The 48,437-nt window shown below is 60.5% G+C and carries 44 protein-coding genes and 3 tRNA genes; 26 read left to right on the top strand and 21 right to left on the bottom strand.

Annotation, left to right across the window (positions count from 1 at the left end; genetic code table 11):
* The coding region (locus tag NW807_RS00905) for an Ig-like domain-containing protein (protein WP_414425021.1) at nt 1–1,097 on the bottom strand (1,097 nt) is incomplete at its 3' end.
* Between the two features lie 441 nt (nt 1,098–1,538).
* Between NW807_RS00905 and NW807_RS00900 the strand changes: the two genes are divergently transcribed.
* The 6 genes from NW807_RS00900 (at nt 1,539) to gatA (ending at nt 5,035) form a co-directional block, all read left to right on the top strand.
* The gene (locus NW807_RS00900; protein WP_414395897.1) at nt 1,539–1,838 is read left to right on the top strand and encodes a ferredoxin; all 300 of its coding nucleotides are present in this window, start codon (nt 1,539–1,541) and stop codon (nt 1,836–1,838) included.
* A gap of 142 nt (nt 1,839–1,980) precedes the next feature.
* Nucleotides 1,981–2,298: a hypothetical protein gene (locus tag NW807_RS00895; protein WP_414420573.1), complete on the top strand. Its 318-nt coding sequence runs from the start codon at nt 1,981–1,983 to the stop codon at nt 2,296–2,298.
* A gap of 70 nt (nt 2,299–2,368) precedes the next feature.
* Complete coding sequence (locus NW807_RS00890; RefSeq protein ID WP_414425020.1) at nt 2,369–3,007, top strand: Uma2 family endonuclease; 639 nt, start codon at nt 2,369–2,371, stop codon at nt 3,005–3,007.
* Nucleotides 2,998–3,070: transfer RNA gene (locus NW807_RS00885), tRNA-Ala, on the top strand. Before NW807_RS00890 ends, NW807_RS00885 begins: the two co-directional genes overlap by 10 nt.
* Nucleotides 3,071–3,151: 81 nt before the next feature.
* Nucleotides 3,152–3,490 carry a hypothetical protein gene (locus NW807_RS00880; protein ID WP_414395900.1) on the top strand — a complete coding sequence of 113 codons (339 nt, stop codon included), beginning with the start codon at nt 3,152–3,154 and terminating at the stop codon, nt 3,488–3,490.
* Nucleotides 3,491–3,535: 45 nt separating this feature from the next.
* Complete coding sequence (gene gatA, locus NW807_RS00875) at nt 3,536–5,035, top strand: Asp-tRNA(Asn)/Glu-tRNA(Gln) amidotransferase subunit GatA (protein ID WP_414425019.1); 1,500 nt, start codon at nt 3,536–3,538, stop codon at nt 5,033–5,035.
* On the opposite strand, the gene psb28 is transcribed toward gatA, so the two are convergent.
* Genes psb28 through NW807_RS00860 form a run of 3 tightly spaced genes read right to left on the bottom strand, consistent with a single transcriptional unit; the run spans nt 5,032 to nt 6,985 of the window.
* Nucleotides 5,032–5,346: a photosystem II reaction center protein Psb28 gene (psb28, locus tag NW807_RS00870; protein ID WP_414395904.1), complete on the bottom strand. Its 315-nt coding sequence runs from the start codon at nt 5,344–5,346 to the stop codon at nt 5,032–5,034. The genes gatA and psb28 overlap by 4 nt on opposite strands.
* Nucleotides 5,347–5,372: 26 nt before the next feature.
* Nucleotides 5,373–6,545, bottom strand: coding sequence for a glycerate kinase (locus NW807_RS00865; RefSeq protein ID WP_414425018.1), 1,173 nt, complete (start codon nt 6,543–6,545; stop codon nt 5,373–5,375).
* A 44-nt stretch (nt 6,546–6,589) separates the two neighbouring features.
* Nucleotides 6,590–6,985, bottom strand: coding sequence for a DUF760 domain-containing protein (locus tag NW807_RS00860; protein WP_414395907.1), 396 nt, complete (start codon nt 6,983–6,985; stop codon nt 6,590–6,592).
* 49 nt (nt 6,986–7,034) lie between these two features.
* Between NW807_RS00860 and NW807_RS00855 the strand changes: the two genes are divergently transcribed.
* A complete protein-coding gene (locus tag NW807_RS00855; RefSeq protein WP_414425017.1) occupies nt 7,035–7,196 on the top strand; it encodes a hypothetical protein in 162 nt (53 codons plus the stop codon).
* Here the strand turns inward: NW807_RS00855 and gyrA are convergent.
* Nucleotides 7,170–9,683, bottom strand: coding sequence for a DNA gyrase subunit A (gene gyrA / locus NW807_RS00850; protein ID WP_414425016.1), 2,514 nt, complete (start codon nt 9,681–9,683; stop codon nt 7,170–7,172). The genes NW807_RS00855 and gyrA overlap by 27 nt on opposite strands.
* A gap of 197 nt (nt 9,684–9,880) precedes the next feature.
* Between gyrA and NW807_RS00845 the strand changes: the two genes are divergently transcribed.
* Both NW807_RS00845 and NW807_RS00840 read left to right on the top strand, forming a co-directional pair.
* Nucleotides 9,881–11,572, top strand: coding sequence for a SulP family inorganic anion transporter (locus NW807_RS00845; protein ID WP_414425015.1), 1,692 nt, complete (start codon nt 9,881–9,883; stop codon nt 11,570–11,572).
* Between the two features lie 52 nt (nt 11,573–11,624).
* On the top strand, nt 11,625–12,464 hold the full coding sequence (locus NW807_RS00840; RefSeq protein WP_414425014.1) for a DUF6671 family protein: 840 nt from the start codon (nt 11,625–11,627) through the stop codon (nt 12,462–12,464).
* A gap of 127 nt (nt 12,465–12,591) precedes the next feature.
* Here NW807_RS00840 and NW807_RS00835 read toward each other — a convergent pair whose 3' ends face one another.
* The 6 genes from NW807_RS00835 to groES form a co-directional block, all read right to left on the bottom strand.
* The gene (locus tag NW807_RS00835) at nt 12,592–14,172 is read right to left on the bottom strand and encodes an iron uptake porin (RefSeq protein ID WP_414425013.1); all 1,581 of its coding nucleotides are present in this window, start codon (nt 14,170–14,172) and stop codon (nt 12,592–12,594) included.
* 285 nt (nt 14,173–14,457) lie between these two features.
* Nucleotides 14,458–14,529 (bottom strand) — tRNA-Val (locus NW807_RS00830).
* A 38-nt stretch (nt 14,530–14,567) separates the two neighbouring features.
* Complete coding sequence (locus NW807_RS00825; protein ID WP_414405644.1) at nt 14,568–15,731, bottom strand: GuaB3 family IMP dehydrogenase-related protein; 1,164 nt, start codon at nt 15,729–15,731, stop codon at nt 14,568–14,570.
* A gap of 27 nt (nt 15,732–15,758) precedes the next feature.
* Nucleotides 15,759–16,595 carry a DUF429 domain-containing protein gene (locus NW807_RS00820; RefSeq protein ID WP_414425012.1) on the bottom strand — a complete coding sequence of 279 codons (837 nt, stop codon included), beginning with the start codon at nt 16,593–16,595 and terminating at the stop codon, nt 15,759–15,761.
* Between the two features lie 147 nt (nt 16,596–16,742).
* Nucleotides 16,743–18,377 (bottom strand): chaperonin GroEL, encoded by a 1,635-nt coding sequence (gene groL, locus NW807_RS00815; protein ID WP_414405646.1) that lies wholly within the window; start codon nt 18,375–18,377, stop codon nt 16,743–16,745.
* Between the two features lie 90 nt (nt 18,378–18,467).
* Complete coding sequence (gene groES, locus NW807_RS00810) at nt 18,468–18,779, bottom strand: co-chaperone GroES (RefSeq protein WP_414393818.1); 312 nt, start codon at nt 18,777–18,779, stop codon at nt 18,468–18,470.
* Nucleotides 18,780–18,989: 210 nt separating this feature from the next.
* Between groES and NW807_RS00805 the strand changes: the two genes are divergently transcribed.
* Nucleotides 18,990–19,802, top strand: a complete 813-nt coding sequence (locus tag NW807_RS00805; RefSeq protein ID WP_414425011.1) for a PhzF family phenazine biosynthesis protein — start codon at nt 18,990–18,992, stop codon at nt 19,800–19,802.
* 52 nt (nt 19,803–19,854) lie between these two features.
* Here the strand turns inward: NW807_RS00805 and NW807_RS00800 are convergent, their stop codons facing one another.
* Both NW807_RS00800 and NW807_RS00795 read right to left on the bottom strand, forming a co-directional pair.
* Complete coding sequence (locus NW807_RS00800) at nt 19,855–20,838, bottom strand: apocytochrome f (protein ID WP_414393822.1); 984 nt, start codon at nt 20,836–20,838, stop codon at nt 19,855–19,857.
* A gap of 142 nt (nt 20,839–20,980) precedes the next feature.
* Nucleotides 20,981–21,499 carry a cytochrome b6-f complex iron-sulfur subunit gene (locus tag NW807_RS00795; protein WP_414394364.1) on the bottom strand — a complete coding sequence of 173 codons (519 nt, stop codon included), beginning with the start codon at nt 21,497–21,499 and terminating at the stop codon, nt 20,981–20,983.
* A gap of 138 nt (nt 21,500–21,637) precedes the next feature.
* On the opposite strand from NW807_RS00795, the gene NW807_RS00790 reads away from it, so the two are divergent.
* On the top strand, nt 21,638–21,955 hold the full coding sequence (locus NW807_RS00790) for a DUF3067 family protein (RefSeq protein WP_414412145.1): 318 nt from the start codon (nt 21,638–21,640) through the stop codon (nt 21,953–21,955).
* Nucleotides 21,956–21,996: 41 nt separating this feature from the next.
* On the opposite strand, the gene NW807_RS00785 is transcribed toward NW807_RS00790, so the two are convergent.
* Entirely contained in the window at nt 21,997–23,238 is a 1,242-nt protein-coding gene (locus NW807_RS00785) for an ATP-binding protein (protein WP_414425010.1), read from the bottom strand.
* Nucleotides 23,239–23,487: 249 nt separating this feature from the next.
* On the opposite strand from NW807_RS00785, the gene lepA reads away from it, so the two are divergent.
* From lepA to NW807_RS00760, 5 genes are all read left to right on the top strand, one after another.
* Nucleotides 23,488–25,299: a translation elongation factor 4 gene (lepA, locus tag NW807_RS00780; RefSeq protein WP_414393826.1), complete on the top strand. Its 1,812-nt coding sequence runs from the start codon at nt 23,488–23,490 to the stop codon at nt 25,297–25,299.
* Complete coding sequence (gene yqeK / locus NW807_RS00775) at nt 25,292–25,933, top strand: bis(5'-nucleosyl)-tetraphosphatase (symmetrical) YqeK (protein ID WP_414425009.1); 642 nt, start codon at nt 25,292–25,294, stop codon at nt 25,931–25,933. The genes lepA and yqeK overlap by 8 nt, the downstream gene beginning before the upstream one ends.
* 12 nt (nt 25,934–25,945) lie before the next feature.
* Complete coding sequence (gene rsfS / locus NW807_RS00770; RefSeq protein ID WP_414393830.1) at nt 25,946–26,317, top strand: ribosome silencing factor; 372 nt, start codon at nt 25,946–25,948, stop codon at nt 26,315–26,317.
* A gap of 435 nt (nt 26,318–26,752) precedes the next feature.
* A complete protein-coding gene (locus NW807_RS00765; protein ID WP_414425008.1) occupies nt 26,753–27,073 on the top strand; it encodes a hypothetical protein in 321 nt (106 codons plus the stop codon).
* Between the two features lie 37 nt (nt 27,074–27,110).
* Nucleotides 27,111–28,022: a histone deacetylase gene (locus NW807_RS00760; RefSeq protein WP_414425007.1), complete on the top strand. Its 912-nt coding sequence runs from the start codon at nt 27,111–27,113 to the stop codon at nt 28,020–28,022.
* Here the strand turns inward: NW807_RS00760 and NW807_RS00755 are convergent.
* From NW807_RS00755 to sppA, 5 genes are all read right to left on the bottom strand, one after another.
* A complete protein-coding gene (locus NW807_RS00755; RefSeq protein WP_414393836.1) occupies nt 28,019–29,170 on the bottom strand; it encodes an NAD-dependent epimerase/dehydratase family protein in 1,152 nt (383 codons plus the stop codon). The genes NW807_RS00760 and NW807_RS00755 overlap by 4 nt on opposite strands.
* Before the next feature lie 86 nt (nt 29,171–29,256).
* The gene (locus tag NW807_RS00750) at nt 29,257–30,195 is read right to left on the bottom strand and encodes a spermidine synthase (protein ID WP_414423327.1); all 939 of its coding nucleotides are present in this window, start codon (nt 30,193–30,195) and stop codon (nt 29,257–29,259) included.
* A 27-nt stretch (nt 30,196–30,222) separates the two neighbouring features.
* Nucleotides 30,223–30,681, bottom strand: a complete 459-nt coding sequence (gene speD / locus NW807_RS00745) for an adenosylmethionine decarboxylase (protein ID WP_414393840.1) — start codon at nt 30,679–30,681, stop codon at nt 30,223–30,225.
* A gap of 226 nt (nt 30,682–30,907) precedes the next feature.
* A complete protein-coding gene (gene alr / locus NW807_RS00740) occupies nt 30,908–32,092 on the bottom strand; it encodes an alanine racemase (protein WP_414405655.1) in 1,185 nt (394 codons plus the stop codon).
* Nucleotides 32,093–32,162: 70 nt separating this feature from the next.
* Nucleotides 32,163–33,170, bottom strand: a complete 1,008-nt coding sequence (sppA, locus tag NW807_RS00735) for a signal peptide peptidase SppA (protein WP_414425006.1) — start codon at nt 33,168–33,170, stop codon at nt 32,163–32,165.
* A 390-nt stretch (nt 33,171–33,560) separates the two neighbouring features.
* Here sppA and NW807_RS00730 point away from each other — a divergent pair.
* The 4 genes from NW807_RS00730 (at nt 33,561) to NW807_RS00715 (ending at nt 38,642) form a co-directional block, all read left to right on the top strand.
* Nucleotides 33,561–33,633 (top strand) — tRNA-Ala (locus NW807_RS00730).
* A gap of 174 nt (nt 33,634–33,807) precedes the next feature.
* Nucleotides 33,808–34,998 (top strand): hypothetical protein, encoded by a 1,191-nt coding sequence (locus tag NW807_RS00725; protein ID WP_414425005.1) that lies wholly within the window; start codon nt 33,808–33,810, stop codon nt 34,996–34,998.
* Nucleotides 34,999–35,039: 41 nt separating this feature from the next.
* A complete protein-coding gene (gene priA, locus NW807_RS00720) occupies nt 35,040–37,433 on the top strand; it encodes a primosomal protein N' (protein ID WP_414425029.1) in 2,394 nt (797 codons plus the stop codon).
* Nucleotides 37,434–37,559: 126 nt separating this feature from the next.
* The gene (locus NW807_RS00715; RefSeq protein WP_414425004.1) at nt 37,560–38,642 is read left to right on the top strand and encodes an isocitrate/isopropylmalate dehydrogenase family protein; all 1,083 of its coding nucleotides are present in this window, start codon (nt 37,560–37,562) and stop codon (nt 38,640–38,642) included.
* A gap of 24 nt (nt 38,643–38,666) precedes the next feature.
* Here NW807_RS00715 and NW807_RS00710 read toward each other — a convergent pair whose 3' ends face one another.
* Nucleotides 38,667–39,593, bottom strand: coding sequence for a D-isomer specific 2-hydroxyacid dehydrogenase family protein (locus NW807_RS00710; protein WP_414425003.1), 927 nt, complete (start codon nt 39,591–39,593; stop codon nt 38,667–38,669).
* Between the two features lie 409 nt (nt 39,594–40,002).
* Between NW807_RS00710 and pheT the strand changes: the two genes are divergently transcribed.
* The 3 genes from pheT (at nt 40,003) to NW807_RS00695 (ending at nt 45,476) form a co-directional block, all read left to right on the top strand.
* Nucleotides 40,003–42,474, top strand: coding sequence for a phenylalanine--tRNA ligase subunit beta (gene pheT, locus NW807_RS00705; RefSeq protein ID WP_414425002.1), 2,472 nt, complete (start codon nt 40,003–40,005; stop codon nt 42,472–42,474).
* 100 nt (nt 42,475–42,574) lie between these two features.
* Complete coding sequence (argB, locus tag NW807_RS00700; protein ID WP_414425028.1) at nt 42,575–43,471, top strand: acetylglutamate kinase; 897 nt, start codon at nt 42,575–42,577, stop codon at nt 43,469–43,471.
* A 160-nt stretch (nt 43,472–43,631) separates the two neighbouring features.
* Nucleotides 43,632–45,476, top strand: coding sequence for an ABC transporter ATP-binding protein (locus NW807_RS00695; protein ID WP_414425001.1), 1,845 nt, complete (start codon nt 43,632–43,634; stop codon nt 45,474–45,476).
* On the opposite strand, the gene NW807_RS00690 is transcribed toward NW807_RS00695, so the two are convergent.
* On the bottom strand, nt 45,473–45,679 hold the full coding sequence (locus tag NW807_RS00690) for a hypothetical protein (RefSeq protein ID WP_414393856.1): 207 nt from the start codon (nt 45,677–45,679) through the stop codon (nt 45,473–45,475). The genes NW807_RS00695 and NW807_RS00690 overlap by 4 nt on opposite strands.
* Before the next feature lie 172 nt (nt 45,680–45,851).
* Here NW807_RS00690 and NW807_RS00685 point away from each other — a divergent pair, with 172 nt between their 5' ends.
* The 3 genes from NW807_RS00685 to NW807_RS00675 all read left to right on the top strand — a co-directional run bounded on the left by NW807_RS00685 (nt 45,852) and on the right by NW807_RS00675 (nt 48,275).
* The gene (locus NW807_RS00685; protein WP_414393858.1) at nt 45,852–46,223 is read left to right on the top strand and encodes a hypothetical protein; all 372 of its coding nucleotides are present in this window, start codon (nt 45,852–45,854) and stop codon (nt 46,221–46,223) included.
* Between the two features lie 70 nt (nt 46,224–46,293).
* A complete protein-coding gene (locus tag NW807_RS00680) occupies nt 46,294–47,805 on the top strand; it encodes an AAA family ATPase (protein ID WP_414393860.1) in 1,512 nt (503 codons plus the stop codon).
* A 119-nt stretch (nt 47,806–47,924) separates the two neighbouring features.
* On the top strand, nt 47,925–48,275 hold the full coding sequence (locus tag NW807_RS00675; RefSeq protein ID WP_414360780.1) for a DUF1257 domain-containing protein: 351 nt from the start codon (nt 47,925–47,927) through the stop codon (nt 48,273–48,275).
* The last annotated feature ends 162 nt before the right edge of the window (nt 48,276–48,437 follow it).

Raw genomic sequence — 48,437 nt, 5'->3', positions numbered from 1 at the left:
GCCTGGTTATTCCACACCTCCCTGGCGCACTGTAGCCGCACCTGGTAGAAGCGGGAGCCTGACACCGCCCGCTGCACCCCAGGCCGTACATCTGCTGTACGCGGCCCCGCCGACGTATCGCCCCCCAACACGTTGCCGCTGATGCTCAGAGCCACAAAGGTGGGCGTGGAAGCTGGCGCAAAGAAGTCGCTGGACACCACGTTGTTGGGCGCACCCAAGGTCACTTCCTGGAACACCACGTTGTTGGACGGCAGGTTGTGCGGTGTCGGATCCAGGAAGAAGAAGCCCCGCCCCCGGTCGCCAAAACCAGGAATGGTGGCCGAGTCGTTGGAGGGCAACTGCACCAGCGTTAGTTGCGCCTCCTGCACCACCGCGTTGGCTGGAATGCTGGTTGGAATTGGAAAGGAAAGCACAGCGCGGTAGTCGGAGTAGGTGCCTACCGGGACGTTCTCGGCTGCGCTAGCGCGACGAATGCCAAAGCCCACTGGCACCACAACTGGGTTGGAGAATACCTGCCCGCCAGGCGTAATTGCTGCCAGTTGCGTCGGCAGCAGGCTAATCGGGTCGCCCGAAACAGCCACGTTGCCAGTGGTGAAGGTGGCTACAAAATCTTCCGGCAAACTGCGCCCTGAGGCAAACAGATCTGGCACCGCCCGCGAAATGGTAACCCGATACACCGAGTCATTGCTCAGTGGCTCGTCGAAGGTGATGGTAACTTCGGTGCGGTCGGCGTTAAAGGCGATTCTTCGCGGCGGCACCCTCCCCGCTTGCGGCGCTACGGAAGTAATGCTAAGAGCCTGGGCCAAAGGAGCCTCCCGCACCGGCTCGCTGAAGCGAATGACAATGCGAGTATTAATAGCAACGTTGGTCGCCCCATCCGCAGGGCTGATGCTGATGACGCGGCCTACGGGTGTGGGAGTGGGAGTCGGCGTGGGGGTAGGAGTTGGCGTGGGGGTAGGAGTCGGTGTGGGTACGACAGTGCTGGTGCTGCTTTCTTCACCGCAACCGGTGAGCAACAGGGGCAGCATCACCACTGTGGAAGCGAGAGACAGAGACCCCAGTGACTTCAAGAGCCACTTGTGCATTGTTCCGTTCATGTTGCTCCTCTTAACCAAAAAAGCAGGGTTCGGCTAGACACTTTCCTTAACTTACCCGATTGGCCCGCTTAGGGCAATCTAAGCCTCCTGGAAATAACCAATCGGGGGGAGACGCAGACACGCCTGTTTGGTGGCTAGTCTGTACTACTGTGCTGATCATACAGGCAGATGCAGCAGCTTTGGCAAGAGTTGTCGACTTTTTCCGGGCCAATAGGGGGTGATCTGGGTCACAGACAACGAACATCAGCTTGCTCGAATGGGCGGGGTTGAGGCTTGGCCAAGGCAGCAGGGCAGGTGAGGTGTGACGTGGCCGGAAAGGTTTCTCCGCTCCGACCCTAAGAAACCGGAAGATTTGCCTACTTCTCCAAAAAATGGTGCTTGATCCGGGGCAGAAGGGTGGCAGGATGAGGAGTGGACGTTTTTTCTGGAGACCCAAGCAGGATGGCTGTCTACAAAGTTCGGTTGATCAACGAAGAGCGGGGCCTGGACGTCACCATCGATGTGCCGGACGACGAGTACATTCTGGACGTGGCGGAAGAACAAGGGATCGACCTGCCCTACTCCTGCCGCGCCGGAGCTTGCTCGACCTGTGCTGGCAAGCTGGTGAGCGGCACGGTGGATCAAAGCGATCAATCCTTCCTGGATGACGACCAGATTGCCCAGGGCTATGTGCTGACCTGCGTAGCTTACCCTACCTCTGACTGCACCATCATCACCCACCAAGAAGAAGCCCTTTACTGAACTGATCGAGCTTGAGTTTCCATCCCTACCCTTGGCCCCTCTTCCTAAGGAAGGGGGGTTTTGCTTTGAGCAGCCCCTCTCCCAGAGCGAGAGGTTTAGGGCGGTATGATTTCTGTAGCACCTCAACACCCGCTAGCGATCGATGACACCTGAGCAAGAGCAGTGGCTAATCCGTGCCGTCCAAGAGTTGCAAGCTGCCCAGCAAGAAATGCGCCTTGTCCAACAAAACCAGCAGCTTCTTATTCAGGAACTGCGCGAGGGGCAGGCGATGCTGGCGCAGTTTTTCCGCGAGGCCCTGGATCGCTTTGACGAGCGCACCCGGGCTATTGAGCGCCGCACGGAAGCTCTGGAACGCCGCACGGAAGCGCTGGAGCGCCGCACTGACGAGATGGCGAAAGAGATGAGAGAGATGCGGCAAGAGATCCGGGATCTGCGCCGCGACTTTTTGGAACGGCGCTAGCCCAAGCGACCTCTAGCCCTTCTTCCTAAGGGGTTTTATTTTGGAAGTCTAGGATGACAACAGAGAAGTTATGGCTCTGGCCATGGGATCCGTTTCCGCACCCCCAACAGCTCGCCTGAGCTTGGCGGAATACCTTGCTTATTCAGATGGCAGCGACACCCGCTATGAGCTGGTGGCGGGGGAGTTGGTTCCTATGGCCCTTCCAACCGGACGGCATGTGCAGATTCAAAAGTTTCTCAGCCAGGTTTTCGAGGCAGAGATTGCGCGGCAGCAGTTGCCCTGGACAACAATCCAGGGCGGCCTAGGGATCCAGTCGCCGCGGGGCAACCGCTGGGATACGGTGCGGATCCCGGATGTGGTGGTGCTGCCTTTGCAGCAGTGGCAGGAGATGGGATCCCGAGAGGCGTTGATTCGTCTAGAAGACCCGCCGCCGCTATTGGTGGTGGAGGTGGTGAGCGAGTCCAGCCGGGCAGCAGACTACCGGGCCAAGCGGGCGGAGTACTGCGTCTTGGGGATTGGTGAGTACTGGATTGTGGACCCTTTGGAAGAGAAAGTAAGCCTGCTGCTGTTGCACGAGGGCTGGTACGACCTGCTGGAGCTAAAGGGATCCGAGCGGGTGCCCTCAAAGGTTTTTGTGGGGCTAGAGTTGCAGGCGGGGGAGATCTTGGCTGCCGATTCAGGTTATCCTAGTAAAGGCACGGGGAGTTAGCTCAGTTGGTAGAGCGCTGCGATCGCACCGCAGAGGTCAGGGATTCGAGTTCCCTACTCTCCATTTCCCTTGCCCCTAGTCTCTCTCCCAAAAAGAGGGGGGAGTTGGGGTACGGGGATTTTTTGTTCTGTAGCGCCGCTAGCGATGACACCTGAGCAAGAGCAGTGGTTGATCCGCGCCATCCAGGAACTGCAAGCTTCCCAGCAAGAGCTGAAAGCTGCTCAGCAAGAGATGCGCCTCGTCCAACAAAATCAGCAGCTTCTCATTCAAGAGCTGCGTGAGGGGCAAGCGATGCTGGCGCAGTTTTTCCGCGAGGCCCTGGATCGCTTTGACGAGCGCACCCGGGCTATTGAGCGCCGCACGGAAGCTCTGGAACGCCGCACGGAAGCGCTGGAGCGCCGCACTGACGAGATGGCGAAAGAGATGAGAGAGATGCGGCAAGAGATCCGGGATCTGCGCCGCGACTTTTTGGAACGGCGGTAGCCCAAGCCCTCCAATTGGCATTTGCCCTTCCTTGCAAGTTGGTCTATGTCTGTCATCCGCACCCTCCACCGCCAGTTGGTAGCCAAAGAGCGCTCTGCCGAGGAGATTGCCCGCGAATACCTAGATCGCCTGCACCAACTGGAGCCGCAGCTTAAGAGCTTCATTACCGTCACGGAGGAGCTGGCCCTGCAACAAGCTAGAGCCGTGGACGCCCGCATCCGCGCCGGGGAGGAGATCGGCCCTTTGGCCGGGATCCCCTTGGCTGTCAAGGACAACCTCTGTACCCAAGGGATCCGCACCACCTGCGCTTCCAGGATCCTGGAGGGGTTCATCCCACCCTACGAGTCGACGGTGACGGCGCGGCTGGCAGCAGCCGGCATGGTGATGGTCGGCAAGACCAATCTGGACGAGTTTGCCATGGGCAGCTCCACGGAAAACTCGGCCTTTCAGCGCACGGCCAACCCCTGGGATCTGACGCGGGTGCCGGGGGGATCCTCGGGGGGGTCGGCAGCAGCGGTGGCGGCAGACCAAGCGGTGGTGGCCTTGGGGTCCGATACGGGGGGATCGATCCGCCAGCCGGCAGCTTTTTGTGGCGTGGTCGGCCTCAAGCCTACCTATGGGCTAGTCTCCCGCTATGGGCTAGTGGCCTTTGCCTCGTCTTTGGATCAGGTGGGGCCCTTTGGGCGCACGGTGGAGGATGTGGCCCTGCTGCTGCAGGGGATTGCCGGCCACGACCCTCTGGACTCCACTAGCCTTAGGGTGGAGATCCCGGACTATAGCCAGGCCCTGATCCCCGAGATCAAAGGCTTCAAGATTGGAGTCATCCGCGACCTGCTGGGAGAGGGGTGTGGGGAAGAGACGCGCGCTGCCGTGCAAGCAGCCATCCAACACCTAGAGGAGCTGGGGGCCGAGATCCTGGAGATCGACTGTCCCAGCTTTCGCTATGGCCTGGCTACCTATTACATCATTGCCCCTTCGGAAGCTTCTTCCAATCTGGCCCGCTACGACGGAGTCAAGTACGGCCTGCGGGAGCCTGCCGACTCCCTCTTGGCTATGTATGGCAGGACGCGCGCCCGTGGCTTTGGGCCGGAGGTGAAGCGGCGCATTATGCTTGGCACCTATGCCCTCTCAGCCGGCTACTACGACGCCTATTACCTAAAAGCTCAAAAGGTGCGCACCCTAATCAAGCAGGATTTCCTCAGGGCTTTTGAGAAGGTGGACGTATTGGTCAGCCCCACCACCCCCACGCCAGCCTTCAAAGCGGGGGAGCGGGAGGATCCTTTGAGCATGTACCTGTGCGACCTAATGACGATCCCCGTCAATTTGGCAGGCTTGCCAGCGCTAAGCTTGCCCTGTGGCTTTGCCGACGGCCTGCCCATTGGCCTGCAGATCATCGGCAACGTCTTGCAAGAGAGCAAGGTGCTGCGGGTGGCCTATGCCTACGAGCAGAGCACTGACTGGCACAAGCGCCGCCCCCCGCTAGCGCGGCCCTCGGTTGAAGAGGCGAGGGGGTCCAAGGCCAAACACCAGTCCGGCAGAATTTAGGCCCTGCCCATCTGGTGAGTTGCCGAGAAGCGCTCCATAAAGCGCAGGAAGCGCTCCCACTCGGCTTCGGTTTCCATGTCGTAGACTACCTCCAGGGCTTTGAATTCCCCGTTGAGGAACTTGGCCGTGATGTTGCGGGTAGTTAGCTCCCCCTCTTCGTCAATCATCCGCATGCCGAGGATGTTTTGCGTATCTGTCTTCAACTCCTCGAAGCGAAAAATGGCAGATCCCCGGCTGCCAGTTTTGGATTTCAGCAGCCGTACCTGGGTGGGTACTTCCTCGATGCCGGGAGAAAACTCAATTCTGGCCATGGCTTCCTAGAGTTACGATTCAAGCATTATAGCTGGCAAAAGGCCCGCAACTCTTGAGCAGCCAGCTGCTCTAGGTAATGGCTGGCCTGGCGCTGGGCTGCGGCCACATCCGGGATCCAGTCACAGAGAGCGCCTACCCGGATGGGGTGGGACTGGACTGCCAAGTTGGCTCGGGCGGCAAGGGAGGCCTGGCCACAGAGAATCAAGAGGGGCTTCTGGGCTGCCCTAGCCTGCTGCAGCACCACCCCTACCACTTTGCCCATGGTGCTCTGTTCGTCAAAGCGGCCCTCGCCGGTGACCACGAGATCAGAGCGGCGGATGCGCTCCGCCAGGTTCAACTGCTGAGCCAAAAGCTGGATCCCGGACTCCAGGGTGGCCCCCAAAAAGGCCACCAGCCCTGCTCCTAACCCACCGGCAGCGCCAGCACCAGGGATCCCCTCCACCGCTCGACCCAGGTCGCGCTTGACCACTTCAGCCCAGCGCTGCAGCGCTTGCTCCAATTGCTGCACCTGCTGGGGGGTGGCTCCCTTCTGGGGGGCAAAGACGGCGGCTGCCCCCAGCGGGCCGGTGAGGGGATTTTGCACGTCGCAGAGGCCGCGGATGCGCTTGCCCTGCCAGACCGGCTGCTCAGGTGGCTCGATGCGTGCCAGCCGGGCCAACTCTCCCCCGCCCCAGGCAAGAGGATCCCCCGCTTCATCCAAGAGGCGATAGCCCAAGGCTTGGGCCATGCCTGCTCCTGCATCCACGGTGGCGGATCCCCCCAGCCCTATCCAGATCTCGGCAACGGGCTCCCGACAGGCAACCCGCACCAACTCCCCCAAGCCGTAGGTGGTGGTGCGGGTAGGATCCCGCCGCTCGGGAGGCAGTAAGGTCAGGCCCGCCACCTGGGCTATTTCCAGCAGCGCCCGCTTCCCTGCCACCCCGTACTCGGCCCAGACGGGATCCCCTAGGGGGCCAGTAACCCATAGGCCTTTCTTCTCGCCTCCTAGCGCCGCTAGCCATACCTCCAGCGTGCCCTCTCCCCCATCGGCTAAGGGGAGCAGCTCCACCTCTGCCTCGGGCAAGACCTGGCGGAGGCCCCGGGAAATGCTCTCTGCGGCGGCCTTAGCCGTCAGGGATCCCTTGAAGCTATCCGGGCAGACTAAAATTCGCCGCAGCGGGCGGCTGAGCTGGGATGCCTTGAATGTCCTTGGTGGCACCAGAGGGTGGACTGAGCTGCAGGCCGACAAAGCCTAGCCCCCGGCTACTGAGCGCTTTCGCCTTCTGCCGGCGAAGGTTGATCCGCGCTGGAGGCCTGGGAGGCGTCGATGGCAGCGGGTGAGTTGCCCAAAGACTGCTCCAGGGCCAGGCGCTGCTCCATCACCCGTAGAAAATAGCCCCCCATCATCGCCCCAGAGAGCATCTTTGCCAAACTCTCACGGTTGGTAACGATTTGAACGCCAAATTGGTCGGACGGCAGACTGCCCAGCAGGCTGCGGATGTTATAGCCCAGGATCTCTAGCACTTCTGGAGAAGAATTGCGGGCAATATCCTGAAAAACGCTGGGATCCTGCGCCTGCAGGTATTGCCAGAGCCGGTTGTTGGGGCTAGGCGTCGGCACAGCCTCAAAGCCAGGAATGAAGTTGATTGGGCTGGACATGGAGTCACCAAGCTCCCCAAACACAGCAACTAAAGCCCAACAGGATGGCTTGCCTGATCCGTCAGGCTCTTGCCGCTCCCCCAATTTGGGCTACGCCCAGCTTACCACCTACGCCTTGCCGCCCTCGGTACGGGATCCCACCCTTTTGAGGCGGCAAATGCCGTACCTAAGAGCAGCCGGAGCTCTAGGGCGAGGGATCCCCGACAAATGAGGCCGGCACCACTGTTACCCCGACGATGCTGTCCTCGGGATCCAGGCGCTGCACCAGCACACCCGTTGCCTCGCGCGACTGGGCAGGAATGGCCTTGGCCAGCTGGCGCATGACCATGCCCCTGGCAGTAACCAAGAGGATCTCGTCCTCGGCATTGACGATGCGCAGAGCCGCCAGCTCATCCGACGCCTGGCGGAACTTGGTGGCGATCACCCCCTTGCCGCCACGGTTTTGCTGGCGGAAATGGTCAATGGCCAAGCGCTTGCCCCGACCTTCCTTGGTGATGACCAGCACCCAGGGATTGGCTAGCCGCTCTCCCTCTTGCTCAGCAGCCCTCACCGCCTCGGCAGAGAGAATATCCATGCTGACGATGGCGTCGCCGGCGTTGAGGGTAATGGCCCGCACACCGCGAGCCGGCCGCCCCAGGGGACGCAGTTGCTCGTCGTCAGCCCGGAAGCGAATGCCCATGCCCTGGCGAGTTGCCATGACCACGTCGTCAGCCGGGCGGGCACGGCGCACCCAGCACAACTCGTCACCTTCTTCAAGAGAAATGGCAATCAGGCCATTGGAGCGAACGTTGGCAAAGGCGCTGAGGGCCGTTTTTTTGATGTAGCCCCTACGCGTGAGCATCACCAGGTATTCGTCCTCGCTAAACTCGCCTACGGGCACCATCGAGGTAACCCGCTCTTCCCGGCTCAGCGGCAGCAACTGGACAATGGCACTGCCGCGGGCGGTGCGGCTCCCTTGGGGGATCTGGTAGGCGGGCAGAGTATAGGCCACCCCCCGATTGGTGAAAAAGAGAAGGGTGTCGTGGCTGCAACAGGCAAAAAATTGGGCAATGGCGTCGTCTTCTTTGATGCGGGCGCCAGCCTTGCCGCGGGTGGCTCGTCCTTGCACCCGAAACTCTTCGAGGTCCATGCGCTTGATGTAGCCCTGTTCCGTGAGGAAGATGACCGTCTCGCGGTTTTCGATGAGATCGGCCACCTCCAGCTCACCGTCCTCCAGGCAAAAGCGGGAGCGGCGCGGGCTCCCAAAGCGGGCTTTGAGCTGCAACAGCTCCTCGCGGATAATCTGCATCACCCGTTCCCGCCGGGTGAGAATGTCCCGCAAATCGGCAATTTGCCGCAGCAAGTCCTCGTGCTCGGCCTGGATCTTCTCGGCTTCCAGGGCCGTGAGGCGGCGCAGTTGCATTTGGAGGATGCCTTCGGCCTGCACTTCACTTAGCCCCAGTTGGCTCTGCAGCTCGGCGCGGGCGGTGGCAGGATCAGCCGCTTCCCGAATGAGAGCAATGACCCGATCCAGCTGCCCCAAAGCCACAAGGTACCCCTGGAGCAGGTGAGCTCGCTCCTCGGCTTTCTGCAGCTCGTAGCGGGTGCGCCGCTCGATGAGCTCTACCCGAAAGTCCAGAAAAGTCTGGAGCGCGTCCCGCAACGTCAAGGTGCAGGGCCTGCCGTTGAGGATGGCCAGCATGTTGACCCCAAAGCTGGTCTGCAGGGGGGTCTGTTTGTAGAGGTTGTTGAGCACCACCTGGGGCTGGGCATCCCGCTTCAGCTCAATGACTACCCGCATGCCCCTGCGGTCGCTCTCGTCGCGGATGTCGGCAATGCCCTCCAGTTTTTTCTCATTGACCAACTCGGCAATTTTTTCAATCATGGCTGCCTTGTTGGTCTGGTAGGGCAGCTCGGTGATGACAATGGCCTCTCGCGCTGGCCGGCCCGGCTGCTCGAGGGTTTCGATGGTGGCCACGCCGCGCAGCGTGATGGAGCCGTGCCCGGTGGCGTAGGCTTCGCGGATGCCCTCCTGGCCCAGGATCAGCCCGCCCGTGGGAAAATCTGGCCCAGGGATCCACTGCATTAACTCCAGGCTGCTCAGGTTGGGGTTTTCGATGAGGGCAATCAGGCCGTCCACCAGCTCTCCCAGGTTGTGGGGGGGAATGTTGGTGGCCATGCCCACGGCAATACCGGAAGAGCCGTTCAGCAGCAACTGCGGGATCCGAGCCGGCAGCACCAGTGGCTCCTGCTGGGATCCGTCGTAGTTGTCGACAAAGTCAACGGTGTTAGCGTCGAGGTCCTGCAGCAGGGCTTCCTGGGCAAAGGCCGTGAGGCGGCACTCGGTGTAGCGCATGGCCGCTGGCGGATCGTTGTCAATGGAGCCGAAGTTGCCGTGCCCATCCACCAGGCGCTCCCGCATGGAGAAGTCCTGGGCCATGCGCACCAGGGCCTCGTAAACTGCCTGATCCCCGTGGGGATGGTATTTTCCAATTACATCCCCCACCACCCGAGCGCACTTGCGAAAGGGCCGATCCGCCGTCAGGCCCAACTCGTACATAGCATAGAGAATGCGACGATGCACCGGCTTGAGGCCATCCCGCGCGTCCGGCAAAGCCCTCCCGACAATAACGCTCATGGCGTATTCCAGGTAGGACTGCGTCATCTCCCGCTGCAGGTCAGTGGAGATGATGCGCGCGGCCAACTCGTTGTCGCTCATGGGATGGGAAGAATGCCAGTTAGCTTGACGCAGGCAAGGTAGCCCTAGTCTCAGTCTACCATCGGCCTTGTGAGGAGCTTCCCGCCGGGGCTGCTCGGGGATCCCTGAAGAAGTTCATAGATAAAAGTCTATTCTCTAACTTAGCCTTAGGGTAACCCTCAATGATAGGCTGCCTATAGCGTTGAGAGTGGCAAGGTATGGTACAGGCTGGCGGAGGCAATCTTCTAAGGGGCTGGCGTCAGCGTCTAAGTCTAGAAAACTGGCGCGGGGATCTCTTCGGTGGCCTGACGACGGCAATTGTGTCCTTGCCGATGGCCCTAGCCTTTGGAGTAGCTTCCGGGGCGGGGCCAGTGGCAGGTTTGTACGGAGCGGTGTGTGTGGGCTTTTTTGCGGCCCTGTTCGGCGGTACCCCCACCCTTATCTCCGAGCCCACCGGGCCGATGACGGTGATGATGACAGCAGTCATTGCCAAGGTTACCGCCCGCTATCCCGAGCAGGGGCTGGCGCCGGCCTTCACGGTGGTCATGCTGGGGGGCCTGTTTCAGATCGTGTTTGGATCCCTGAAGCTGGGCAAATACATTACCCTCATGCCCTATAGCGTTATCTCCGGCTTTATGTCGGGGATTGGCTGGATCATGATTTTGCTGCAGATCCCGCCGCTGTTGGGCTACGCCAGCCAGGGGGGAGTCATTGGGGCCGTGCGGAACCTGCCGACCTACCTGCTCAACCTCAAGGTGCCGGAACTAGGGTTAGGTCTGCTAACGCTGGCAATCCTTTTTGGCTATCCCAAGCCTTGGCGGCGGGCGGTGCCGCCCCAGTTGGTGGCCCTGGTGCTGGGAACGTTGGTGGCCAGCTTGTTCATGGCGGATTGGGATTTGCGGCGCATTGGCCCCATCCCCACCGGCTTGCCGCAGGTGCAATGGCCCCAGCTGCCCTTTGCTGCCTTGGCCAGCCTGGTGTTGGACGGGGTGATGCTGGGCATGCTGGGCTGCATCGATACCCTCTTGACGGCGGTGATTGCCGACAACCTCACGCGCACCCGCCACGACTCTGACCAAGAGCTGATTGGGCAGGGAATTGCCAACCTGGTCTCTGGCTTCCTGGGGGGCTTGCCGGGGGCCGGCGCCACCATGGGCACGGTGGTAAATATCCAGTCGGGGGGACGTACCCCCTTGGCCGGTATCCTCCGCGCCCTCATCCTCTTGATGGTGGTGCTGTTTGCTGCTCCCCTGACCCAAGGGATCCCGATGGCCGTGCTGGCGGGGATTGCTTTCAAGGTGGGGGTGGACCTCCTCGACTGGAGCTTCCTGAAGCGGGCCCACCGCCTCTCCCTCAAAGGGGCAGCCATTATGTACGGGGTGATGTTCATGACCGTATTTGTGGATCTCATCGCCGCCGTGGGAGTGGGGGTGTTCGTGGCCAACTTGCTCACCATCCAGCGCCTGAGCGAGCTTCAGTCGGAAGAGGTGAAAGCCATTACCGATGCGGACGATGCCGTAGACCTCACCCCGCGGGAAAAGGAATTGCTGCGCCAGGGCCGCGGCCAGGTGCTGTTGTTTTACTTGAGCGGCCCGATGATCTTCGGGGTTTCCCAGGCCATTTCCCGCCAATATCAGGCGGTAGCCTCCTGCCAGGCTTTGGTGGTGGACCTATCGGATGTGCCAATGCTGGGGGTTTCGGCGACCCTCTCCCTGGAAAATGCCATTCGCGAGGCCCTAGATCGCGGCAAACAGGTGTGGATTGTCGGCGCCAGAGGCCGCATCCAGCAGCGCTTGGAAAGCCTACGTTTGCCCCTGCCGGCGGAGCGGTTTGTGGAAAGCCGAGAGGCCGCTTTGGCCGAGGCCGTCGCCCACTTGGGCTTGGCGGCAAAACCCAGCCCCCTAGTTTGAGCCATCTCGACTGGCCCGAGGACAAAAGCTGTAGGCTTTTTGCAGCACCTCTATGGACTGGAAGGGTCGGATTGCCTACTTGGCAACCCTGCATCGCAAAGAGGAGGTGATTGCCCCTCTCTTGGCCGAGCATCTGGGGATCCAGGTGCAGGTGATACCTCTAGACACCGACCAATTCGGCACCTTCTCGCGGGAGCGCCCCCGGCCAGGGGATCCCCTCCACACCCTACGTCTAAAGATCGAGAGAGCCCGCCAAGCTTACCCTGCCCCCTTGGTTTTGGCCAGCGAGGGATCCTTCGGCCCCCACCCCCAGATCCCTTGGATTCCTTGGAACCAGGAATGGGTCATGCTCAGGGTTTTTGAATCCGGCGCGGATCCCTTGGAGCTGGTGGGCTATGCGGAAAGCACCCAAACCAATTTCAGCCATCGCTGGGTGCAAAGTTTTGCGGAAGCGCTTGACTTTGCCCAAAAAGTCGGTTTCCCCGAGCATGCCCTGATCGCCCTCGACCAGCCGGAAAACCCCCAAGTTATCCACAAAGGGATCCAAGACGAAGCAACCCTGAGGCAGGTGGTGGAGGAGCTGCTGGCCCGGCAGCAGGGGCTGCACCTGGAAACCGACATGCGGGCCCTGTACAACCCAACCCGCCTGCAGGTCATCGCGGCAGCCACCCAAAACCTCATTGCCAAAGCCCAAAGCCTTTGCCCAGCCTGCGGCACTCCCGGCTACTGGCGCATCCGCCCCCTGGCAGGCTTGCCCTGCGGCCAGTGTGGTGCTCCCACCCCTGTAACCAAGGCATGGATCTATGGCTGTGCCCGCTGTTCCCACACCCACACCGAGCCTGTGGCAGAGACTTGGGCGGATCCGGCTCAGTGTGCCTTTTGTAATCCCTAGCTTTGTCCCAGGCTTGACGTCAAGCCCAGGCTTTCATCCCCCCAGAGGGGCTGATGTAAGAAAATAGGGATCCAACCCAGTGGATCCCTACTTAGCAACTTGGATGTCAGCGCAGGGATTTTAAGAACTAGAAAGTAAACACAGCTCGCAAAGCCCCCACGCCAATGGTTGGGTCGTTGTCTCCTGGCCTGCCGCCGTTGGGGTTGCTTACAAAATAGGCAGCAGGTGTCAAGGTAATGTACTCATTGACCGGGAAGCTGTAGTAGACGTCCACTACGAAGGGGCGGGTATCCCACACTCCGTCGTTGTCTGTGGTCACGATTGGCTGGCCGAAGACCACACCACCTTTGGCACCCTCCACGAACAGATCCGGGAAGACAAAGCCAAACAGCCAGCCGTTGAAGCCTTCGTCACCTGGATCGATAGTGCCAGCCGGTACCACATTAGGCAGGTTGTAATCGACATTGCCAGCGGTGAACCAGCCGGACACCGTAATCCGTGGACTTACATCCCACTTAGCGGCCACCGTAAAGGCATTGACCCGCGCAGAGGTGGTTACCTCAGTCCGGCGCAGCGGCCCTCGGAAGAGGTTACTGCCGGTGGCCAAGAAGCTGGGGCCTTTTGTAGCATCCTGCAGATAGGTGGTGGCGAACTGCAGGTAGAACTCCAGCTCTTTTGTAGGCAAAAAGCCCAGCTCCACCGTGTGAGCGCTGTCGTTGCCCGTCAAACCGCTGTCACCAAAGCCTCTGCCTAAGGCCTGGGCGCCGCGAGTGCTGTAGGCGTAGGCTAAGCGAAGCTGGTCGCTGAGACGATAGCGGAAGCCAAACAGCGTTCCACTAGGCACATCTCCCGTGGAGTTGGGAAGGTCGGCAAAGTCAGAAAGGGCATCGAAGGGAACGCTGTATTGAAGGACGCTGGACACCCCTGTGCCTGTGATGCCGGCGTAAATGGTGGCAGCGCGGTTAAAGGCAGGGAACTGATAGACCAACTGGGCCAGGGTGAAAGTGCCACCGCCACCACCGCCAAAGCCAACGCCTGGATCCCCAGAGAAGAAGGCGGTTACCGCATCGCGAGCCTGCAGGCGGATGCGCAAACGGTCGCGGCCAGCAAAGGAGGCGTCGAAGTTCAGCCGCACCCGATAGGGCAGGGTCATGTTGGCTTGGTTCTGCTCAGCCACAACCCTTCCCCCAACAACCCGATCTTCTGTCAGGGCGCTGCCCAGAATAGCCGTAATCACCTGGGCATTCAACTTGGTAACCGGGTTGAAGACCTTGCCTTTGAGGTCGTTAATATCGGCCTCTGCTGCCTCTACCCGCCCCCGTAGAGCCGCCAGCTCAGCCGCAAACTCCTCCTGCAGCCGCTGCAGCGTAGCCAAGTCCTCTTTGGAAACCTTGTCGGCTAGCCCAGCAGCGATCAGCTCGTTGATGCGATCCAAGCAGGCGTTCATCCCAGCGGCAAACTCATAGCGGGTCATGGCCCGGTTGCCGCGGAAGGTGCGGTCGGGGTAGCCGGCAATACAGCCGTAACGCTCGACCAGAGATTGCAGCGCCTGGAAAGCCCAGTCAGTAGGCTGCACATCCGAAAGTTCAGAGATGGAGGTGACAGGCCCCGTCGCTTGGGCATAGGCCACCCCAGGGGTCAAGACTGCCGCTGCACCTAGAGTCCCAGCCAGCAGCGTTTTCCAGTAGTTCGCGTGTTTTGCGGGCATGTTTCTCTCCTTGTTCTCTGTCCTCACACCTGTCTTGGCTGTAGCAGTGCCTTCTAAAAGTAACAGGCCGTCTACCTCGAGAGCGAGCCTGACAATTGCGGACTTTAGAAGAACAACATAGTACAGCCCCAGTCCATACCGTCTACCACTTTACACACTTTTTGAGCCAGACTCAATGCGAGATCCCCAGGGCTAGATAATTCAGGCTCCACACCCATTACTCTACCCCAGGGATCCGGCCCTGGCTAGCGGGTGTATCCCCCAAGCTGCCAGCCTGGATAGGGATGGGCGGTACCGGACTCGAACCAGTGACATCCTGCTTGTAAGGCAGGCGCTCTACCGCTGAGCTAACCGCCCTTGGGGATCCCGGCTACTGAGTTTAGCATTGGCGGGCGCTATCTCCCCATGCCCAGGCTCTGGGCTTTCTGGTACACCTTGCCCTCGGTGAGCAGGGAAGGGGCAATGCAGATCTCCACCTGCTGCATTTCCTTGAGGTTGGCAGCGCCCAGGGTGGCCATGCTGGTGCGCAGAGCACCCCAGAGGTTGTGGGTGCCGTCATCGAGGCGGGCGGGGCCGCACAAGATTTCTTCCAGGGTGCCGGTGCATCCCACGCGGATGCGGGTGCCGCGGGGCAAGACGGGGCTAGGAGTGGCCATACCCCAGTGAAAGCCGCGACCGGGCGCCTCTTGGGCACGGGCCAAAGGGGATCCGATCATCACTGCATCGGCCCCACAGGCAATGGCCTTGCAAATGTCGCCACCGGTCACCAATCCCCCATCGGCAATCACAGGGACATAGGTGCCGGTTTCCGCCAAAAACTGCTCCCGTGCAGCAGCACAGTCGGCAATCGCGGTAGCCTGTGGCACCCCCACCCCCAACACGCCGCGGGAGGTACAGGCAGCCCCCGGGCCGATGCCCACCAGGACCCCCGCTGCTCCTGCTTGCATTAGCTCTAGGGCCACCTCGTAGGTGACGCAGTTGCCCACCACTACGGGAATGGGCATAGAGCGGCAGAACTGGGCCAAATCGAGCTTTTGCATGCCCTCAGGCACCTTGTGGTGGACGGAAACCACAGTGGCCTGGACGAAAAACAGATCCCCCCCCGCTTCCGCGACCAGGGGGCCGTATTGGGCAGCGTGGGCGGGCACACAGCTAGCGGCAGCAATGGCGCCAGCAGCTTTGATCTGGCGAATGCGCTCTTGGATTAGCTCTGGCTTGACCGGCTCGCTGTAGAGGCGCTGCATCAGGGGGACGAACTCGTCTTTGCCAACTGCGGCAATCTGCTCCAGCACCTCGTCGGGATCCGCGTAGCGAGTTTGGATCCCGTCTAGGTTCAGCACTCCAAAAGCTCCCAGCTTGGAGAGCAAAATCGCCATCTTGACGTCCACCACGCCATCCATGGCGCTGGCAATGATGGGGATGGGTCGTTGGATCCCTCCTATAGTGAAGTGGGTATCCACCAGGCTGGGATCCAGGGTTCGCCTGCCCGGCACCAGCGCAATCTCATCCAGTCCGTAAGCCCGTCTTGCCTGTCGATTGCGGCCCAGTTGGACGTTCATTTCTTTCCTCTTTAGCAAGAGGATCCCTTAATTAATCATGCCGCCAAGGAGGTCTCTAAAGCCAGAGAAAGTTTTGGAGTCAACTGGCTTCTTGGGCAAGGGTGTGAAGATGTGCCCTTCCTGCAGACTTCCGAAGCTGTGGCAGCGCTGGGATCCCCAGCGGAAGCCGTAGAGGGCAATGTAGGCGCACATCAAGGCATCGACTTGGTCTTCGTAGTTTTTGAGCTGGCGGCCCCTGAGGGATCCCACCTCCACTTGGAGCAGGGGCTCGTGGCCCTGCAGAGAGGGATCGGCGCTGGCCAAGGCGCGCAGATGTTGCTGGTACAGCCGCCAGGCCTGTTCTCGCTCCTGCCAGCTGCGGCGGGGACGCGCCTTGTAGGGGAGGCTGCGGCTAAGGCCAAACAGGCTCACGATGGCACTGTGGGGGAAGACTTCAGTAACTTGACGGGCCAAGCGCCCCTGCTCGATGCTGGCCTGCTCCTGAAAGCCATAGCGGGCGAGGGCTTGCACCAGCGCTTCTCCTCGCACCTGGCCATTTCTTTCCAGAAGCCGGCGGTTGGCCGGGTGAGCGCCAGCAGCGTAGGGTCGAAACACACGGTTGAGTTCGGCTTCTGCCTGCCGCTGGCCCCTCAAGTTAGGAACGCGCAAGGGAGCATCCACTGCCACCAGGCAGGGATCCCCTCTAGCTTGGGCTTGGATGTAGTCCACAATTTCCTCATTGGTCCCCAGAAGGCGGCTGTCCAGGAGGTAGCCTGTCAGGTTTTGAATGGCGGGATCCAGAATCTCCACCTCCAGCGTCGCCACCCCCGAAGGGTTGCGGGCTGACCAGGCCAGATCTAGGCCAATGCAGACTAACCGTGCCACGCCGCCTTCTCCTCTGCGCCCCCTGGGATAAGGAAAAGGGATCCCACCTGGGATCCCGAAAGATTATTTCAGGCAGTCAACTCTACCCCGGCCAGGCAGCAGACTCTCTGCTACCTGGAGAAGCCGTTGCCTCTTCGTGCCAGGGGATTAGTAGTCGTAGTCATCCGCGCCGCCGCCACCGCCAGCTGGCTTGTTGTTCTTGGGCTCGGGCTTGTCCACCACAATAGCTTCGGTGGTGAGCACCATGCCGGCAATCGAGGCAGCGTTTTGCAGGGCAGAGCGGGTGACTTTGGCCGGGTCAACGATACCCGCTTCGAACATATCCACATAGGCGTCGTTCTGGGCATCGTAACCCACTGTGAAGGGCTTCTCTTTCACCCGCTCCAGCACAATCGAGCCGTTCTGGCCGGCGTTCTCGGCAATGCGGCGCAGCGGAGCGCCCAGAGCACGGGCCACCAGCATAGCCCCCACCAGCTCATCGCCGGACAGGTTGGCCTGCGCCCACTCCGTAACCGCCGGAATCAGGTGGGCCAGAGTGGTGCCGCCGCCGGGGACGATCCCCTCTTCTACCGCCGCCTTGGTGGCGTTGATGGCATCTTCCAGGCGCAGCTTGCGATCCTTCATTTCCGTTTCGGTGGCCGCGCCCACCTTAATCACCGCCACACCGCCAGCTAGCTTGGCCAGGCGCTCTTGCAGTTTTTCTTTGTCGTAGGTGGAGTCAGTCTCTTCAATTTGGCGACGGATTTGCTCGCAACGGGCTTTCACCGCCGCTTCGTTGCCCTCCGCCACGATGGTGGTGTGGTCCTTGGTTACCGTGACGCGGCGAGCCGAGCCAAAGGACTCAAGACGCGCGTTCTCCAACTTCAGGCCGCGCTCCTCGCTAATCACTTCGCCGCCGGTGAGGATGGCGATGTCCTCCAGCATGGCCTTGCGGCGATCCCCAAAGCCAGGCGCTTTCACCGCCACCACGCTCAGCACGCCCCGCAGCTTGTTCACCACCAAGGTGGCCAGGGCTTCCTTCTCAATGTCTTCGGCGATGATCAGCAGCGGACGACCAGCGCGGGCCACTTGCTCCAGAACCGGCACCAGGTCTTGCACCAGGGTAATCTTCTTGTCGGTGATCAGGACGTAGGGGTTCTCCAGAACCGCCTCCATCCGCTCCGTGTCAGTGACGAAGTAGGGGGAGATGTAGCCTTTGTCAAAGCGCATCCCCTCCGTCACTTCCAGCTCGGTGGTCATGGACTTGCCTTCTTCTAGGGAGATCACCCCCTCGCGGCCCACTTTTTCCATGGCCTCGGCAATCATGCGGCCCACTTCCTCATCGTTGCCAGCGGAAATGGCCGCCACCTGGGCAATGGCTTTGGAGTCTTCTACTGGGCGGGCATGTTCAGCAATTTTGTCCACTAGGAACTTCACCGCCTTGTCAATGCCGCGCTTGAGGGCGATGGGGTTGGCGCCAGCAGCCACGTTCTTGAGCCCTTCTTTCACCATGGCGTGGGCCAAGACCGTAGCTGTAGTGGTGCCGTCGCCAGCGATGTCGTTGGTTTTAGAGGCAGCTTGACGGATGAGAGAAACTCCCGTGTTTTCAATGTGGTCTTCCAGCTCAATTTCTTTGGCAATGGTTACCCCATCGTTAACAATCTGGGGTGCGCCAAATTTTTTCTCCAGCACCACGTTGCGCCCTTTGGGGCCAAGGGTAACGGCTACGGCCTCTGCCAAAATGTCCATGCCGTGTTCAAGAGCGCGACGGGCTTCTTCGCTGAAAATAATCGACTTAGCCATAGTTAACCTCCAACAGTCAGCCAACGAAGGATAAGCTAGAAGCTAGCAGCAGTTGGTCTCTTTTACAGCACTTGCTGCCTCTTGCTAGAACTACTGAACAATGGCGAGGATGTCCCGCTCAGCTAGCAGCACATACTCCTCGGTACCCAGCTTCACCTCCGTGCCGGCGTACTTGGAGTAGAGCACTCTGTCGCCTACTTTCAGCTCTATTGGAATAACCTTGCCATCGTCATTGCGCTTGCCAGGACCGACCGCAACCACTTCCCCTACTTGGGGTTTCTCTTTGGCAGTGTCAGGCAAAAAGATCCCGCCTGCGGTTTTCTCATCCTGCTGGGCAACTTTCACCAGCACACGGTCGCCCAGCGGTTTCAGCGTAGAGACGTTCAGCGTTACTGCAGCCATACTAAGTGTCCTCCGTGATGCCTATGGCAGGAAGTCAAAGGGTGATTGAGGAGTCAACTAAACTTGCATCCATTGAGGCTTTAGCACTCTCGGCTTCCGAGTGCTAGTTTATCAGTCAGCTCTGCAGCCTGACAATAGCTGCAACGACAGACGAGGCGGTTGGGTGTGGATCTCCCGACTTCCTCTGCGCCTTTTGGGGGAGGAGAGGCGGTGCGAATTCCCTTGTTTCAGGTGGATGCCTTTACGGCAGTGCCCTTTAGGGGCAATCCGGCAGCGGTTTGCTTGCTGTCCCAGGAGCTGCCGCAGGAGCTGTTGCAGGCAATTGCGGCAGAGAACAATCTGTCGGAAACAGCTTTTTTGCTGCCCCAGGGATCCTGGGATGGCCTCCCCCACTACAGCCTGCGCTGGTTTACCCCCACAACGGAAGTGGATCTCTGTGGGCACGCCACCCTAGCTGCTGCCCATGTGCTCTTGAGCGAAGTTCACCCAGAAGCTCAGGAGGTGGCCTTCTCCACCCGCAGTGGCCAGGTGTTGGTGCGGCGGCAAGGAAAGCGGCTAGCGATGGATTTCCCCTCCCAGACTCCCCAACCTTGGCTGGAAGCGCAAGAACAGGTGGCGGCGGCCTTGGGGATCCCTCCTCTAGAGTTGTACCGCGGCAGCATGGGGGTAGCGGTGCTGGCTTCGGCGCAGCAGGTGCGGCAAGTCCAGCCGAATCGGGCTCAGGTGGAGGCGCTCTCTGTCTCCGGGTTAATCGTCACCGCTGCCGGAGCAGATTTAGAGGAGGGAGCGGATTTTGTTTGCCGCGTTTTCGCCCCCCGCTTGGGGATCTCGGAGGATCCCGTAACCGGCTCTGCCCAGTGTCTGTTGGCGCCTTATTGGTCGGAGCGGCTGGGTCGAACTGAGCTCAGGGTGCGGCAGCTCTCGACGCGGGGGGGTGAGCTCTGGTGTCGCTATCTCGGCGCTCGGGTGGAGATTGCCGGGCAGGCAGTGCTGGTGATGGTGGGAGAGCTGAGGATTCCTTAGAAAAAACACCCCGGCTGGTTCCGAGGTGCTGGGAATGATGGGAAGGGTGGGGCTAGCCCAAAAGTTCTGCCGCCTGAATAAGTTCCACTTGCTTTTTCTTGAGTACCAAGAGAAGCTGAGTGATAGCCACTGCCGCCAGGAAGGCCACCATCCACTTCACCCGATCCGGGCTCTGCAGCACCAGATCCCGCTCCACTTGGCCAAAGCCGCCCACGTTGGGGTTGTTGGTAACCGGATCCCCTTCTTTGACGCTGTCGCCAATGTTAACCACCAACTCCGGCCCCGGCGGCACCACCAGATGCTGGATACCGTTCTCAGTTTCGAAGCTGAGCACTCGCGTGCCCGGCAACTCGTATTCGGGTGGCACCAGGGCGGCCAGCTCTGCCGGCAGGTCGCTAAGATCCGACTCGATAGTGGCGATGCTGGTCAGGCGGCCGGTGGCGGGAGCGCGGAAGACGTTGTTGTTGCTGAGGCTGCCATCGGGGTTGATCTGGCCACGGCCCCGGTTGGCGCCAATGTAAACCCGATATTTCATGAAAGCCACTGAGGGATCCTCTTTCGGGTCAGGGGCTACCACCGGGAAGACGATTTCCTGGTGCTGCTCACCGGGCAACGGCCCCACCAGGAGGATGTTGGGCTTCTGGTCACTGTAGGGAGTGATGTAGGTCTCAGCGGTCTCCTGCCGCTGCTTTTCGGTCATTTCCTCCTCGGTGGCCAGGCGGAAGCCCTCTGGCAAGATCACCACCGCGCCAACATTCAAGCCGCCCTTGCTGCCATCTGCTAGCACCTGCTGCTTGCTTAGGTCGTAGGGAATCCCAACTTTAATGGTGAACACCTGGCCGGGGGTAACCGCCTGCGGCACTTCAGCCCGGACAGGCATGGCGTTCAGGTGGCAGTTGGCGCAGACAATTTTCCCTGTTGCCTCGCGGGGGTTATCGTAGGCCATCTGGGCATAGTAGGGGTAGGCTGCTGCTGGCGGAGATGCTACGACCATTAGCAGCAGCGCACACAAGGCCAAGAAAAAAATTCGCTTCATAAGCTCAACTCAAAATTGCAATTCCAATCTGCAAAAGCTCTTTGGATCCTTTCCTCGAGAGCCTGTGGACGCTTTGGCCAAGACCAACGCCGTGCCCTCTTCAGGCTTTCCTCTCGCCACCGCCAGCCCTGCAATGGCGCGTTTAGGCCTCGCGGAAATCGGGGCCCTGCCAAGGGCTAAAGCGAATGTTGTCGCCGTCCACCGTGGCGCTGACTAGCTCTAGCGAGCGGGGAGCCGGTCCCCGGATGACCTTGCCATTGGCTGCATATTGGGATCCGTGACAGGGGCACTTGAAGAGGTTTTCTCCTGCATTCCAGGGCACCACGCAGCCGAGGTGGGTGCAGACAGCGTTGAGGCCGTAGTTAGCCACCGCTCCATTGTCGATCACGATGTAGGTGGGATCTCCCTTCAAGCCCTGGGCCAGAACGCGATCCGTAGCCGCGTGGGTAGCTAGCAGCTCGCTGACGCGAATTGGCCTGCCGAGGGCATCTTGGGCAATTACCCCCTCCCCTGTCCCACCGGCAGAGGGAGGAATGAAATACTTCACCACCGGGTAGAGGGCACCCACGACCACCACCCCCACCGAGCCGCTGAGAAGGGCGTTCAAGAGAACCCGCCGGCTCATGGGGGGCGCCTCAAAGTTGCTCATCGCTTCGGTCATAATGGTCAGGAAAGCCTGAGAAGTTTTAACGTTCGTTGACAAACGACACCATCCTAACCGAGCCCCCTAGCCAATTTCATTAAGAAATGCAAAGCTAGGAGCAGCTCGAGGGGGAGGCCGATGCATCCAAGCCAACCTATGAGGGGATCCGAGTTGCAAGCTTTGCTGCGGGAGAAGTGGGGCTGCTCCTACGACGTGCAGCTGCGCCGCATGGGGGGTAGGGTGGTGTTGTTGGTGATGTGGCGCTACCTAGAGCAGCCCTCTTTCCCCTTGACGGAGGCCGAGTATCTGGCTCGCCTGGAGTCGGTGATGGCTCATCTGCAGGCTTGGGGTGTGTGGGAAACGGTGCGGCGAGAAATTGAGGCTACCCGCCAGAAACCTCGCATAGGCAAGGCGGTGGCCATTCCTCTGAATTTGCAAGGGGTGGGAGAGCGGGCCTGCGAGTGGCTGCTGTAGCCTGGCTCTTCTCTACAACGGAAAACTCCACCGGCTTGCGGCTATCCAACTTCCACCAGGCCGGCCTGCAGGGCCTGCAAAAACTGGCGGGCGGTGCGACCGGAGAAGCCGTTCTGCTGCTGAGCCCAGATCAGCGCTTGGCGGCGCAAGGTATCTAAAGGCTGAGAGAGGCCCAGCCGCTGCGCCAAGTGTTCCACCGTAGCCAGATAGTCGGCTTGGCTAAAAGGGGCAAAGGTAAGGGTAAGGCCAAAGCGATCCCGCAGCGACAGCTTTTCCTGCACCGTATCCCAGGCGTGGATCTCTTGATCTTGGGGGTTGGGACGATCGCCAAAAAACTCGCGGATAAGGTGGCGGCGGTTGCTGGTGGCATAGAGGCGCACATTGGGCGGCGGTGGAATGAGATCTCCCTCCAAGAGCACCTTGAGCTGCTTAAACTCGGTTTCGTCCGCCTCAAAGGAGAGGTCGTCTACAAATAGGACAAAGGGCAGCGCCTGCTGTCGCAGCTCCGCCAAGATCTCCGGCAACTGCATCAAGTCTCTGGGTCTTAGCTCCAGTAGGCGCAGTCCCTGCGGGCCGTAGCGGCGCAACAACGCCTTCACCAGCGAAGACTTGCCGGTGCCCCGCGCTCCGTAGAGCAACACATGCAAAGCCGGATCCCCCCGCAGCAGCGCTTCGGTGTTGGCGGCCAGCTGCTGTTTCTGCCGTTCGTAGCCGTAAATCTCTTCCCATTCGGGCAAGTCGGGAGCAGGGATCCCTTCTAGCCCTGCTGGCCCCCAGCGAAAGGCCCAATAGCGGCCACAGAGCCCTGCCCCTGCTTGGCGGTAGTGGGCAATCAAGGCCTCTAGGCTCTGGCCCCAATCGGCCAAGGGGCGAGGATCCCAGCCAGAGCTGCTGCTGTTTTCATCTGGCCAGGAGATCCCTAGGCCCAGCGCCTGCATTTGCTCGGCGATCGTCTCCTGGCTATTGGCTAGGATTTGCAGGCAACGGAGATCGTGGCGGGCCGCTTGCAGAAGGGGTGCTGGGATCCCTTGCGGTTGCAGCGCCGCCCGCGAGAAAGGGTTATCGGCCCAGCGGATCTCCCGGATCAGCCACTCCCGCCAGCTCAAGCCCTGCTGGGCCAAAAGCTCAAACCAACGCCCATAGGCTCTCCAGCAGGGCAAGGGATCCCCGCTCATCAACTGCTGAATGAGCTCCTGCCAGGCTAGGGCCAGGGGATGGGCGCAGATGTCCCGAAACACCAGCAGCCTAGCCGCCGCTTCCGCCGCTTCTTCTAGGGGAGTCATTACGGCCCGCTACCCCAAGCCTTGCGCCAAGAGGGCTGCCTCCAAGTAGCGCGAAGGGGCACCCTACTACCTACTATGCAACAAACCTTAACCCTGGTTTGTCAGCTAGCCTTCACCCCCACCCAGCTGGCTAAGCCCTGCTTGCGCCAGGGGTGCGGGCCACGGTGGTCGACTGCTGGATAAGCTGGGCTTAGCTAGAGGGACAAACAAGCTAGCATTGTAAAAAATCTTTGCCCTGACTGGGTTTCTATGACTGACGTCCCCGTCTCCCGCATTCGCAACTTTTCCATCATTGCCCACATTGATCACGGCAAGTCTACCCTTGCCGACCGGCTGCTGGAGGCAACCGGCACCGTCTCAGCCCGCGAGATGAAGCCGCAGCTTCTAGACAGCATGGAACTGGAGCGGGAGCGGGGCATCACCATCAAGCTACAGGCGGCCCGCATGAACTACCGTGCCCAAGACGGCCAGGACTATGTCCTCAACCTCATCGATACGCCAGGGCATGTGGATTTTTCCTACGAGGTCTCCCGCTCGCTGGCTGCCTGTGAAGGGGCGCTGTTGGTGGTGGATGCTTCTCAAGGTGTGGAAGCCCAAACCCTGGCCAATGTTTACCTGGCTTTGGAGAACAACCTGGAAATTATCCCCGTCATTAACAAAATTGACTTGCCTAGCGCCGACCCCGAGCGAGTCATTGCCGAGATCGAGCAGGTGATTGGCCTTGACTGCAGCGGGGCGATCCTAGCCTCTGCCAAAGTGGGCCTCGGTATCTCAGAGATTCTCGAGGCTATTGTGCAGCGGGTACCGCCGCCGCAGGATACGGTAGCGGATCCCTTGCGGGCTTTGATCTTCGATAGCTACTACGATCCCTACCGGGGTGTGATTGTCTATGTGCGCATTGTGGATGGGGAGGTGAAAAGGGGGGACAAGATTTGCTTCATGGCCTCTGGCCGGGAGTACGAGGTTACTGAGCTGGGAGTGATGCGCCCCCACCAAGAGCCGGTTGAGTCTCTCCACGCCGGGGAAGTGGGCTACATTGCCGCTGCCATTAAAAGCGTTGAGCACGCCCGCGTGGGGGACACCATCACCCTCGTTCATCGCAGGGCTCCCGAGCCTCTGCCCGGCTACAAAGAAGCCAAGCCAATGGTGTTCTGTGGACTTTTTCCCAGCAACTCGGATCAGTACGCCGAACTCAAAGAGGCCTTGGAAAAGCTGAAGCTCAACGATGCCGCTCTCCACTTTGAGCCGGAAGTCTCCCCTGCCATGGGCTTTGGCTTCCGCTGTGGTTTCTTGGGCCTCCTCCATATGGAGGTGGTTCAGGAGCGGCTAGAGCGGGAGTACGACCTGGACCTGGTGATTACAGCCCCAACGGTGGTTTATCAAGTTACCCTCAACAATGGCTCGGTGCTCCGGGTTGATAACCCCAGCAAGCTGCCTCCTCCCAACGAGCGCCTTAGCATTGAGGAGCCCATTGTCCGCGTGGAGATGATTTTGCCGGAGGAATTCGTTGGCGCGGTGATGGAGCTGTGCGAGACCAAGCGCGGCATCTTTAAGGATATGAGGTATCTGGCTCAGGGCCGCACGACGCTGGTGTACGAATTGCCTCTGGCGGAAGTGATCACTGACTTTTTTGACCAGTTGAAATCTCGCACCCGCGGCTACGCCAGCATGGACTACCAAATGGTGGGCTATCGGGCTGACGATCTGGTGCGCTTGGATATCCTCATCAATGGCGAGCCGGTGGACGCTCTCTCCACGATTGTGCATCGGGACAAAGCCTTTCAGGTGGGCCGGTCTCTAGTGGCTAAGTTGCGCGAGCTCATCCCACGCCACCAGTTTGAGGTGCCCATCCAAGCGGCGATTGGCTCGCGCGTCATTGCCCGCGAAACTATCCCTGCGCTGCGCAAAAATGTTTTGGCCAAGTGCTACGGGGGAGACGTAACTCGCAAGCGCAAGCTGCTGGAAAAGCAAAAAGAAGGGAAAAAGCGCATGAAGGCGCTGGGAACAGTGGATGTGCCCCAAGAGGCGTTTATGGCAGTGTTGAAGTTGCAAAATGACTAGCCTAGCTTTGCGGCGCGAGGAGGTGTTGGCCTGGCTGCAGGAGCGGGTGCCTCCTCCCCGCCTGCGCCACATCTTGGGAGTCGAGGCAATGGCCCGGCAACTGGCGGCTCACTACGGATTGGATGAGGAGAAAGCCGCTTGGGCAGGTCTGATGCACGACTTAGCTAAGTCTTTCCCGGCGGAGCAACTGTTGCAGCGGGTAGCTCGGGAGCGGGAGCTAGACGAGATTGAACGGGCTGAGCCCCACATCCTCCACGCCGAGGTGGGCTCCCTGTTGGCGCGGGAACAGTTTCAGGTGCAGGATGCGGAGATCTTGGCGGCCATCGCCAACCACACCCTAGGCCAGCCCGGCATGGGTCCGCTTAGTTGTGTGGTTTTTGTAGCCGATGCTCTGGAACCCAACCGCGGCAGTAGCCCAGAGCTGGAGCAGTTGCGGCGCCTGGCTTTTGTAGATTTATCTAAAGCTGTGGTGGGGGTTTGCGATCTAAGCCTGAGATTTTTGCTAAACCGGAATCAGGTGGTTCATCCACGCACCCTCATGACTCGCAATTATTTCCTGCTCCATCCTTTGGATCAAAAGGATTTGCAGAGGGCTGCGTCTCCAGTTCTTTCCGTCGTTTCAGGAGGGTCTTAGTTGCTACAGCTCATGCCTGCCCGTGCCAGGGATCCCGTCTATCGCATGGCGCTGAGTGCAGCTCGCGCAGCGGAAGAAAAAAAAGGTGGCGACATTGTCCTGCTGGATGTATCTCGAGTTTCCACACTGGCAGACTACTTTCTTCTAGTCAGTGGCTACTCGCTGACGCAAGTGCGCGCCATTGCCCAGGCAATTGAGGAAAGGCTTTGGGAGGAGTGGCAACGGACACCGCAGCGCATTGAAGGTCAAGACTCAGGCTCGTGGATCCTCATTGACTACGCCGATCTCATCGTCCACGTGATGATGCAAAACGAAAGGGAGTACTACGACCTGGAGTCTTTTTGGATCCAGGCCGAACGGGTTGAGTTGCCTTTAGCCGGCTAGATCCCTAGCTCTGCGGGTCGACCTTTCAGACTAGGGCTTTGCCGGTTTTCCCTAGTCGGCTGTCAAGAAATATGTGAAGCACGTAAAGTTTTTAATAGTTCCACAGTTTCCTACATAGTTGCGTGCTAGCATAAACGCCGAGGAGTAGTGAGACCCTTGTTTCCAGGTGCAGAAGAGTTTCTATAGTCTTTGTTAAAGTTCCCACTCTGCACTTTCCAAAACGCCGATAATTTCCCGCTGGCGGTAATGCCAGCAGGAGCACAAGGTTAGTAATTGACGACAGCTTCCTGCTAGTGAGGGAGTTGATCTACTTTGGCTTGAATGTCAAGCCTTTAGGGGAAAGTCCAGTGGCAAGAGCAGAGGAGAAGTAGGAGCTAGTGCCCTTTGTTTAATGCTTGTTTAAAAGCGGCCGAGATTCTTAGGAGGGAAGTTCTGATGGAAAAAATGTTGGTGAATATCATCGAGTACCTGGCATTGGCAGAACTGGAAACTTTACTCTGCACCGAGCACCCCCACCAGCAAGTGTTTCATGACGCCAAGGAGCGGGAATCCCTGCTGCAGCAGATTCTCAACCGGGTTCCCCCTGCTTATAGGTTGCTGGCTGCCGATAAATGCCCTAGCCGCGACCAGCTTAGCCCCTCAGAACTGGAGTTGCTCCGCTCGGTGGTGCGGGATGTGGTCAAGCAGAAGCTGCAACAGGACTCTTTTGAAGATCCCTACGTGGGAGCAGCGATGTCGGAGGTGTTCTACGGGTAGAAGGAGGGTTAGCTACACTGCGAAGGCGCTGCCTTAAATGCTGCCCGTTTACTATTCTGAAACTTTTCTTAGCCACAATACGGGTCCCTTTCATCCGGAACGCCCGGCCCGCCTGCAAGCTATTTCCAAAGCCCTGCGCAAGGCCCCTTTTGCCAACCAACTGGAGTGGCGGGATCCCCCCTTGGCTGAGCTGGGGGAGCTGGAGCGGGTCCACTCGCCTCGGCATATCCAACAGGTGGCCGAGCTGGCGGCAGCAGGTGGGGGTTACCTTGATGCCGATACAGTTGTCTCTCCAGGCAGCTTTGAAGCAGCGCGGCGGGCAGTGGGCGGCTGGATTGCCGCGGCGGCCTCGGCTTTGGCCACAGGACAGCCAGCTTTGGTGCTGTGTCGTCCGCCTGGGCATCACGCTGAGCCGGAGCGGGCAATGGGGTTTTGCCTCTTCAGTAACGCCGCCATCGCCGCCCTATGGGCACTAGAGCAGTCAGGGGTCAGGCGAGTAGCCATTTTTGATTGGGACGTACACCACGGCAACGGCACCCAGGCGGTGGTGGAGCGCCATCCCCAACTGGCCTATGCCTCCATCCACCAGTTTCCTCTCTACCCCGGCACAGGACTGGCCGAGGAAACCGGGATCCACGGCAACCTCTGCAACGTACCTCTGCCTGCAGGATCCGACTGGTCGGCCTACGAAAAAGCTTTGCAGGAGAAGGTTCTGCCTTTCCTAAAAGCCTTTCAGCCCGATTTGCTGCTGGTGAGTGCCGGCTTCGACTGTGCCAAAGGGGATCCCTTGGCCGATATGCTGCTAGAGCCGGAAGACTTTGGTCGCATGACCCGTCTTTGCTTGAAAGAGGTAACCTCTAAGGCCGTCTTTGGCCTAGAAGGGGGGTATAACCTGGAAAACTTGGCCCGCGGCTGGCTAAGTGTAGCCCAGGCCTGTCTAGAAGGCTAGCCTCTCCACTTCACCTTAGGTAGAATCTGCCGCACGTCCACCCGGTCCTTGTACTTGAGGGCGAAGTTAAGCAGCGAATCCAGCAGCGAATCCGACAGGTAGTGAGGCTGAAGGCCCAGATCTAGAAGCTTGGTGTTCTTGGCGTTGTAGTAGTGCTCTTCCAGCTCAACGCGGGGGTTCTCCAGGTGTTGGATTTCCACCTTCAAGCCCATGGCAGCCGCAGCCTTTTGCACCATCACTGCTAGCTGCTCCACACTAAATTGTTCAGTGAACTGGTTCATCACCCGGAACTGACCTGGCTCAGGAGGATTGGCGATGGCCAGCTCCACACAACGCACGGTGTCGCGAATATCCAAGAAGCCGCGCGTTTGACCCCCTTTGCCGTAGACTGTTAGCGGATGGCCGACTGCTGCCTGGACACAGAAGCGGTTGAGGGCCGTGCCAAACACGCCATCGTAGTCGAGGCGGTTGATCAGCACCTCGTCCATGCCTGTTTCTTCCGTAAGCACGCCATACACCACCCCTTGGTTCAGGTCGGTAGCCCGCAGGCCCCAGACGCGGCAAGCAAAGTGAATGTTGTGGCTGTCATGGACCTTGGAGAGGTGGTACATGGATCCCGGCTGCTTGGGATAGGGCAGGGTATCCTTGCGGCCGTTGTGCTCGATGGTGATGTATCCCTCCTCGATGTCAATGTTGGGAGTGCCGTACTCACCCATGGTGCCCAGCTTCACCAGGTGGCAGTCGGGAAATTCCTCCTTGATGGCATAGAGGATGTTGAGGGTGCCCACCACATTGTTGACCTGGGTCATCACCGCATGTTCGCGGCTAATCATCGAGAAGGGAGCAGAGCGCTGCTCGCCAAAGTGCACAATAGCCTCTGGCTCAAAGCGGCGCATGCAAGAAATTAGGGCTTGGTAGTTAGTAACATCGCAAACAAAGATGGGAATATCCTTGCCAGTCAGCCCCTTCCAGCGATCCACCCGCTGCTCAAGCTGGGCAATGGGTGTCAGACTAGAAACTCCCAGTTGCAGATCCCAAAGCCGGCGGATATACGAGTCGAGGATGGCCACCTCGTAGCCCCTGTTGGATAGGTACAGGGCCGTTGCCCAGCCACAGTATCCGTCACCACCAATAACTAAAACTCTCATTGGGGAAGCGGAATTCGCCTGTTCACGAATCTACCAAGTTATGGCACCAAAGACAAATACCTCAGGAGCCCATTTTTACCAGCGACTTAGTCGACCTGAGGAGGGTTGTCTAGGGTGTAGACGGTGGTCTCAGCGGCAATGGCGCGGCGCACATAGACAGGAACCTGGTAAAGACCCAGGAGGGCAGTGCCATCGAGGAAGCGCAGTTCCCCTCGACTGGGATCCAAGTGCTGAGCCAGAAGCTGGTCGATCTGTTCCGGCTCCGGCCTGGAGGGGATAGGAGCCTGAGCTGCTAGGGCAAATCCAAGAGGCCCGCCGTAGGTGGTGGCGTAGATGGCGTAGGGCTGCACAGCAGCAAACACGGTTTTGAGGGTGTGAACGATGCGGGTGTGCTGCTCCAACTCCAAGGGGCTTGTCGGCCCAGCCTGGAGGGCAAAAGCTCCACCGGGCTGCAACTTGGATCGGATCTGGCAGAAAAACTCCTGGGTAAAGAGCCGGGCGGCAGGGCCAGCTTCCACAGGATCCGAAAGATCGGAGAGGATGACGTCCCAAACCGGCTCTGTCTCCTGGAGAAAGTCGAAAGCGTCGGCAATCACTACCTGCGCCCGCGGGTCCTCAAAGGCCCCCTGGTGCATTTCTGGCAAGTGTTCCCGACAGGCCTCCACCACCTCTCCGTCGATGTCCACCATCACCGCCTGCTCCACCGAGCGCCAGCGCAGCACCTCCCGCAGCGTTGCCCCTTCCGCTCCCCCCAGTACAAGCACGCGCCGAGGGATCCCACCCCCCTGGACAACTTGGAGAAGGGCGGGATGGACGAGCGCCTCATGGTAAAGGAACTCGTCCAGCGTGGTGGACTGCCAATGCCCATCCAGCATCAAGCCCTTGCCATAGGCCCCCATCTCAGCAATCAGCATTTCCTGAAAGGGGGTCTTTCGGTAGGCCAGGATGCGTGTAATAGCAAAGGCAGTGTAGCTCCAGGGGGTAAAGTACTCCTGGGCCCAGAAGAAGTTCCTTGGCAGGTTCATGGGTAGCTTGGCAAAGGTGGTGCAATCTCAGCGCCTTCGTCTAGCTGTTTCACAACTAACTGCCTCAGGCAAGGGCGTCACTTCCTCAAGGGACGCCGGCTCCGTGGTTCGGCGAGGCAGCTTGCGCAGCGAATGCCGTCGCGCTTGAAAGACCTCAATCAAATATTCACAGGCTGCTTCAGGCCGCGTATGGCGCCCGCAGGTAAACACATCCACCGCTGCATAACCCACTTCAGGCCAGGTGTGGATGGAGATGTGGGATTCTCCTAAGAGGGCCAGCGCCGTGATTCCCTGCGGCTCAAAGGGATGGTAAAGCTCACCCAAAAGGGTGGAGTTGGAGCGTCTTGCCGCCTCCCGCAAGGCTTGCTGCACCAGGGAGACATCATCCAAGAGGTGGGCCGGGCAGTCGTACAGCTCTAGGATGCAGTGGATCCCGATTAGAGCCAGAGACCTATCCCCTAATTGGCCAGATAGCGTGTGTACCATACTATCCCCTAATTGGCCAGATAGACGACAAGAGCCGTGCAAGCAAAAGCACAGTTTTCTGATTGTCTCACAAATTGAGGCAGATTACAAGGAGCAGCGGCTTTCTTCTGGCCTTTCGAGCAAGGGGCGTGAGTTCTTCAAGCCAGAGGAACAGAAGCAAGCTCAGGAAAAAGCCCCAGGGGACGGGAATTCTCTGAGCTGGTGGGAGCTTGCGCCAGTGGCAGGCTCAGGCGTTGACTAGCACCCTTGGCAGGCGAGCAGAAAGCCCGCAAAGCAACTCGTAGGGGATAGTGCCCAACTGATCGGCCCAGTTTTGGATCGATAAGCCCATGCTGCCCAGATGGGGGCCCAACAGCTCCACCACGTCTCCCACTTGGATGTCCGGCCTCTCGGTAACGTCCCACATGCACTGATCCATGGTGATGGTGCCCACCTGCTGGATCAGGCCGCCACGCACCCACCCTCGCAGCCAGCCGGAAAGCCGCCTTGGGATCCCATCGGCATAGCCAATGGCCAGAGTGGCAATGCGGCTGGGACGGCGGGTGATGTAGCGATGGCCGTAGCTGACACCCGTGTGGGCAGGCACCGTTTGAATGTGGGTCAGCCGCGCTTTAAGGCGCAGGATGGGTCTAAGCCCAGGCACCTGCAGGTGAGGAGCAGGAGACAAGCCGTAGAGGACTAGCCCCAGCCGCACGCGGGAGTAGTGAAGGCGGGTGAGGGCGGCGGCGGAGTTATCCAGATGCAACGGCGGCAAGGGATCCCCAGCCTGGCGGATCTGCTCTACCACCTGGGCAAAACGGGACTCTTGCTGGGCCATTGCCGGCGAGTTGGGCTCGTCTGCCGTTGCAAAGTGGGAGAATAGGCTACAGATCTCTAGCTCAGGGATCCGGCAGATCTGCCCCCACACAGCGGCAGCCTCCTGCCAAGGGATCCCCAGGCGGGTCATGCCGGTATCGACATTAACGTGGACCGGAACGGGCCGCCCAGCCCAGGAGGCCACCTGGCGCAGCAGGGGGATCTGCTCGGCGCGGGTAAGGCTAATTTCCAGCCGCGCTGCCATGGCCTGCTGGAGCTCCGCCCAGGTATTCAAAGCGCCCAAGACCAGGATCGGCACCTGTAGGCCGGTCTGGCGCAGCTCGATCCCTTCGGCCAGCGTGGCCACGCATAGCCCCTTGGCCCCAGCAGCCACCAGCAGAGGAGCCACTAGCTGAGCTCCATGACCATAGGCATTGGCCTTGACCACCGCCCAGATCTCGACGTTTGGGCCTAGGCGGGCTTGCAACAGCCTTAGGTTTTCTCGCAACTGGGCTGCGTCAATTTCCACCCACGCGCGGCTGGTTAGCAGCTCTAGCTCCGGGTTAAACGCCGTCCAGGAGTCTGTCCTTGCTCCCGGCGCCGCAACCGCAGTCAAAGTAGAAGCGTCGCCCAACGTGGACACTTCTTGATCCACAACTCACCCTCACACCCGGCCAAGGTTAGATTTAGCGCAAAGTCCAGGCCGGCGCCATCCACAACAGCGGCAGGTCTGGGATCCCGCCAGCCTCCTCGTCTCCCAGCAGTTGACCCAGCCAGAAGCTTTGCCCTGCTGGAGGCAGCCCTTGGCTCAATAGCCGCCGCAGGGCGCGTTGGAACGGGTCTCTGGTTGCCGGCGACAGAGAGGGATCCCCGGTCATCCGCCGCAGATCCTCCACGGCTTCGGTATACCCCCCCAAGGCGTCCACTAGGCCCAGCTCCACCGCCTGCGCTCCGGTGAAGAGGCGCCCATCGGCCAACTGGCGCAGTCGCACCTCATCCAAACTCTGCCGCCGCGCAATCATCTCCGCATCCAGCACCTCTTCCGCCCCTTTTTCCGGCAAGTGCTGGCGCCCGCGGGCCACATCGCGAATAAACTGGTCGAGGGTATTCTCCACCAGCTCTTGCAGCAGGCGCCGCTCTTGGGGAGTGGCAGGGCGAAAGGGGGAGAGCATGTCCTTGTACTCGCCGGTTTTGAAGGTCTGCGGCTCTATGCCGTAAGTGTCGAGCAGCTTGCTAAAGTTAAGGCCTCTGATGAGTACCCCTAGGCTGCCAGTCAGGGTGCCGGGGTTGGCGTAGATTTTGTCGGCAGCACTGGCCACGTAGTAACCGCCACTGGTGGCAATGTCCTCCAGGACGGCCACCACAGGCTTGCCGGCTTCGCGCAGGGCGGTAACGGCACGGTAGAGTTCCTGGCTGGATCCCACGGCCCCGCCTGGGCTGTTGATGCGCAGCAGGACAGCCTTGACAGCGCTATCGTCAACCGCTTCCCGCAGCTGCTCTAAAGGGGAGGTGGGCAAGCCCACCAAGCTTGAGCGGCGCAAGCCGCCGATAGGACCCTCGAGAGCGACCACCTCGATGCGACTTGCCCCTTGAGGAGCTCCCCCTCGAGCCAACTCGGCTGCAGGGCGTCTACTGCCGACAAGGGCCGCAATTAGGCAAACCACCAGCAAAGCAGCCGCCAAAATGCGGTTCAACTGGCTTTCCTGAGTCACAACCCCCCCGTTGTCACTGACTTTGTTCTATCACCCAGCAGGCTTTTGTAGCGACTGCATCCCCACTGCTCTGCAGGCGAGCGAGGGGAAGGGCAGTGCAGACGGGGGGGAGTTGTAGTATACTTGCAGTTATCACCTAGGTAGCCTACGGCAGGGTATTGCCAGGGCTAGAGCCTGGAGAAGTACGAGCGGCTGAGGGCCCCCACTGCGGACTAGGGGACTACGTAAAGTCCCTGGCAGGCGTGGGGTAGAGATCTTCCAAAGCTGGAGAGAGGTCAAAAGTAGCTGGTACCTTTGGTCAGCAAGGCCGCTTCTTTAGGCTAAAATTAGGAGTAAGGCTGTTGTCCACACTTCTAGCTTCTAGTGAGACTTGGGGCTTTAGCTCAGTTGGTAGAGCACTTCAATGGCATTGAAGGGGTCAGCGGTTCGAGTCCGCTAAGCTCCATGACAGTAGTTAGGCTGGGGAGTGAGGGAGTTAAGAGGAGCAGAAAGCTAGGGCAGCTGCTTTGCCTAGCTGGGGGCCGGAGGGCATGGAGCTCTGCCGGCTAGCTTGAACCCCCTAGAAAATCTCCCTATACTTCAAGAAGCCTCGTCATTACCTCCACTGCTTCCTCTCCCTATGCAGGTTCCCTCCTCAGGCAAGCTGGACCCTACCCTTCCCGAGGCACAGGCTGGCCGTTCGGTCAAGGACTCTGTCTCGGAACCGGATCCCAAGTCAGAGCAGCCTTCGGCCCTGTGGCAGCAGCAGTTGGAGGCCCGGCTGCTCAAAGCTGAAGCGGAACTGCAAGAGCGGCTCACCCTTCAGGAAAGCCTGCAGGCTGAGGTGCAAGCCCTGCGCACTCAGCTGCAGGAGCGGGAGCATGCTCTGCACCAGCTCCAGCAAACCTTGGCAGAGCAAAAGGTTCTGCTCTCGGAGCAAGAAGCTCAGCTGGCAGCACGACAACGACTCAACGAGCGGCAGCGCCAAGATATTGAGGCCCTGCAGGAGCAGCTTGAGCAGCTGCGGTTGGCCCATGCCCAGGAGCGCCGTCAGTGGGAACACCGTCAGCAGGAGCTCCAAGCCTCGCTAGTAGAAGCCCAGGATCTGGCCCAAAAACGGGTGGAGATGTTACAGCGTTTCAAGGCCGAGCTTTCTTTAGCCCGCACCCAACTGGCGGAAACGCAGGCAGAGCTGAGCAGACTGCGGGCTCTCTACAGCGAGCAGCAGGCAGCTTGGCAGGGAGAGCGGGAGCGCCTTGAGGCGCGGCTAGCGGGCTATGCGGAGACGGAAGCGGAAGCGCAGCAGCGCTGGCAAGAACAACGGCAGGAATTGGAGGCAGCCCTCTCCCAAGCCCAGGCAGAGATTGCCCACTGGCAGGGGCAGTACGCCCAAGCTCAGCAGCGCATCGAGGCGTTGGAGCAGCAGCTTCAGGCGGCTTTGGATGAGCTTGCCGAGCAATCTGCCAAGCAATCGCAGCTGCGCTCTGCCCAGGTGGCCATTGCCCATTTGCAAGAACAAGCCGAAGCCTTGGAGGCGCAGGTGAAGGCTTTGCAGGCAGAGCGAGAGGCTCTTTTAGAAGAGAACCGATCCCTGAAAGAGAAGTGCGAGCAGCAACAGATGCATGTGCTTAGCCTCAAGGCGGCCCTGGAGCGCAGGGGTCTAGAGATCCCAGCTCGGGTTGATGGGGTTGCCAAAGGGGCTGACACACCCAAGGGAGCGGAGTCTCCTGCTTCCCTCCAAGCTGCCAAGCCCGCGCTTCAGCCGCGACCCCTGCTGGCTCGGGCCGGGAAGCGGGCGGTGGATCTGCCGCGGTTTTTGTCCCGCCCGTGAGGGATCCCGTTTTGCAGTCCGCTCCTACCCGCTGGTTGGAGGTGTGGGTGGATCATCCTCGTTTGGGGGGGTGCTTCATCTACCGTGTGCCGGAGGGATGGGAGCCAGAGGCCGGCGACCTCCTCAGCGTCCCCTTTGGCCAGCAGGTAGCGGGGGCAGTGGCCCTGGGCTGGCGTGCCGAGTTGCCGGCAGGGGTAGAGCCCCAGTCGGTGCGGGCAATTGAGGCAGTGGTGGCCAAAGGGATCCTGCCCAAGGAGTTCTGGCCCCTGTTGCAGCGGGTAGCCGATTACTATCTCACCCCCCTGGCGCAGGTGGTGCGCACGGTCTTGCCCCCTGGCTTGCTTAGCCGCTCCCAGCGACGGATCCGCCTAGTTCGATCCCCCCAAGGGGAATGTTCGCCGGCCGCCCAGGCTTTGCTGCGGCTGCTCCAGGAAAAAGGGGGGGAGCTGTCTTGGCGCTACCTCCAGCAGCAGGTGCCCGGCGCCGAGCTGGCCCTGCGGGAGCTGCAGCGGCGGGGTTGGGTGGAAAGTTTCTGGCAGGAGCAGCAGGGGGGTAGGGTAAAAACCCAGCAGGCAGCCACCTTGGTGGAGGACTCGCTGGAGGGGCTGAGCTTGCCCCAGCAGAAAGCGCTGCAGATCCTCAAGCAAAAAGGGGGGGAGCTGCTGCTAGCCGAGTGGGAGCGTCTGGCGGGGGTGAGCCGGTCGGTGTTGCAGAGTCTGGCCCGCAAAGGCCGGGTGCACCTCAACGAGCGGCCCCTGCTGCGGCTGGGGGAGGCCGACCGGCCTGGGGAGCAAGATCGGCCCAAGCCTCTGACGCCAGCCCAGGCTGAGGCAGTGGCGGCCATTTGCCAAGCTCTGGGGCGAAACCAACGCTTTCTGCTGCACGGGGTCACCGGCTCGGGCAAGACGGAGGTGTACCTGCAGGTCATTGCCCAGGTGCTGCAGCAGGGACGGTCGGCCTTGGTGCTGGTGCCGGAGATTGGCCTTACCCCGCAACTGACGGACCGCTTTCGGGCGCGGCTGGGATCCCGCGTGTGGACCTACCACAGCGGCCTCTCGGCAGGGGAGCGCTACGACCTCTGGCGGCAGATGGTGATCTCTGTCCCCCAGGTAGTAATTGGCACGCGCTCGGCGGTGTTTGCCCCCTTGGCCAATCTTGGCCTGATTGTCTTGGACGAGGAGCACGACGACAGCTTCAAGCAGGATCAGCCCCAGCCCTGTTACCACGCTCGACAAGTGGCGGAGTGGCGGGCTGAGCTGGCCAACTGTCCCCTGGTCTTGGGCAGCGCCACACCCGCAGTGGAAACCTACGCCGCCCACCTCCAGGACCCGCAGCGCTGGGTTCGTCTGGCCCTGCCGCAGCGCATTCCCCAGGCGGGGATCCCGGCCACCCTGCCCCAGGTGGAGCTGGTGGACATGCGCCAAGAGCTGCAGGCGGGTAACCGCAGCATTCTTAGCCGTCGCCTGCAACAAGCCTTGCACGAGACTTTGAAGAGGGGGGAACAGGCCATCCTCTTTGTCCCCCGCCGCGGCTACAGCACCTTTGTTTTGTGCCGCAGTTGCGGCTTTGTCCTCACCTGCGCCCACTGCGACGTCTCCCTTACCGTTCACCTAGAGGGCAGGCAGGAGCTGCGCTGCCACTACTGCAGCGCCCGCCAACCCCATCCCCAGCGCTGCCCTGCCTGTGGTTCGCCCTACCTAAAGCACTTTGGTACCGGCACCCAGAAGGTGGTGGAGGTGCTGCAGCAGCACTGGCCGCAGCTAGGGATCCTGCGCTACGACAGCGATGCCACCCGCCGCAAGGGATCCCACCGCAACTTGCTGGAGCAGTTTCGCAGCGGCAAGGCTCAGGTGCTGGTGGGCACCCAGATGCTCACCAAGGGGCTGGACATTCCCCAGGTGACGCTGGTGGGGGTAGTGGCTGCCGACGGCCTATTGCACCAGCCTGACTACCGCGCTGGTGAACGCACCTTTCAACTGCTCACCCAAGTGGCGGGCCGAGCAGGACGGGGATCCCTGCCAGGCCAGGCCATTATCCAGACCTATTTGCCAGAGCACCCCATCTTGCAAGCGGTGCTAACCCACGACTACGAGGGCTTTGTCCAGGCCGAGCTGCGCCAACGCCAAGAGGGGGGCTACCCTCCCTACCGAGCCCTGATCTTGATCCGCCTAAGCAGCACCTGCTTGGAGGCACTGGAGCGCTATTGCCAGCGCGTGGGCGAACGCCTGCAAGGGATCCCAGCCGAGATCCTAGGCCCAGGGCCAGCCCAAGTGGAACGGGTTGCCGGCCGCTACCGCTGGCAGATCCTGCTCAAACAGCTTCCTGGTCAGCCCTGGGATCGCGCCCAGATCGATGCCCACTTGCGCAGCGCCCTTGGGCATATCCCCCAGGGGATCCGCGTCAGCCTCGATGTGGATCCGCTGCGGATCCTCTAGGGGTAGGTTGCCCTGGCCAATTCTTGGCCTCAACCTGTTCTATTTCTATAGTCTTTAAGCTTAGGGGATCCCTGGTCGACAACGGCCAAGGGTGCTTTGTGTGGCGTCAAGCAAGGAGAAGCGTTTGTGGCCTATCGTGTAACGTTGATTCCCGGCGATGGCATCGGCCCGGAAGTAACCAAAGCAATGACCACGGTCCTGGAAGCCACCGGGGTGGAATTGGAGTGGATCCGGGTGGAAGCAGGGGTAGAGGTGATTGAGAAATACGGCACGCCTTTGCCGCCGCAGGTGTTAGAGTCCATCCGAGAAACCAAAGTGGCCATCAAAGGGCCCATTGGCACCCCCGTAGGCACGGGCTTTCGCTCCGTCAATGTAGCCATCCGCAAAGAGCTAGACCTCTACGCCAACCTGCGCCCGGCCAAATCTATCCCTGGCATCAAAAGCCCTTTTCAAAACATCGACCTAGTGGTGGTGCGGGAAAACACTGAAGATCTCTACGCCGGGATCGAGTTTGAAAGGGGGACCCCCGAAGCTGTGCAGGCGCGAGAGGAGATGATGCGCCTTTCCGGCAAGTTCATCCGCGAGGGATCGGCCATTGCCATCAAGCCCATCTCAGAGTTTGGCAGCCGCCGCATCGTCAAGTTTGCTTTCGAATATGCCCGCCAAAATGGCCGCAAAAAGGTAACGGCCGTTCACAAAGCCAACATCATGAAGTTTACCGACGGGCTGTTTTTGCAGGTGGCGCGGGAGGTGGCCCAGGAGTACCCCGACATCGAGTTTGAGGATCGCATCGTGGACAACATGTGCATGCAACTGATGCAAAAGCCGCAGCTCTACGATGTGCTGGTGCTCACCAACCTCTATGGGGACATCATCTCGGATCTGTGCGCTGGCATGATTGGCGGGCTGGGGGTGGCGCCGGGGGCCAACATTGGCGATGGCATCGCTGTCTTTGAGGCCATCCACGGCTCAGCACCCAAATATGCTGGTCAGAACAAGGTCAACCCCTCTGCCCTCATCCTCTCCGGGGCCATGATGCTGCGCTACCTAGGCGAGCGGGAAGCCGCCGCGAGGGTAGAAGCGGCAGTGCAGTCGGTCATTGCCGAAGGCAAATACGTCACCTATGACCTGGCCCAAGGGGAGCCTGTGGGCACTCAGGAGATGGCCGCGGCCATCGCCGCCCGCGTCCAGGAGCTCGCTCGCGTCTAAAGCCGCAGCTTCAAGCAACCCCGCTCAATAGCCCAGAACTGGGTCTACCACCCCCAACAAAGGCTCCCCCAGCCGAAAGCGGCGCACGTTTTCCCGCACCCGCTCAGACAAAGCGGGGATGATCATGGCATCGGTAATGGCTGTGTGGGGGGTAACTAGGCAATTGGGCAAGCTCCAGAGGGGATGTCCAGGGGGCAGCGGCTCCGGGTCTGTAACATCCAGGGCGGCGCCCCGGATGATTCCTTCTTGCAAAGCAGCCACCAGGTCGGGAGTCACGATGTGTTTGCCGCGCGCCACATTGACCAGCCAGCAGCCGGATCCCATCTGCTCCAGCTCTGGCCGGGCGATGATCCCCTCGGTCTCGGGGGTAAGGGCCAAGGCCAGGATCACCACATCCGCCCCCGCCAGCACCGACTGCCGCTCTGCCAGCGTCACCACTCGGCCGGCTCCCGGCAAGGGATCCGCCCTGCGCCGCACTACATCGATGGCGCACTGAAAGGGCTGTAGCAACTGGATCAGGGCCTGGGCAATGCCCCCTGCCCCAAAAATCACCACCCGCTTGCCCCAGAGGCTGGTGCCGGATCCCGGCTGCCAAGTCTGGGCCAAAGCGCGGATCTTCAGATCCCGTAGGCCAGCCAGGGTGAGGGCCAGGGCATGCTCGGCCACTGCCTGGGCGTACGCCCCCTTGCCGCAGGTCCACACGTAGGCGGGATGCAAGATCCCCGCTTGGGCAAAAGGCTCCACGCCTGCCCACGGCAACTGCACCCAGCGGATCCCTTGGCCCTCTGCCAAGCAACGCCTTAAACCTGGCACGTCGAAACCATCGGTCCAGACCAAGGCTTCTGCTTCTGAGAGGGGCACAATTTCGCCGCCCCCCGCCAGGACTGCTGCTTTCAGCCAGGGGCGAAGATCCGCAGGCTCGACGGCAATGCGCTTGCCTTGAATGCCCATTACGGCTGTTGGAGAAGTTCTTTACCTCTTTTTTGCCATCCTCCCCGCCCTAGAGGGTGGGAACTCTCGATGCCCTGCCCTAGGCTGCCTTGGTTGCCTACGGCCTGCCAAAGTACCCAGCAGGAGGGCAAAGCTTGTTGCGATTGGGGTCAGGACCTTGCTAGCCGGAAGAGATCCCAAACAGAGGGAGGAAAGGCAACTGGAAGAGTCTAGCTTGAAAAGTGATGCCTCTGCTTACCTCTGGCCTATGACGCTTTCCGAGTTCCTGCTCCTGATAGCCCTGCTCTTTCCAGGCATCTTGCTGTCATTGATCCTCATGGCCACCTTTGCTGCCGGGGGATAGGGAGTCTCTTGCCGGTTTTGGAGGGGGATCTGATAATGGGTGCGGCGTTGGCACCCTAGACTAGCGATGCGCATCTCCTTGAAGTGGCTGCGGGAACTGGTGGATTTTGAGCTTTCCCCAGAAGAGCTGGCGGAAGCCCTCACCATGGTGGGCTTTGAAGTGGAGGAGATTGAGGATCGCCGCCGTTGGGCAGAGGGAGTGGTTCTGGGCAAGATCCTGGCTGCCGAGCCCCATCCCAACGCCGATAGGCTGCGGGTCTGTCAAGTGGATTTGGGAGGCGAACAGCCGGCCACGATTGTCTGCGGAGCCGCTAATGCCCGTCCTGGCCTGCTGGTTCCTGTGGCTACGCCAGGCACCCATTTGCCCGCCGTGGACCTGACCATCGCCAAAGCGGAAAAGCGAGGGGTGCTCTCGGAGGGCATGATCTGTTCTCTAGCTGAGCTGGGCTTGGAGAAAGCTTCGGCGGGGATCCACGAATTTCCCCCCGATTTGGATCTCAAGGCCCATCCGCTGGGCTCTGATGTGCGCCCCCTGCTGGGCCTAGACGATGTGGTGCTGGATCTCACCTCCACCGCCAACCGGGCCGACGCTCTATGCATGGTGGGGATTGCCCGCGAGGTGGCCGCTCTTACCCGCAACCCGCTACGCCTGCCACCCGTCCAGCCTCTGCAGGCTCTGCCCATCCCCAACTTCCAGTTGCGCATTGCCAATGCCAAAGCTTGTCCCGCCTACAGCGGCGTGCTGATTGAGGGGGTGAAGGTTGGCCCTTCTCCCGACTGGCTCAAACACCGCCTGGCCGCCGCCGGCATGCGCTCCATCAACAATGTTGTGGATGTTACCAACTTGATCCTGCTGGAATGGGGCCAGCCCCTGCACGCCTTCGATTGGGATCGCCTGCTGCAGGTCATGGGCAAGGAGGAACCCACCATCGAAGTGCGCTTTGCCCAGCCGGGAGAAACCCTGAAAACTCTGGACGGCCAAATCCGTACTTTGCACGCTGAAAACCATCTCATCGTTGCCGGCAGCCGACCGGTGGCCCTGGCTGGCGTCATGGGAGGGGAGGAGACGGAAGTAGACGCAGCCACCACCAAGGTTTTTCTGGAGGCAGCCCTCTTTGACCCCGTGGTCACGCGCCGCTCGTCCCGCTTGCAGGGGCTGCGCACTGAAGCCTCGGCCCGCTATGAGCGAGGGGTTAACTTGGCTACCCTTGAGCTGGCGCGGGATCGGGCGGTGCAGTTAATCTTGGAGCTGGCTGGAGGCGCGGTGGTGGGCCTGACCACGTTTGACCAGCGGCCACCCTTGGAGCGGACGCTCCAGCTACGGCTGTCGCGGCTTATCGACGTGCTAGGGGACGAGGTGCAGCCAGAGGAAGTGGAGGAAATCCTGTCGGCGTTGGGCTTTCAGCTTTCCCGCTCTCAGGCAGTTGCCCCCAAGGCCGACCCCGCTACCGCGACGGCCAGCGTGGCTAGCTGCGTTTGGCAGGTATCTGTTCCCCCCCATCGCTTGCGGGATGTTGAGCGAGAGATCGACCTGATTGAGGAGTTTGCCCGCCTCTACGGCTACAACCGCTTCTCCGAAACCCTGCCCACGGAGCCGCTGGTGGGATCCCTCTCGACACGGGAAACTTTGACGCGGCAAATTCGCGAGGTGATGCGGGGCATTGGCCTGACGGAGGTGTACCACATCTCCCTTTGTCCAGCGGACGAGGACAGCTCCCTGGTCAAAATCGCCAATCCGCTTTCCCCCGAGTACTCCGCTGTGCGCAAGGCGCTGCTGCCTGGCTTGGTGGAGGCCTTCCGCTACAACTGGGCCCAGGGGAATGGCCCCCTGCAGGCTTTTGAGATTGGCCATGTCTTTGCCTATGCCCCTCCCTCCAGTCCTGAGCCCTATCAAGAGGCGGAGCACTTGGGGGGCATCCTGGGCGGGGATCTCAACCCCAATGACTGGCGGCACCACAACCGGCCCATGGACTGGTTTGAGGCCAAGGGGCTCTTGGTCTCGGCGCTGGAGCGGCTGGGGTTTACCCCAGAGTTTCGCCCGGACCCCCCTGAGGCGCAATCGCCGCTATTGCACCCGGGTCGACAGGCCGGCATCTGGATTGAGGGATCCCGCCTTGGCCTATTCGGGCAGCTTCACCCCCGCCTTTGCCAGGAGAAAGATTTGCCGGAGGAGGTCTATGGGTTTGAGCTGGAGTTGGATCCCTTGCTAGCCAGCCTAGAGAGGCGGGGCCGGGTGCAATTTTCCCCCTTTTCCCCTTTCCCCGCCTCCGCCCGGGACATCGCCTTCTTTGCGCCGCTGGAGCTATCGGTGGCGGAAATCGAGGAGGTCATCCGCCAGGCGGCAGGCCCTCTGTTGCAGTCGGTGCAGCTTTTTGACGAGTACCGCGGCCAAGGGGTACCGCCAGGGCAGCGCAGTCTGGCCTTCCGGCTGGTCTACCGCGCTCTGGATCGCACGCTCACCGATGCCGAAGTGGAAGCTGCGCAAAACCAGGTGAGGGCCCAGCTAGAAAAGCACTTTCCGGTTACCTTGCGCAGCTAGCCGTCTGCTAGTTTCTAGTACGATCTTCGGGAAGTTTTACACGGGACTTTTGGCCGTGCAGAGCAACGCCTCTCTTTCGGCAGCAACCAGCTCTCAGGCTGTGGCCTGTGATCCCCTAACACGGGCGCAGATTCTCCTCGAAGCCCTGCCCTACATCCAGCAGTACCAGGGGCGCATCATGGTCATCAAATACGGCGGCGCCGCCATGGTGCAGCAGGAGCGCCGAGCTGAGGTGCTGCGGGATATTGTTTTTCTTGCCTGTGTCGGCATTCGGCCGGTGCTGGTGCATGGCGGGGGGCCGGAAATCAACAGTTGGCTCCAGAAGCTGGAGATCCCTTTCAAGTTTGTCGACGGCCTACGGGTAACCGATGCCGCCACCATGGAGGTGGTGGAGATGGTGCTGGTGGGCAAAGTCAACAAACAGATTGTCCAGCTCATTAGCCTGGCTGGCGGATCGGCGGTGGGGCTGTGTGGCCGAGATGGCAACCTCATTAGAGCTCGCTCCCAGGGTCGAGCGGAAATTGGCTTTGTGGGGGAGGTGAGCAGCGTCAACCCGCAGGTGCTGCACACTCTGCTAGAGGGCAACCAGATCCCGGTCATTGCCAGTGTGGCCGCTGACGAGACCGGCCAAGCCTACAACATCAACGCCGACACCGTGGCCGGGGAGCTGGCAGCCTCTTTAGGGGCAGAGAAGTTAATCCTCCTTACCGATACCCCAGGTATTCTCAGGGATCCTGAGGATCCCAGCTCCCTGATTACGCTCCTGGATATCGAGACGGCCCGCCAGTTGATCCAGACAGGGGTGGTCAGAGGGGGAATGATCCCCAAGGTGCAGTGCTGCATTCGTGCCTTGGCCCAAGGGGTGCGGGCTGCCCACATTCTGGATGGCGGCTCCCCTCACTCCCTGCTCCTGGAGCTGCTGACCGATGCCGGTGTGGGCACCAAGATGGTCCCTTCTCAGTTCTCTGCCCAGTTGGGGAACGGAGCTTCCCTCTAGTCTTCGTTCGCGACAGCGGTGCGGCAATGGGATTTGCGCCCATGGCTGAGACATTGAACCACGGCTTGGCGGACCCTTGTCGGGTTTAGCTGGGCCCCAGCTCCTTGCTGGCGCGCACCAATCTCCACGAGGTGTCATCAGCGTTCTTGGGTAGAAGTCCGTGAGCCTTGCTACCTCTTCCTCCGAGGCCGCTTCCTCCAGGGATCCCCGAAGCGATTGGCGGCTGCTGCGGCTGCTCTGGCCCTACGCCCGGCGGCACCTGAAGCTGTTGTTGGCCGCCTTAGCCTTTCTGCCCCCCCTGGCCTTGGCGGATGCGGTGCAGCCCTTGATCCTGCAGAGGGCTCTGGATGGCCCCATCGCCCAAGCCTTTGCCCAGGGGGATAGTAGGCCCCTTGCCAGCCTCTGGCCCTACTTGGGCCTGTTGCTGCTCACGCTGCTTGTCCGCTGGGTTTTTCAAGCCTTGGAAGGGTATACCAGCCAGAAGCTGGGGCAGTTGATAACCCGCGACATCCGCAACGATCTCTTTGCCCACGTTCTGGCCCTGCCGGCTCAGTTTTTTGACCGCACCCCCGTGGGCAAGCTGATTACCCGCATCACCAGCGACGTGGAAGCGTTGGGGGACGTGTTTTCCACCGGTGCGGTTGGCATTGTCAGCGACCTGTTTACCCTGCTGGTCGTTGCCACGGTGATGCTCAGCCAGCGCTGGGATCTGGGCCTGCTGCTCATCCTCCTCGTCCTGCCTATTAGCGCTTTGGTCCTCGAGCTGCAGCGCCGCTTTCGCCTTGCCGACTTTCGCGCCCGGGAAGAGCTCTCCAAGCTCAACGCCTGGATCCAGGAAAACCTCTTGGGCATTGCCGTGGTGCAACTGTTTTGCCGGGAGCGGCTCAACAGCAAGATGTTTCAAACCATCAATCGGCGCCATATCCAAGAGGTGGATCAGACCATCTTCTACGACGCTGCCCTTTCTGCCGTTTTGGAGTGGGTTGCGTGGTTGGCAGTGGCTGCTCTCCTCTGGGTAGGCGGGCAGCAGGTCATCGCCGCTAGTAAGAGCAACTGGAGAGGATCCCTGCCCCTGCTTACGGAGCCCCTGACCTTGGGCAGCCTCTACGCCTTTATCCTCTTTTCCCAGCGCTTTTTTAACCCGCTGCGCCAGTTGGCAGAAAAGTTCACTGCCCTCCAGTCAGGGTTCACCGCTGTGGAACGCATCGACCACATCCTCAGCCTGCCGGTGGCCCTTCGGGATCCCGCCCAGCCGCGCCACCTGCCCCCCACGGCCAGAGGAGAGGTGCAGTTCGAGCACGTCTGGTTTGCCTACAACCCTGGCGAGTGGGTGCTCAAAGACCTCAGCTTCACCATCCGCCCCGGCGAAAAGGTAGCCCTCGTGGGGCCCACCGGTGCCGGCAAAAGCTCCATCATCCGCCTCCTTTGCCGCCTCTACGACGTCAGCCACGGCTGCATTCGCATCGACGGGGTGGACATTCGCGACCTGCCCCAGGCTGAGCTGCACCGTCACCTAGGGGTCCTCCTGCAGGAGGGCTTCCTGTTTTCCGGGGATATCCAGCAAAACATCACCCTAGGCGAGCAAGGGGATCTGGCCGAGGTAGAGCGGGTTGCCCGCCAACTCCACCTGCACGAGTTCATCGGCAGCCTGCCCCAGGGCTATGCCACCCCTGTGCGGGAGCGGGGCAGTAACCTTTCCAGCGGCCAGAAGCAGCTCATCAGCTTCCTGCGGGTCATGTGGCGGGATCCCAAGATCCTGGTCTTGGATGAGGCTACCGCTAGCCTGGATGTGGGCACCGAGGCCCTCCTCCAATCTGCTCTGCAAACTCTGCTGCGGGATCGCACTGCCCTCATCGTCGCCCACCGTCTCTCCGCCATCCGCGATGTGGATCGCATCCTGGTGCTGCAGCGGGGGGAGCTGAAAGAAGAGGGATCCCATGCCGAGCTCCTGGCCCGCAACGGTCTCTACGCCAAGCTCTATCGGCTGCAAGGTCTGGGTAGCTAGCGGGTCGAGCCGAAGCGAGAGCGAATTGCCCTTAGAGTGGTGAAGCTGGCATCCGCCAAAGCAATGCGCGCCCTACAGAGGAGCAGGTTGCCGCTGTCTAGGGCCGTATCTTTCAGGCTGGCCAAACCGTCGCCGGCTTGCACCAGGAAACGACGGCCCCACGTGAAGAAGCTTTTGCTGAAGGTGGCAATGAGGCGTTCCATGGGGAATGAACTTCTGCATCTCCTAACTCAGCCTACTCTGCCAGCAGGGGATCTCCACAAGCCAGGAAAGCCCCCAAGAAGATCATTACAGATTGTTAAGATTTTGCCGTCAAGACGTCAGGCTGGCTATGATGGCTTGCAAGCCCGGCGCGTAACGAGAAAACAGCTAGCCATGAGTCAGCGGCCAGAGGTTGGGGAAGGCCCAGAGGCCAAGCAAAAGGTAACGCTATATCTCTCGCCTGAACTGCACCGCAGGCTGAAGATCCGGGCTGCCGTGGAGAGGGAGCCGATGTCAGCGGTGGCCGAAAAGGCGCTTAGCTTCTACTTGCTCCACCCAGAGATCATCGAGGGAGTTCAGGGCAGTACCTACCGAGTTCACCGCTGTCCCGAGTGCAGTCACCCGTTTGTCATTCGCAACGGGGAGGTGGTCTCTCTCCGCCAACAGTCTGCCGCTGAAGCCATCCTGGAAGCGGTGGAGCCAGGATATTGGGAGGCTGCCACAGGTTCAGGGGAAGAGCGCCAGGACGCGCTGGTGCCCTGCTAGGCCGCTTCCCAGTTAGCGCCCACTTGCCTCAGCCTTTTTCCAGTTTCCCTCCGCGCAGCTGGTGTTTTCCATGCAAGAGCTCAGCATCCTCATCCAAGCTCAATACCCACTGCTTTACCTGGTTACCTCAGAGGAGGAGCGAGCGGAGGCAACCTTGGCGGCGATTGCCCGTACTCTTAGGCCGCAGCGGCGCTTGTTTACCTGGACGGTTACTCACGGCATTGTTGAATACGGCAACCCCCGCAGCCTAACCCAGCACAACACCCAGTCTCCCCAGCCTGCTATCCAGTGGGTGATGGAGCACAAGGATCCTGCCATCTTTGTTTTCAAGGATCTGCACGACTTTCTGGACAACCCTGAGGTCAAGCGCTGGCTGCGGGATGCTGTCGCCAGCCTCAAGGGATCCCACAAAACGCTTCTCCTCATGTCGCCGGTGCAGGTAATCCCAGTTGAGCTGGAAAAGGATATCTGCGTGGTGGACTTCCCCCTTCCCGACATGGCCACGCTAGAGCGCATCCTCAACCGGCAGCTGGAGCAGCTTCCGCGCGGGGGATCCCTGAGCCCCGAAACCCGAGAAAAGTTGGTCAAGGCGGCCCTAGGGCTGACGCAGGACGAGGCGGAAAAAGTTTACCGCAAGGCGGTGGTGATGCATGGCCGCCTCAGCGAGGCGGAGGTGGACATCATCCTTTCCGAGAAAAAGCAAATCATCCGCCGCAATGGCATCCTTGAGTTCATCGAAGAGGACGAGTCCATCGACGCGGTTGGCGGCCTTGAGGAGTTAAAGCGCTGGTTGCTGCAGCGTTCCGAGGCCTTTACCGAGCGAGCCCGCGCCTACGGGCTACCTGCCCCCAAGGGCTTGCTGATCCTGGGGGTGCCCGGCTGCGGCAAGTCCCTGATTGCCAAGACTACGGCCCGTCTCTGGGGCTTGCCCCTGCTGCGCCTGGACATGGGCCGCGTTTACGATGGCTCCATGGTGGGGAAATCAGAGGCCAACCTCCGCAGCGCCCTGCGCACCGCTGAATCGCTGGCGCCAGCCATCCTCTTCATCGACGAGCTGGATAAAGCCTTTGCAGGAGCAGCAGGCTCTAGCGACTCCGATGGGGGCACCTCCAGCCGCATTTTCGGTTCCTTCCTCACCTGGATGCAGGAGAAGCGCGCGCCGGTTTTCGTAATTGCCACTGCTAACCGCGTGGATCGCCTTCCTGGAGAGTTCCTGCGCAAGGGCCGTTTTGACGAGATCTTCTTTGTGGATCTGCCCAACATCAACGAGCGCATGGAAATCTTTCGGATCCACCTACAGAAGCGGCGGCGCGATATCAGTCGCTTTGACCTGCGCCAGCTAGCCGCTGCCTGCGAAGGCTTCTCCGGCGCGGAGATCGAACAAGTTTTGATTGCTGCCATGTATGAAGCGTTTGCCCAAAACCGTGAGTTTACCCAGTTGGACATTTTGGCAGCAACGAAAGCAACTCAACCGCTATCTCGCACCATGACGGAGCAAGTGGTAGCGTTGAGGGAATGGGCCCAGCAGCGGGCTCGGCCAGCAGCAGCTGCTGTAGCCGAGTACCAACGGCTGGAGTTCTAGTAAAAGGTTGAGGCCCACATCACTGCCGCATAGGTAGAGATGGCCTCAACCCTTCGCTAGAAGTTGCCCGTTGTTTCTGTTGACGTTCCAACCCCTACACAAAGGAGGAGAGAAACACCATGTCTCATTTTAGCACTCTGCGTACCAAAATCACCGACGGCCAAATCCTGATCAACTCCCTGCGCGATCTTGGCTACACCGTTAAGCTGAACGCTGAGGTGCGTGGCTACAATGGCCAGCGTGTTCGCGCTGACATCGTGGCCCAGTTGGAGGGCGACTACGATCTGGGCTGGTCCAAGAACCCTGATGGTTCCTACGACCTGATTGCCGATCTGTGGGGCGTGGCCAAGAAGTACAACCAAACCGAGTTGATCAACTCCATCAACCAGAAGTACGCCATCAACAAGACCTTGGCTGAGGTGAAGCGTCCCGGCTTGAACAACGCCAACGTTAAGGTGGTGGTGCACTAAGCCGGATCCTCTGTCCTCATCGCTGCAGCGATCTTCAAAGGAGGGGGCTGGGCCCCGCCCCCCCGTTTTTGGGGTTTAGGGGGGGGGCAGAACCTACGCGTCGCTGAGGGCAGCAATGCCAGGCAGCGCCGTGCCCGCAAGCAGTTACAGGCGGGCGCCGCC

This window comes from Synechococcus sp. R70.1 (assembly GCF_047461675.1).
In the GTDB taxonomy this organism is placed as follows: Bacteria; Cyanobacteriota; Cyanobacteriia; order Thermostichales; family Thermostichaceae; genus Thermostichus.
This window is presented reverse-complemented; position numbering and strand designations above follow the sequence as displayed.

Excerpts from the sequence above, each read along its gene's own strand:
- NW807_RS00900 (WP_414395897.1), top strand. The coding sequence starts at position 1,539 with ATGGCTGTCTACAAAGTTCGGTTGATCAACGAAGAGCGGGGCCTGGAC.
- NW807_RS00895 (WP_414420573.1), top strand. The coding sequence starts at position 1,981 with ATGACACCTGAGCAAGAGCAGTGGCTAATCCGTGCCGTCCAAGAGTTG.
- NW807_RS00890 (WP_414425020.1), top strand. The coding sequence starts at position 2,369 with ATGGCTCTGGCCATGGGATCCGTTTCCGCACCCCCAACAGCTCGCCTG.
- NW807_RS00880 (WP_414395900.1), top strand. The coding sequence starts at position 3,152 with ATGACACCTGAGCAAGAGCAGTGGTTGATCCGCGCCATCCAGGAACTG.
- gatA (WP_414425019.1), top strand. The coding sequence starts at position 3,536 with ATGTCTGTCATCCGCACCCTCCACCGCCAGTTGGTAGCCAAAGAGCGC.
- psb28 (WP_414395904.1), bottom strand. The coding sequence starts at position 5,346 with ATGGCCAGAATTGAGTTTTCTCCCGGCATCGAGGAAGTACCCACCCAG.
- NW807_RS00860 (WP_414395907.1), bottom strand. The coding sequence starts at position 6,985 with ATGTCCAGCCCAATCAACTTCATTCCTGGCTTTGAGGCTGTGCCGACG.
- gyrA (WP_414425016.1), bottom strand. The coding sequence starts at position 9,683 with ATGAGCGACAACGAGTTGGCCGCGCGCATCATCTCCACTGACCTGCAG.
- NW807_RS00845 (WP_414425015.1), top strand. The coding sequence starts at position 9,881 with ATGGTACAGGCTGGCGGAGGCAATCTTCTAAGGGGCTGGCGTCAGCGT.
- NW807_RS00840 (WP_414425014.1), top strand. The coding sequence starts at position 11,625 with ATGGACTGGAAGGGTCGGATTGCCTACTTGGCAACCCTGCATCGCAAA.
- NW807_RS00835 (WP_414425013.1), bottom strand. The coding sequence starts at position 14,172 with ATGCCCGCAAAACACGCGAACTACTGGAAAACGCTGCTGGCTGGGACT.
- NW807_RS00825 (WP_414405644.1), bottom strand. The coding sequence starts at position 15,731 with ATGAACGTCCAACTGGGCCGCAATCGACAGGCAAGACGGGCTTACGGA.
- groL (WP_414405646.1), bottom strand. The coding sequence starts at position 18,377 with ATGGCTAAGTCGATTATTTTCAGCGAAGAAGCCCGTCGCGCTCTTGAA.
- groES (WP_414393818.1), bottom strand. The coding sequence starts at position 18,779 with ATGGCTGCAGTAACGCTGAACGTCTCTACGCTGAAACCGCTGGGCGAC.
- NW807_RS00800 (WP_414393822.1), bottom strand. The coding sequence starts at position 20,838 with ATGAAGCGAATTTTTTTCTTGGCCTTGTGTGCGCTGCTGCTAATGGTC.
- NW807_RS00795 (WP_414394364.1), bottom strand. The coding sequence starts at position 21,499 with ATGACCGAAGCGATGAGCAACTTTGAGGCGCCCCCCATGAGCCGGCGG.
- NW807_RS00790 (WP_414412145.1), top strand. The coding sequence starts at position 21,638 with ATGAGGGGATCCGAGTTGCAAGCTTTGCTGCGGGAGAAGTGGGGCTGC.
- NW807_RS00785 (WP_414425010.1), bottom strand. The coding sequence starts at position 23,238 with ATGACTCCCCTAGAAGAAGCGGCGGAAGCGGCGGCTAGGCTGCTGGTG.
- lepA (WP_414393826.1), top strand. The coding sequence starts at position 23,488 with ATGACTGACGTCCCCGTCTCCCGCATTCGCAACTTTTCCATCATTGCC.
- yqeK (WP_414425009.1), top strand. The coding sequence starts at position 25,292 with ATGACTAGCCTAGCTTTGCGGCGCGAGGAGGTGTTGGCCTGGCTGCAG.
- rsfS (WP_414393830.1), top strand. The coding sequence starts at position 25,946 with ATGCCTGCCCGTGCCAGGGATCCCGTCTATCGCATGGCGCTGAGTGCA.
- NW807_RS00765 (WP_414425008.1), top strand. The coding sequence starts at position 26,753 with ATGGAAAAAATGTTGGTGAATATCATCGAGTACCTGGCATTGGCAGAA.
- NW807_RS00760 (WP_414425007.1), top strand. The coding sequence starts at position 27,111 with ATGCTGCCCGTTTACTATTCTGAAACTTTTCTTAGCCACAATACGGGT.
- NW807_RS00755 (WP_414393836.1), bottom strand. The coding sequence starts at position 29,170 with ATGAGAGTTTTAGTTATTGGTGGTGACGGATACTGTGGCTGGGCAACG.
- NW807_RS00750 (WP_414423327.1), bottom strand. The coding sequence starts at position 30,195 with ATGAACCTGCCAAGGAACTTCTTCTGGGCCCAGGAGTACTTTACCCCC.
- speD (WP_414393840.1), bottom strand. The coding sequence starts at position 30,681 with ATGGTACACACGCTATCTGGCCAATTAGGGGATAGGTCTCTGGCTCTA.
- NW807_RS00725 (WP_414425005.1), top strand. The coding sequence starts at position 33,808 with ATGCAGGTTCCCTCCTCAGGCAAGCTGGACCCTACCCTTCCCGAGGCA.
- NW807_RS00710 (WP_414425003.1), bottom strand. The coding sequence starts at position 39,593 with ATGGGCATTCAAGGCAAGCGCATTGCCGTCGAGCCTGCGGATCTTCGC.
- pheT (WP_414425002.1), top strand. The coding sequence starts at position 40,003 with ATGCGCATCTCCTTGAAGTGGCTGCGGGAACTGGTGGATTTTGAGCTT.
- NW807_RS00690 (WP_414393856.1), bottom strand. The coding sequence starts at position 45,679 with ATGGAACGCCTCATTGCCACCTTCAGCAAAAGCTTCTTCACGTGGGGC.
- NW807_RS00685 (WP_414393858.1), top strand. The coding sequence starts at position 45,852 with ATGAGTCAGCGGCCAGAGGTTGGGGAAGGCCCAGAGGCCAAGCAAAAG.
- NW807_RS00680 (WP_414393860.1), top strand. The coding sequence starts at position 46,294 with ATGCAAGAGCTCAGCATCCTCATCCAAGCTCAATACCCACTGCTTTAC.
- NW807_RS00675 (WP_414360780.1), top strand. The coding sequence starts at position 47,925 with ATGTCTCATTTTAGCACTCTGCGTACCAAAATCACCGACGGCCAAATC.